This window comes from Pseudomonas sp. GM21, assembly GCF_000282215.1.
Classification (GTDB): domain Bacteria; phylum Pseudomonadota; class Gammaproteobacteria; order Pseudomonadales; family Pseudomonadaceae; genus Aquipseudomonas.
Genome location: NZ_AKJS01000018.1, coordinates 1 through 53,014, shown reverse-complemented (window position 1 = coordinate 53,014; position 53,014 = coordinate 1). Strand labels below are relative to the sequence as shown.

The 53,014-nt window shown below is 58.5% G+C and carries 42 protein-coding genes and 1 pseudogene; 18 read left to right on the top strand and 25 right to left on the bottom strand.

The window, feature by feature from the left end:
* Positions 1-246 precede the first annotated feature (246 nt).
* From PMI22_RS24550 to PMI22_RS24560, 3 genes are all read left to right on the top strand, one after another.
* Positions 247-1,278, top strand: coding sequence for a histone deacetylase family protein (locus tag PMI22_RS24550; RefSeq protein ID WP_007943390.1), 1,032 nt, complete (start codon positions 247-249; stop codon positions 1,276-1,278).
* A 12-nt stretch (positions 1,279-1,290) separates the two neighbouring features.
* Complete coding sequence (locus tag PMI22_RS24555; RefSeq protein WP_007943389.1) at positions 1,291-2,391, top strand: polyamine ABC transporter substrate-binding protein; 1,101 nt, start codon at positions 1,291-1,293, stop codon at positions 2,389-2,391.
* A gap of 152 nt (positions 2,392-2,543) precedes the next feature.
* Entirely contained in the window at positions 2,544-7,091 is a 4,548-nt protein-coding gene (locus tag PMI22_RS24560; RefSeq protein ID WP_007943388.1) for a dermonecrotic toxin domain-containing protein, read from the top strand.
* A 5-nt stretch (positions 7,092-7,096) separates the two neighbouring features.
* On the opposite strand, the gene pdxR is transcribed toward PMI22_RS24560, so the two are convergent.
* Positions 7,097-8,644: a MocR-like pyridoxine biosynthesis transcription factor PdxR gene (gene pdxR, locus PMI22_RS24565; protein WP_007943387.1), complete on the bottom strand. Its 1,548-nt coding sequence runs from the start codon at positions 8,642-8,644 to the stop codon at positions 7,097-7,099.
* Between the two features lie 90 nt (positions 8,645-8,734).
* Here pdxR and PMI22_RS24570 point away from each other — a divergent pair, with 90 nt between their 5' ends.
* From PMI22_RS24570 to PMI22_RS24580, 3 genes are read left to right on the top strand one after another with little or no spacing between them, the layout of a single operon-like run.
* Complete coding sequence (locus PMI22_RS24570) at positions 8,735-9,358, top strand: FMN-binding negative transcriptional regulator (protein ID WP_007943386.1); 624 nt, start codon at positions 8,735-8,737, stop codon at positions 9,356-9,358.
* A 9-nt stretch (positions 9,359-9,367) separates the two neighbouring features.
* A complete protein-coding gene (locus tag PMI22_RS24575; protein WP_007943385.1) occupies positions 9,368-9,814 on the top strand; it encodes a GNAT family N-acetyltransferase in 447 nt (148 codons plus the stop codon).
* A gap of 17 nt (positions 9,815-9,831) precedes the next feature.
* Positions 9,832-10,503 carry a GNAT family N-acetyltransferase gene (locus PMI22_RS24580; protein ID WP_007943384.1) on the top strand — a complete coding sequence of 224 codons (672 nt, stop codon included), beginning with the start codon at positions 9,832-9,834 and terminating at the stop codon, positions 10,501-10,503.
* Positions 10,504-10,561: 58 nt separating this feature from the next.
* Here PMI22_RS24580 and PMI22_RS24585 read toward each other — a convergent pair whose 3' ends face one another.
* Together PMI22_RS24585 and PMI22_RS24590 are read right to left on the bottom strand one after the other, a co-directional pair.
* Entirely contained in the window at positions 10,562-10,840 is a 279-nt protein-coding gene (locus PMI22_RS24585) for a helix-turn-helix domain-containing protein (protein WP_007943383.1), read from the bottom strand.
* A complete protein-coding gene (locus tag PMI22_RS24590; protein WP_033048824.1) occupies positions 10,837-12,189 on the bottom strand; it encodes a HipA domain-containing protein in 1,353 nt (450 codons plus the stop codon). The genes PMI22_RS24585 and PMI22_RS24590 overlap by 4 nt, the downstream gene beginning before the upstream one ends.
* Positions 12,190-12,587: 398 nt before the next feature.
* Here PMI22_RS24590 and PMI22_RS31865 point away from each other — a divergent pair, with 398 nt between their 5' ends.
* Positions 12,588-15,065, top strand: coding sequence for an autotransporter outer membrane beta-barrel domain-containing protein (locus PMI22_RS31865; protein WP_007943379.1), 2,478 nt, complete (start codon positions 12,588-12,590; stop codon positions 15,063-15,065).
* A gap of 76 nt (positions 15,066-15,141) precedes the next feature.
* Here the strand turns inward: PMI22_RS31865 and oadA are convergent, their stop codons facing one another.
* Together oadA and PMI22_RS24605 are read right to left on the bottom strand one after the other, a co-directional pair.
* A complete protein-coding gene (gene oadA, locus PMI22_RS24600; RefSeq protein WP_007943378.1) occupies positions 15,142-16,950 on the bottom strand; it encodes a sodium-extruding oxaloacetate decarboxylase subunit alpha in 1,809 nt (602 codons plus the stop codon).
* 11 nt (positions 16,951-16,961) lie between these two features.
* Complete coding sequence (locus PMI22_RS24605) at positions 16,962-18,377, bottom strand: acetyl-CoA carboxylase biotin carboxylase subunit (RefSeq protein ID WP_007943377.1); 1,416 nt, start codon at positions 18,375-18,377, stop codon at positions 16,962-16,964.
* A 191-nt stretch (positions 18,378-18,568) separates the two neighbouring features.
* Here PMI22_RS24605 and PMI22_RS24610 point away from each other — a divergent pair, with 191 nt between their 5' ends.
* The gene (locus PMI22_RS24610) at positions 18,569-19,531 is read left to right on the top strand and encodes a LysR family transcriptional regulator (protein ID WP_007943376.1); all 963 of its coding nucleotides are present in this window, start codon (positions 18,569-18,571) and stop codon (positions 19,529-19,531) included.
* Here the strand turns inward: PMI22_RS24610 and PMI22_RS30275 are convergent.
* The 3 genes from PMI22_RS30275 to PMI22_RS24620 all read right to left on the bottom strand — a co-directional run bounded on the left by PMI22_RS30275 (position 19,473) and on the right by PMI22_RS24620 (position 23,808).
* Positions 19,473-19,682 (bottom strand): PA3496 family putative envelope integrity protein, encoded by a 210-nt coding sequence (locus PMI22_RS30275; protein ID WP_007943375.1) that lies wholly within the window; start codon positions 19,680-19,682, stop codon positions 19,473-19,475. The two genes, PMI22_RS24610 and PMI22_RS30275, sit on opposite strands and share 59 nt — an antisense overlap.
* Before the next feature lie 253 nt (positions 19,683-19,935).
* On the bottom strand, positions 19,936-20,802 hold the full coding sequence (gene hexR, locus PMI22_RS24615) for a transcriptional regulator HexR (protein WP_007943374.1): 867 nt from the start codon (positions 20,800-20,802) through the stop codon (positions 19,936-19,938).
* Between the two features lie 135 nt (positions 20,803-20,937).
* Positions 20,938-23,808, bottom strand: a complete 2,871-nt coding sequence (locus PMI22_RS24620) for an EAL domain-containing protein (RefSeq protein WP_007943373.1) — start codon at positions 23,806-23,808, stop codon at positions 20,938-20,940.
* A 258-nt stretch (positions 23,809-24,066) separates the two neighbouring features.
* Here PMI22_RS24620 and uvrD point away from each other — a divergent pair, with 258 nt between their 5' ends.
* The 3 genes from uvrD to PMI22_RS24635 all read left to right on the top strand — a co-directional run bounded on the left by uvrD (position 24,067) and on the right by PMI22_RS24635 (position 27,985).
* Positions 24,067-26,250 carry a DNA helicase II gene (uvrD, locus tag PMI22_RS24625; RefSeq protein ID WP_007943371.1) on the top strand — a complete coding sequence of 728 codons (2,184 nt, stop codon included), beginning with the start codon at positions 24,067-24,069 and terminating at the stop codon, positions 26,248-26,250.
* A 312-nt stretch (positions 26,251-26,562) separates the two neighbouring features.
* The gene (locus PMI22_RS24630) at positions 26,563-27,438 is read left to right on the top strand and encodes a Tim44 domain-containing protein (protein WP_007943370.1); all 876 of its coding nucleotides are present in this window, start codon (positions 26,563-26,565) and stop codon (positions 27,436-27,438) included.
* A gap of 139 nt (positions 27,439-27,577) precedes the next feature.
* Entirely contained in the window at positions 27,578-27,985 is a 408-nt protein-coding gene (locus PMI22_RS24635) for an SMI1/KNR4 family protein (protein ID WP_007943369.1), read from the top strand.
* 52 nt (positions 27,986-28,037) lie between these two features.
* On the opposite strand, the gene PMI22_RS24640 is transcribed toward PMI22_RS24635, so the two are convergent.
* Entirely contained in the window at positions 28,038-29,801 is a 1,764-nt protein-coding gene (locus PMI22_RS24640; RefSeq protein ID WP_007943368.1) for a cation:proton antiporter, read from the bottom strand.
* Between the two features lie 201 nt (positions 29,802-30,002).
* Here PMI22_RS24640 and PMI22_RS24645 point away from each other — a divergent pair, with 201 nt between their 5' ends.
* Positions 30,003-30,485: an acyl-CoA thioesterase gene (locus PMI22_RS24645; protein ID WP_007943367.1), complete on the top strand. Its 483-nt coding sequence runs from the start codon at positions 30,003-30,005 to the stop codon at positions 30,483-30,485.
* A gap of 115 nt (positions 30,486-30,600) precedes the next feature.
* On the opposite strand, the gene pdxY is transcribed toward PMI22_RS24645, so the two are convergent.
* The gene (gene pdxY / locus PMI22_RS24650) at positions 30,601-31,473 is read right to left on the bottom strand and encodes a pyridoxal kinase PdxY (RefSeq protein ID WP_007943366.1); all 873 of its coding nucleotides are present in this window, start codon (positions 31,471-31,473) and stop codon (positions 30,601-30,603) included.
* A 120-nt stretch (positions 31,474-31,593) separates the two neighbouring features.
* Here pdxY and PMI22_RS24655 point away from each other — a divergent pair, with 120 nt between their 5' ends.
* Entirely contained in the window at positions 31,594-32,007 is a 414-nt protein-coding gene (locus PMI22_RS24655; protein WP_007943365.1) for a DUF3301 domain-containing protein, read from the top strand.
* Here PMI22_RS24655 and PMI22_RS24660 read toward each other — a convergent pair.
* The gene (locus tag PMI22_RS24660) at positions 32,004-32,969 is read right to left on the bottom strand and encodes a CobW family GTP-binding protein (RefSeq protein ID WP_007943364.1); all 966 of its coding nucleotides are present in this window, start codon (positions 32,967-32,969) and stop codon (positions 32,004-32,006) included. The genes PMI22_RS24655 and PMI22_RS24660 overlap by 4 nt on opposite strands.
* 27 nt (positions 32,970-32,996) lie before the next feature.
* Between PMI22_RS24660 and PMI22_RS24665 the strand changes: the two genes are divergently transcribed.
* A complete protein-coding gene (locus PMI22_RS24665; protein WP_007943363.1) occupies positions 32,997-33,353 on the top strand; it encodes a hypothetical protein in 357 nt (118 codons plus the stop codon).
* Positions 33,354-33,357: 4 nt separating this feature from the next.
* Here PMI22_RS24665 and PMI22_RS24670 read toward each other — a convergent pair whose 3' ends face one another.
* Both PMI22_RS24670 and zigA read right to left on the bottom strand, forming a co-directional pair.
* The gene (locus PMI22_RS24670; RefSeq protein WP_007943362.1) at positions 33,358-34,008 is read right to left on the bottom strand and encodes a DUF1826 domain-containing protein; all 651 of its coding nucleotides are present in this window, start codon (positions 34,006-34,008) and stop codon (positions 33,358-33,360) included.
* Positions 34,008-35,216, bottom strand: a complete 1,209-nt coding sequence (gene zigA, locus PMI22_RS24675) for a zinc metallochaperone GTPase ZigA (RefSeq protein WP_007943361.1) — start codon at positions 35,214-35,216, stop codon at positions 34,008-34,010. The genes PMI22_RS24670 and zigA overlap by 1 nt, the downstream gene beginning before the upstream one ends.
* A gap of 109 nt (positions 35,217-35,325) precedes the next feature.
* Here zigA and folE2 point away from each other — a divergent pair, with 109 nt between their 5' ends.
* Complete coding sequence (gene folE2, locus PMI22_RS24680) at positions 35,326-36,225, top strand: GTP cyclohydrolase FolE2 (RefSeq protein WP_007943360.1); 900 nt, start codon at positions 35,326-35,328, stop codon at positions 36,223-36,225.
* Between the two features lie 57 nt (positions 36,226-36,282).
* Here the strand turns inward: folE2 and PMI22_RS24685 are convergent, their stop codons facing one another.
* Complete coding sequence (locus PMI22_RS24685) at positions 36,283-36,804, bottom strand: DUF3617 domain-containing protein (RefSeq protein WP_007943359.1); 522 nt, start codon at positions 36,802-36,804, stop codon at positions 36,283-36,285.
* 131 nt (positions 36,805-36,935) lie between these two features.
* Between PMI22_RS24685 and cls the strand changes: the two genes are divergently transcribed.
* The gene (cls, locus tag PMI22_RS24690) at positions 36,936-38,375 is read left to right on the top strand and encodes a cardiolipin synthase (RefSeq protein WP_007943358.1); all 1,440 of its coding nucleotides are present in this window, start codon (positions 36,936-36,938) and stop codon (positions 38,373-38,375) included.
* Here the strand turns inward: cls and cfaB are convergent.
* The 8 genes from cfaB to hflK (PMI22_RS24730) form a co-directional block, all read right to left on the bottom strand.
* A complete protein-coding gene (cfaB, locus tag PMI22_RS24695; protein WP_007943357.1) occupies positions 38,372-39,559 on the bottom strand; it encodes a C17 cyclopropane fatty acid synthase CfaB in 1,188 nt (395 codons plus the stop codon). The two genes, cls and cfaB, sit on opposite strands and share 4 nt — an antisense overlap.
* A 90-nt stretch (positions 39,560-39,649) precedes the next feature.
* Entirely contained in the window at positions 39,650-40,432 is a 783-nt protein-coding gene (locus tag PMI22_RS24700) for an HvfC/BufC N-terminal domain-containing protein (RefSeq protein ID WP_007943356.1), read from the bottom strand.
* Entirely contained in the window at positions 40,423-41,268 is an 846-nt protein-coding gene (bufB, locus tag PMI22_RS24705; protein ID WP_007943354.1) for an MNIO family bufferin maturase, read from the bottom strand. The genes PMI22_RS24700 and bufB overlap by 10 nt, the downstream gene beginning before the upstream one ends.
* A 68-nt stretch (positions 41,269-41,336) precedes the next feature.
* Positions 41,337-41,591, bottom strand: a complete 255-nt coding sequence (bufA2, locus tag PMI22_RS24710) for a BufA2 family periplasmic bufferin-type metallophore (RefSeq protein ID WP_007943353.1) — start codon at positions 41,589-41,591, stop codon at positions 41,337-41,339.
* 118 nt (positions 41,592-41,709) lie between these two features.
* Positions 41,710-43,620 (bottom strand): cation-translocating P-type ATPase, encoded by a 1,911-nt coding sequence (locus tag PMI22_RS24715; protein WP_007943352.1) that lies wholly within the window; start codon positions 43,618-43,620, stop codon positions 41,710-41,712.
* Positions 43,617-44,675, bottom strand: a complete 1,059-nt coding sequence (hflK, locus tag PMI22_RS24720; protein WP_007943351.1) for a protease modulator HflK — start codon at positions 44,673-44,675, stop codon at positions 43,617-43,619. The genes PMI22_RS24715 and hflK (PMI22_RS24720) overlap by 4 nt, the downstream gene beginning before the upstream one ends.
* Positions 44,672-45,703, bottom strand: a complete 1,032-nt coding sequence (gene hflC, locus PMI22_RS24725; protein WP_007943349.1) for a protease modulator HflC — start codon at positions 45,701-45,703, stop codon at positions 44,672-44,674. The genes hflK (PMI22_RS24720) and hflC overlap by 4 nt, the downstream gene beginning before the upstream one ends.
* The gene (gene hflK / locus PMI22_RS24730) at positions 45,700-47,658 is read right to left on the bottom strand and encodes a protease modulator HflK (protein WP_007943348.1); all 1,959 of its coding nucleotides are present in this window, start codon (positions 47,656-47,658) and stop codon (positions 45,700-45,702) included. Before hflK (PMI22_RS24730) ends, hflC begins: the two co-directional genes overlap by 4 nt.
* 132 nt (positions 47,659-47,790) lie before the next feature.
* Here hflK (PMI22_RS24730) and lpdA point away from each other — a divergent pair, with 132 nt between their 5' ends.
* Positions 47,791-49,191 (top strand): dihydrolipoyl dehydrogenase, encoded by a 1,401-nt coding sequence (lpdA, locus tag PMI22_RS24735; protein ID WP_007943347.1) that lies wholly within the window; start codon positions 47,791-47,793, stop codon positions 49,189-49,191.
* 112 nt (positions 49,192-49,303) lie between these two features.
* On the opposite strand, the gene PMI22_RS24740 is transcribed toward lpdA, so the two are convergent.
* Entirely contained in the window at positions 49,304-49,774 is a 471-nt protein-coding gene (locus tag PMI22_RS24740; RefSeq protein WP_007943346.1) for an Lrp/AsnC family transcriptional regulator, read from the bottom strand.
* Between the two features lie 145 nt (positions 49,775-49,919).
* Between PMI22_RS24740 and PMI22_RS24745 the strand changes: the two genes are divergently transcribed.
* The gene (locus tag PMI22_RS24745; RefSeq protein ID WP_007943345.1) at positions 49,920-50,549 is read left to right on the top strand and encodes a LysE family translocator; all 630 of its coding nucleotides are present in this window, start codon (positions 49,920-49,922) and stop codon (positions 50,547-50,549) included.
* 3 nt (positions 50,550-50,552) lie between these two features.
* Here PMI22_RS24745 and PMI22_RS24750 read toward each other — a convergent pair whose 3' ends face one another.
* Positions 50,553-52,670 carry a hypothetical protein gene (locus tag PMI22_RS24750; RefSeq protein ID WP_007943344.1) on the bottom strand — a complete coding sequence of 706 codons (2,118 nt, stop codon included), beginning with the start codon at positions 52,668-52,670 and terminating at the stop codon, positions 50,553-50,555.
* Positions 52,657-53,014: pseudogene (locus PMI22_RS24755) on the bottom strand (DUF3142 domain-containing protein); the annotation flags it as partial. The gene PMI22_RS24750 and the pseudogene PMI22_RS24755, both read right to left, overlap by 14 nt.

The following is a 53,014-nucleotide window of genomic DNA, read 5'->3' as shown; positions in this document are numbered from 1 at the left end:
TGCTCGCGAAGACGGCGGCACAGCCAACACTGGAATCGTCTGACACGCCGCTTTCGCGAGCAGGCTCGCTCCCACATTCTTCCGCATTCCAAGCCCTGAGCTGGAGCACACTCGCACCATCAAGGGGCGAATTTCGGTCAAACTTTTTGGCCATATCAATCCCCTTTTGGCCTTTCCTGCCGTTCTCCCAAACGCCGCCTGCCGCAAGACTGTGTTCAACCGAATCAGCCTGCGGAGAACAAGAAAATGCTGACGATCTACTCGGACGATCACCACCTGCACCACGGCCGCTGCGAATTGATAGACGGGCAACTCAAGCCCTGCTTCGAAATGCCGTCGCGTGCCGACCATGTGTTGCAACGCGTGCAGAATCAGAACCTCGGCCCGGTCGAAGCACCGCAAGATTTCGGCCTCGATCCGATCGCACGCATTCACAGTCGCGACTACCTCGACTTCTTCAAGGGCGCCTGGGCACGCTGGAGCGAACTCAACACCGACGGAGACTTGTTGCCCTACACATGGCCAGCCCGGACCCTGCGTTCCATTAAACCCACCAGTCTGCACGGCCAGCTTGGCTATTACAGCTTCGACGCTGGCGCACCGATCACCGCCGGTACCTGGCAAGCGGCGTACAGCGCGGCGCAAGTGGCACTGACCGCTCAAGCGGAAATTCAACGCGGCGCGCGCAGTGCCTTCGCCTTGTGCCGTCCACCGGGACATCACGCTGCCAGCGATTTGATGGGCGGTTATTGCTACCTCAACAACGCCGCCATCGCCGCTCAGGCGTTCCTCGATCAGGGCCACAAAAAGGTCGCGATCCTCGACGTCGACTACCACCACGGCAACGGCACCCAATCGATTTTCTATGAGCGCAGCGACGTGCTGTTCACCTCGATTCACGGCCACCCGGAAGCCGAATTCCCGTTCTTCCTCGGCTATGAAGATGAACTCGGTGAAGGCGCGGGCGAAGGGTTCAACTTCAACTACCCTCTGCCCGCCGGCAGCGGTTGGGACACATGGAGTGCAGCGCTGGATCAGGCCTGCCAGGAAATCGAAAAATACGGCACCGACATTGTCGTCGTCTCCCTGGGCGTCGATACGTTCAAGGACGATCCCATCTCCCAATTCAAGCTCGACAGCCCGGATTATCTGGCGATGGGCGAGCGCATTGCACGCCTCGGCAAGCCGACGCTGTTCGTGATGGAAGGCGGCTACGCGGTGGAAGAAATCGGCATCAATGCCGTGAACGTTCTCGAAGGTTTTGAAAGCGCCCAATGAGGAATTAGAACAATGAACAGACTCAAGCGTTTTATCATCCCCACCCTGTGCGCCACCGTGCTCAGTGGTGCGGTTCATGCTGAAGAGCGAACGTTGCGCGTCTACAACTGGTTCGACTACATCACCCCCAAGGCGCTGGAAGACTTCAAGGCCCAGAACACCCAGACCAAACTGGTCTACGACATTTTCGACACCAACGAAGCGCTGGAGGCCAAGCTTCTGACCGGTAACTCCGGCTACGACGTGGTGGTACCGTCCAATGTGTTCCTCGCCAAGCAGATCGAAGCCGGTGTGTTCCAGCCGCTGGATCGCAGCAAACTGCCGAACTGGAACCACCTCGATCCGAAGTTGATGAAGCTGATCGAGGCCAACGACCCGGGCAACAAATTCGCCGTGCCCTACATGTACGGCACCATCCTGATCGGCTTCAACCCGGACAAGGTCAAAGCCGCGCTGGGTGATAACGCGCCGGTGGACAGCTGGGATCTTATCTTCAAGGAAGAAAACATCAGCAAGCTCAAGCAGTGCGGCGTCGCCTTGCTCGATTCGCCGTCGGAGATCCTGCCGCTGGCCCTGCAACACCTCGGCCTGGACCCCAACAGCAAGAAGCCGGCGGATTACGAAAAGGCCGAAGCCCTGTTGATGAAGATCCGTCCGCACATCACCTACTTCCATTCTTCGAAGTACATGGCCGACATCGCCAACGGTGACATCTGCGTTGCGGTCGGTTATTCCGGCAGTTTTTCCCAGGCTGCCAACCGTGCCAAGGAAGCCAAGAATGGAGTGATCGTCGACATGCGCTTGCCCAAGGAAGGTGCGCCGATCTGGTTCGACATGCTCGCCATTCCCAAAGGCGCGAAGAACCCGGAAGACGCCTACACCTTCATCAACTACTTGCTGCAACCCCAAGTGATCGCGCCGGTCAGCGACTTCGTCGGCTACCCGAACCCGAACAAGGACGCCACGGAAATGGTCGACCCGGCGATCCGCAACAACCCCAACCTGTACCCGACCGAAACGGCGATGAGCACGCTTTACACCCTGCAACCGCTACCGCGCGATGCCGAACGTGCGCGGACGCGGACCTGGACCAAAATCAAATCCGGGACCTGACTGCTTGCTGAAATTCAAGACCCGCCAACGAGCGCGGGTCTTTTTTGCCCGCGATAACTATCTAACACCTTTCGCTTCCCACAGCCCTCTACCTTGCCCCGACACAGCGCGGCCCAACGGCCAGCGTCCTCATCGGTACAAAGGAAATGGCTATGCCCGATACCTCCTCTACCCGCTCCGAAGATGTACTGACCCAACTGGTCACTGGCCCCTCGCTCAGGGAAGTGGCGACGAACGCTCTGCGCACCGCGCTCGAAGCCGCGTACCCGAGCCTTGATATCGACCCGGTCCAGGCCATGATCGGGACGCCAACCTGGATCGTCAGCGTGGAGCAGGTCACGTCCGGTCCACACCGATTCGAATCGCTGACCGACGCGCTGGTGCGGCTCACGCTGTCGGCGCAGACCGCCACATACATCGACGGGGAACACTTCCTGACCCTGCAACCGGGGGAAGCGCCGCCGATCCAGTTACCCGTGAAAATCGACGACATCGGCCGTTTGATTAACCAACTGATCCCGCTGCTGTTCGTGTCCTATCAAGAACAGCAACTGGATTATTGGAACCAGCAGACAAAAGACGAAACACCCCGCTGGCATCAACTCTCGGACTCGCTGCGCAACCTCTGGAACATCGAGCCGGTTTCAGGCTGGGATGAGGATCAAAAGGCCATGGCACTGGCCTTGTTCAACAATCCGGAGAAAGCCACCCGACAGCGCAACGACCCCTACACATCAAGGGCCTGCCTGATCGACATCGATGAGCCGGACAAGCATCTGTGGCTGCTGGACGTGGCCGTGCTGGTGGGTACGCTGGGCAAGCGTACGCTGGTGATCAGCCACTCGATCACAGAGGGCTTCAAGCATTACGACTCGTTGGAATCCTTTGGGAAAACGCTTGCTGCACGCGTGAGGTCCACGTCGAGTTCGGACAATTTGCGATGGCGCCTGCACGAACCCACAGGCAATTTTTTCGATCATCAAGCCTGCGCCCTGATCGCGCTCGAAATTGCCGCGATAGGCCAACTTCATGACACCATCGCGAACGGTGTTCCTGCGCGTCGAATCATTACTGCGGTCAAAAATCGCAAGACCTTTGACGAAGAGCGTTTCAGCCGGATCGAGCACTTACTACCCGATTGGCTGCTCAGTGCCCAACCGGCGGACCTGACCTGCTACAGCCGACACTTGATGGACCTGGCGCTGCTTCGGGAGCAACAGGCAGGTCAATCCTTTCTGGATGACATTCCACCGCTCCCGGCATTTACGTTGCAAGCACTGAAAGACCAGGTGCTGAAAGATCACCTGGAGGTGACGGACGCACGGCTCGAAACGGTTGAACTGAGCATCACCAGCCCGGTGATCCTGGGCGCCATTGCCATACCGGGTAAAACCGAAACCGTCACAATGTCGCTGATCGACCTGGCCCTGCAGAATCTGATTGCCGTGCCATTGGGCAACAAGACCGTTCGCCACACCGACGGCAGCGCCGTTGAATCCTGGATGACACCGGCCTACCTGGAAAAGCTGGTCACTGAGGTCAACATCGGTGAAACCTATCCCAAGCTGATCAAACAAAAACTGCTCGGTGATGCGAAGGAAATACAACGTCGACAAAACCTGTTCGCCAGTCACCTGCGCATCCAGCTGCCACTCCAGACGCTGCAGCACAAAATTCGTGGCGAGGCAGGTATCGATAATCAGGGGTACCGATATGTAGTCGCGGCGATGCAGGAAAAACCCGCCGACCGTTTTGTGGACGCCCAGGAAATCATCATTCGTGCGCTGGCGTTCATTCCCGGGGACCGCACAGACGACAAGGCAGATGAGGTCGCCAACATGTTCGTCATCGGCCCACGCCTCGCCGACAAGGGGCCCTGCCTGCTTTTTCGCCCGCTGCTTGATCCGCCGCTTTTGCAATATCCTCGCGAAACCAACCTGCTGTATGCAATCAAACATCACCAGTCCCTTCGGCAATCGGTGCTGGCCTGGTTGCCGGACGACCTGCGCTTCAACTACTCACAGTACGTGTTTCCCGGCCAGCTACCGTCGGTCTGGACACTGACGCAATGGTTGGTCGATCCAACCTCGGCCCTCGGCATGATGGGTTCCGTCAGGTTAGCGGCCACGCCACTGGCGCAACCTTCACTGTCAGCACTGTTCACCGCCAATGCCAACGCGATGATTACCCTGGCAGACCGGCAGTCAGTCTCCAATGCCCAAAGTCGTTGGCAGACCCTCAAGCATGGGGCATGGGCGCTGTTCAACATTGCACTGCCATTCCTGGGCAGAACGGCTGCCAGCGCGGCCTGGGTCTGGCAAATCATGAGCGACCTGGATGAAGCGAATGAAGCCCGCGAGAAAGGTGACAGTGACGATGCATGGACGGCATTGACCGACCTGTTCCTGTCACTGGGCATGGTCCTGGCCCATTACGCAGCAACGCGCCACACGGCAAACCGCGTGGTTGAAAAGGAGGCTTTGACGCTGGGGCAGCAACCGACGCCAACGCCGATAACCACCGTGACCCGCTTACCCGATATCACCGCTCAACAGCTGCCAGCGAATCACACGAACCACTTGTACACCCATGGCGCCCTCGCTCGAACGAGCCTGGGAACGCTGCTGGAAGGGCTGGCCATCGCAAAACCCGAAGGCCTGGCAAGCCCCTCGGCTGAAGTCGGACCCCATCGTTTTTTGAGCCCGCTCAACAAAAAATGGTATGCCCAGGTTGGCCAACGCTGGTTCGAAGTCATGGTCAACGACAACGAGTTCGTGCAAATCGTCGATAGCCGTCAGTCCCCACCCGGAACTGGCCCCCTGCTGACTCATTCCGCAAACGGACAATGGGTCGTCGACACACGCCTGAGGTTGCGCGGCGGTGGCCGTCGCCGAAAAGAATCGGAGCGGAAAAATGCACAGAGTAAAGAGGCGCTACGCAAGCAACTGGAGACCTTCGATACGAACAAAATGGCGCTGAAGACCGCACTCGAATCCGCCGAGAAAGCAGCTGCCTCGTCCGCATCAGGCGTTGATGATCCCAATGGTCGCAGACTGATCGAAACGCTGGATAAACAGCTGGCCGTTTACGACGTCTACATTGATCAGCTCAAGGCATTCAACGTGCTTGAGTCCATCATCAATTACCGCGCCGTCCTGGTCAGTTGTCTGGATCAACAGCTGTTGCTGACGGAGATGTGGTTCAACCGGCAAAACGCTGTATTTGGCACGAGTATGCGTCGCTCGTTAGCTCTGTTTGACGGAGAGCCGAACGAATCCACCCAGACACGACGCCAGGTTCATCAACAGACCAGCGATATAACCCAGGGCTTTATCGACAAAATCGAGTTTGCCCAGGCCCGGATCGACGAGTTGAAACGCTTGGGCAGAGAAGGGGCCGAAGTCGCCAGGGAGTACACGAAAGGACTGCCTGTCTTTGACCTGCACGACCTGAAGCTGTTTCAGATCAGCCTCGCTCAAGAGCTCTGCCTTAATGACACCGGCACGGTCGCCACCGAGGCTGCCCGTCAGGCGCTGGTAACCCTTGTCGAAGACGCGGGGCTCACCATCCAGTCGACACTGGACCTCGCCAAGGATACTCCCCTGTCGCTACTCGAACGGATTGAAGGATTCAGCGATCTGGTGGAGCAGTTCACAACCATCGACCAACGTATTCTCGACTTGCCCGAGGAGTACCCCGGCCAGTTGCTGCAACCGTCACTGGACCTGATGCGTCAACGTATCGAAGCGTTCAATGAACGCGCCGTGAAACACCTGTCGGGGTTGTTGCATGAGCGCAAGACCCTCGAACCGGTTCCGGGACCATCGCGACCGGCAATGGCCCCGCATCGCCTGATCAAAACGCGGTTCAAAGGCACCGTCGTCGGCAAGCCGCGAGCGCGCGTGCACTCCTCCGATACCGATCTGGTTGATGTGACCTCCCCACTCACCGGGAAGGTGATCGCTACGTACCACGAAAAAACTCCCGGTGTCTGGGTCGAGCATGTGCCGGTCAAAACGGCCGTGCCCGTCGCCATTCCTCCAACGCTGGCAGTCAGCCTGCAAAACGGTGAAGCCTTGCTGGCACAGCTCGAAGCTTTCATCCGACGTACCGAGGCTCATTCAAAAGCCGATCGACGTATTCCGCTGGAAATCGAGGAGATGTTTCATCAACAGGCCCATCGAATGGACGCGACGGCGAATGCTATCGAGAAAGCCCTGACCGATAACAATGTCACCGAAAGCGGTCCGGGATCCGCGGTCACCGTCAGCAAAAAACTGATCGAGGGGGCGGTCGCGCTTTACAAAAAAGGCACCGATATCCGTATCAGCATGACCAAACGACAATTGCCCACCGCAGGGCGTGTTGAATGGCTGCACAGCAAGGGCGAAGTGGCCATCCACAGGGTCGGCAAACCACTGCCGGAGCATCGGCGGTTGAAGGGACCGCGTAAAGACTATCTGGATGAGTATGAGATTCGCGATCACGAAACCGGCGTAGTCCTTTGGTATGCGCACTTTCATTACCCGGCCTCGGACAGCCCAAGAGCAGCATTCACTGCAGCGCACTTGAAGACCGTCGAACAACGCGGGTCAGGCGGGGCCTATGAAAAGCACACCCGCTTGAACGCACTTCAATCCATTGCCATTTATCGTGCTGAAATCAACCATCGCCTGGCCGATGCGCTGTTCTTCTTGTAGGTAGATCAGCGCCAGACTTTTTCCAGACGCCCGAGTGCAGCGCTGATCGCCGCCTCGGGTACCGCCGCAAAACCAAGGACCAGCCCGGCACGCTGGTCCACTGATGTTGGTGAATCCGGCAACCAATAGCTGCTAAGTGCATTGATCTCGACATCGACACTGGCGGCTTTTTCCACCAGCTCGCACTCACGGGCCAGGGAGTCGACGGACACCGTCAGATGCAACCCTGCTGCGACACTCGGCAGACTGCCGATACCGGGAATGTCCTTGGGCCAACCTGCCAGCAACGTATTACGCCGACTCAGGGCGGCACGACGCATGCGGCGGATATGCCTTTGAAAATGCCCGGCGGCCATGAACTCGGCCATCACCGCTTGAGTGCTCACTTCGGAATGCCGCACATCCACCGCTCGCCGTTGAGAGAACGCCTGCACCAGTGTCCCAGGCAACACCAAATACCCCAGGCGCAGCGCTGGGAACGCGACTTTGCCAAAGGTCCCGACATACAAAACCCGTCCCTGCCGATCAAGTGCCGCCAGCGGCGCCAACGGTGCACCGCTGTAACGGTACTCGCCATCGTAATCGTCCTCGACGATCCAGCCTTGGGTGCGTTCAGCCCACGCCAGCAATTCGAGACGACGCGCCAGGCTCATCACCACCCCGGTCGGGTATTGATGCGAGGGCGTGACATACGCCAGCCGACAATCACTCAACCCGCCCAATGCGCTGCAATTAATGCCTTCACTGTCCACGGCCACGCCGTGCAATCGCGCACCGGCCACAGCAAACGCATGCCCTGCCGCCCGATACCCCGGATTTTCAATCGCCACGCCGTCACCGGGCTCCACCAGCAGCTGTGCACAAAGGCTAATTCCCTGCTGCGCACCACTGGTGATCACTATTTGTTCAGCCGTGCATTGCATGCCGCGTGAACTGCGCAAATAAGCGGCAATCAGTCCGCGCAAACGCTCGTCACCCGCCGGATCGCCGTAGCACAGCTGCTGCAAATCCGGTTTACGCCAGAAAGCCGCATTCAGCTTGGCCCAGACCTCGAAAGGAAACAGGTCAAATGCCGGAACGCCGACTCGAAATGCTCGGGGTGGGCCACTCGGCGGCAAGGCCAAATGGTTCTTTTCAACGCGCCCCAATGCGCCGATGTGGATAACTTTACTGGATGAAAACACAGGTAAATCCGCCCAGTTTGTGGATAAGGTTGTGGATAACCCTGTTGAAAACCCTGTGGATACTTTTGTGGATAATTTTTTGGCGGCTATCGCGGTTTTGGGCAATTGAGCAACGTATGTCCCGTCACCCACACGCCCTTCGATAAAGCCTTCGGCATAGAGCTGATCGTAGGCTCGCACCACGCTGTTGCGAGAGATCGCCAGTGCTTCCGCCAGATCCCGGCTGGCCGGTAATCGCATGCCGCTGGCCAGTCGCCCGTCCAGCACTCGCAAGCGCAAGGCTTGATAGAGCTGACGACTCAGGCCCTGACGGCGATCAAGCTCGATACCGGCAGGGTTGAACGACAAGGAAAGCGGCACATCGGTCATGGCAATGGACCTATGAAATTGGTCATTAATGGCTCTTACAACAGACCAATAGCCTGCCTAGGATGGAGGCATTCGCCAAGGGATATTTCCATGTACAACCCCAGCAGCTTTGCCATCAAAGATTTGAATGAACTGCGCCAGCAGATCCTCGGTACCCGCCTTGCCATGGTAGTGACCCACAGCGAGCAAGGCCTGCAAGCCAGTCATCTGCCGCTGTTGTTCAAACCTGACGAAGGTCCCAATGGCACCCTCTACGGCCACTTCGCCCGAGCCAATGCTCAGTGGAAGGAATTGCAGAACGGCGCTGAAGCGCTGGTGATATTTGCGGGTGCCGATGCGTACGTCAGCCCGGGGTTTTATCCGAGCAAAGCCGAGCAGGGCAAAGTCGTGCCGACCTGGAACTACGTCGCGGTACACGCCTATGGCACCGCCGACGTATTCACCGATGCCGAGCGGCTGCTCAACCTGGTCAGCGCGTTGACTGATCGCCACGAAGCCGGCCGCGCCCAGCCGTGGAAGGTTGCCGACGCTCCCGCCGACTACATCGACGGCATGCTCAAGGCCATCGTCGGGTTTGCCTTGCCTATCCAGCGCCTGGAAGGCAAACGCAAGCTCAGTCAGAACCGCAGCGCCGAAGACATCGCCGGTGTGCGTGAAGGTCTCGCCGCCAGCCCCAATGTGCACGATCAGGCACTCGCCCACTTGATGCGTTAAGGAATGAACATGAGTCAGATTGAAATTCGCCAGGTCAGCGCCGATGACCACACCGCCTGGTTGCCGCTGTGGCAAGCGTACCTGCGCTTCTACAACACCGAGTTACCTGACATCGTCACTGACAGCACTTGGCAGCGCATGCTCGATCCAACTGAAACGACGCATTCGGCGTTGGCGTGGATCGATGGCAAAGCGGTCGGCATGGTGAACTTCATCTACCACCGCTCGAACTGGAGCATCGAAAACTCCTGCTATCTTCAAGACCTGCTGGTGACACCAGAAACTCGCGGCACCGGCGTCGGCCGCAAGCTCATCGAATTCGTCTACGCCACCGCCAAAGCGGATGGTTGCGGCAAGGTCCACTGGCTGACCCACGAAACCAATGCCACCGCGATCCAGCTCTACGAGCGCATCGCCGAACGCCCCGGTTTCATTCAGTTTCGCAAAGCCCTTTAAGGTTCAAGGAGAACACCATGTCGACTTCACTCGCGGATTGGAAAGGCGTCCCGGCGCCCACCGTTCAAACAATCGAAGGGCGTTTCATTCGCCTGGAAAAACTCGACCCGGCGCGTCATGCCGAGGGCTTGTTCAAGGCCTTGCAAGGCCCTGGGGCCGATCCGAAGCTCTGGGATTATTTACCTTATGGGCCTTTCCCGGAACGCAGTGCATTCAACGACTGGCTGAACAACCATGCGGCCAACAGCGACCCGTATTTCTTCAGCGTGATCGACCGTGCCAGCGGTGAGGTACAAGGCATTCTCAGCCTGATGTCGATCGTACCGGCGCAAGGTCGCATCGAAATCGGCCATGTCACTTTCGGCGCACCGATGCAGCGTTCACCGAAAAGTACCGAGGCGATTTACCTGCTGGCCAAGGAGTCGTTTGCACTGGGTTATCGCCGCCTGGAGTGGAAGTGCAATAACGGCAACGCCCGCTCCAAATATGCGGCCGAGCGATTGGGCTTCAGTTTTGAAGGGGTTTTCCGCCAGCACATGGTGGTCAAGGGACAAAACCGGGACACCGCGTGGTATTCGATGCTGGACTCGGAATGGCCAGCAATTGGCGCGGGGTTTGATCGGTGGTTGAGCGATGAGAACCAGACGGGATCGGGGCAAGTGAAAACGTTGGTGGAGTGTCGCGGGTAAGTGCCTACGGTTTTTCGTGTGGCGAGGACTCCCTCGCCACAATTTTTTTGCTGTCGGGTCAGTTCAAGTCGCGCCGAATCCGTACTACGCCCATCTCCAGACCAAACGGTCTGAACACTGCATTCAGCGATTTCAGTGTTTGATTCCCTTCTCCATGTTCGATATGCACCAGCGTGCGTACCGAGATTTTGCACATTTTTGCGAATTGGGTCTGGTGCAGACCGGTGACCTCGACTCGTAACCGACGAACTGCGTCACTTATTTCGAGAGTACCTTGAGCCAGCGCTTCCTGGATGCTTTCTATAAGCACAGTGCGTTCAGCAACAGTCATGCTCATTTCAGGCCCCACTCTTTCAAACGCTGCTCCAGATTTTTCAATGCAATTTGCGGGTGATTCATAGTCACCTCTGGCAAGCCGCTAGCAGCGAGAATATCGGGGAGGGCCATGAGACGCTTCGCATCCTCCCGCAGTCGCTCAAAGGAATCCTGCGCTTCACTCAACGCTGCCAGCGGATCGTCCGGATCAGCAATATCGGCCAAGGCACGACACACCCCACGCCAATCAACATCACCCGCTCGTTCCAGGTCTTTTGGCCATTTGGTTGTACGCGTCACACCTTCATCGTCCATCACCATAGGCGCCAAATCATAGATGGGTGCCAGACGAAAAGATGCTGTATCGCGGATGATTGCGGTGTTGCGACCATGGTTATCTGAGTTGCCGAGGATCTTATTGATCAGATCCCGACGCAGATAGTCAGCAACAAGACTCGGGATCTGGTCCGCCTGCCCCGCACCACGCCAGAGTCCTGCTAGCAGCCTGATAACTTCCATGTGATCCATCGAGCTACCTTGCGTGGTTATTCGCGCCAGAGAGTAGATCGACTCCACGGCAAAACGCTCAACACCGCGTGAGGTCACTTGCCGATCAAAACGCTGCATCCACAAGCTGGGTTTGGTCGCCTCTTCCAAGGCCAAGCCCTGTTCTGCGACCGTTTCGATGCCTAGTGCTTGTAGTGCCTTGTAGTAGTGGTATTCGCTTCTGAGTATGTCTTGATCGTTGCGGGTCCCTTTATTGCGAGAAAATTTAACGAACCAGTGCTGAGTAACCTCTGCATCATCGAGTACCGCATCAGGATAAAAATCCCCATCCTTACCCTGAGCCAACAAAAGTTTTGGCGCCTCACCACCTGCTCCCGTTGCCCCACCAATTGCGGCGCCCTGCTCGTAGGCATATTCGAGAAACCGGTTATCACGACTAATCACGTCCTGACGCTTAAACCCTATGGGGTCGCGCTGATCGACTGCCTCGGCGGATTCCTTTATGCGCATATTGCCAATCGGTGCCGGTGTACTTTTGGCCAGTAAATAAAGATCGGTACTGACGTCAGCAGGCCTGTCATGACCTATGCGTGCCAGAAGAAACCTTTTGGCTGCACCGGCAGGCGCTATGTCATACAGAAATGGTGGCGCGTTGGATCGCTTACCCTCCCAGTCCAAAGGAAACCTGGCACTGACTGCCTTGGCAAAGGGCGTTCCGATATTTTCAATATTCTCGACGAGATACGGGGTTTCGTAGCCGAAGTTGCATCGGCTTTCGAAACCTTTTTCGGGGCTGTCGAAGCTGAAGACCATGGCGTCGAGCCATTTTTCTTGGGTGTAGATCTGTAAAGTCAGGTTGTACACACCGTTCCCACCTGCATCTAAATGCATTTATGAAGGTTTTTTAAAGCATTGAATGCAATATAGTGCATTCAGCTTCCCCTAGACACTTTATTAAACGCATTAAAATGCAGATTAACGGTCATTAATGACCGAAAAACGCAAAATAATGCAGATAGCACGCACTAGGCGTTTTGGGCCGGCAGCGGATGAGTTTTTATTGCGCGTCGACTTGCCGCGGCTCGATTTTTTGTAAGAAAAGTTCGTCGCCTCGAAGCGTTAAAAATCACTGCGCCCCAACAGTGGAAGATTTTCTGCATCGAGCAATCCAACACCGCCCGCAAACCCTCCAGAACCGCCTGACATCGGCATCCAGGACAGATATTTAGAGTTTGACCTCCACTCAAATGAGGTCGAACCCGATGTCTATTCAACACACATTTCGCCCACAAAACCTGGCATTGGCCATTGCGCTTGCGCTGGGTTTTATTGAGCTGACAAACGCTCAACAACTGCCAGAACAAGCAGAGCCGACGAGCTTCGTTGAGGTAACCCAGCTTCCAGAGGCTACACCGACGGACCCGCTTACCCGGCTTCAAGCCTTTACCGACGCGGCCAGCACATTCACGTCTGAGATTGATTCGCCTCAACCCGCACTTCGGGGTGTGTCGGTGAAGCCGCAAGACCGGGATGACCTCATCATCGTCAAAAACGGTGGCAGCTTCGAAGGTCGCGTCGACGGCGGTAACGGAAGCAACGTTATCCACCTCATCGGTACCGATGGCGGTCAGTTGGGGAACACCCGTAACGTCGACAGCCTGTACGTTTCGCAAGGAATCTGGACGGCAACCAGTACAGGAGATTTCAAAGACGAAGTTGCGGTGTTCAATGACGGCATTCTGATCAATAACGGAAAAATCAAAGGCAAGGCCAGTGTGGCCGGGCAGCTCTTCAACAATAACGAGATAAAGGGTGTCGTGACGGTTGAGAATGGCGGCCAGTTTGCAGGCAAAGGTACTGTTGGCGGTCTGGAGGTTTTGGGCCAGCTCAACATTGATAGATTGCAAGGCGCCCCAAGGGTCAAAGGCAACTTGAACCTTTCCAGCACTGGTGTGCTGGCCTACGAGGTTTCCCCCGATGGCCATGGAGAGACGATCAAAGTCGACGGCACTGCCAGCCTTGGCGATGCCACACTGAAAATTGTTGCGGTACCGGGTGATCATCCGCAAAACAGTCAATACACGATTATCGAAGCAAAAAAGGTGATGGGTGAGTTTGGCAAAATCGTCAACGAGCTGGCATTCATGACCGCTACGCCCCATTACGGCGCGAAGACTGTGGGCCTTACCTACGCTCGAAACGGTTTGCCGATCGAGAGCGTCGCAGACTCCGATAACGGACGAGAAGTCGCACGGAGCATCCTGGAACAGATGGAAACACCGCCAGTACTGACACCTTCTGACAATGCATCAACCATCTCGGAAGTACTGAATACATCTTTAATCGCCGATACTTCCCTCCCAGCCCCTGCGCGAACAGATACTCCTGAGCTTCCAGCGTCAGCCGTCATCCCATTGACCACCGACCAGCCCGTTACAGCGCAAACTCCACTCGCCGCTACCATCGTGGAGCCGATGGAAATACCGTCAGCGCCGGCGCCATCTGACAATGCAATAACCCTTTCAGATGAACTGAATACACCGGTAAGCGCCGATACGTCCCCCCCCGCCTCTGCGCCAGTGACTACCGCTGAAATACCACCGACAGCCGTAGCTCCACTCACCACCGACAAGCCCGTTACAGCGGCAACTCCACCCGCTGCTACCCAGCCCGTCACCACCGCCCCAAAGCCATCCAGCCCTACCAACACCGCTGTCGCGGTTCTGCTGGGTAGCGACAAAGCTACAGCGGCACATGCACTTGAACAGTTGGCCGCAGGCAACAACGCCAATCTCGCGAAGGCGACGCTGAACAGCGACAGCCCTATTAGCGCCACCATGCTCTCGGCCATGCGCCAACGCGACAGCGCAGCCGTATTTGGCAACCAGAGAAATGCACCGCGTGTAGCCACCGGCAGTGAAGACCACGGCAGGGTCTGGCTCCAGGCGCTAGGCCACGGTGGAACACTGGATCGCGATAACGATGCCCTTAAATTCTCAACACAAGGTCTGGTACTGGGCGCGGATTGGAGCGTCGATGAGCAATGGCGAATCGGTGTGCTGGGTGGCAAATCCGAAACGCGACTGGACAGCCGCGGCCTCGACGGCGATCTCGACAGCTTGCACGTGGGCGCCTATGCCCTGCGCCAAGACGGTCCCTTGTCGCTGCGCCTCGGTGCGACCTACAGCAATCACGACGGGAATACAAAACGCCGGGTTGCCTTCAAAGGTTTCAGTGATCGCCCTGAAGGCCGCTACGACGCCAACACTCAACAGGCCTTCGCGGAGGCCGGCTACAACCTGGGTCGCGCCAATGTCAGCATTGAGCCGTTCGCCGGTCTTGGCTACCAACGCTATCAGCGGGACAGCTATACGGAGAAAGGGGGCGCCGCCGCGCTGAAAGTCCACAGTCAATCCCAGAACAACCTCAACAGCACCATCGGCCTGCGACTGGCGAAGCTCAACACGCTGGATAACGGCATGCAACTCACACCGAGATTCACAGCCGGCTGGAAACACACTTTCGGCGACGTCGAGAGCAATACCCGCCAACGTCTGGTCACCGGCGGGAAAGACTTCACCGTTTCCGGTGCACCACTGGATCGTGACAGCCTGTTGGTCGATGCAGGTCTGGATCTCGGCTTGTCAGCCAACCAGACGTTGGGCGTGAGCCTTAACAGTGAATTCGGCACCGACAGCCGAAACCATGGTGTCACGGGTCAGTGGCGAATGAGCTTCTAACCCTCAAATCCCGGGCGAAAAAAAAGGGGAGCACATGCCCCCCCGAGGTTTAAAGCGTTGTATCGAGGCTGTTAAATCAGCCTTCGATCTCGATCAGGATTTCGCCCGGGTTTACCCGGTCGCCCTTGGCTACGTGGATGGCGGTAACTTTGCCAGCGATGGCCGATTGGACTTCGGTTTCCATCTTCATCGCTTCGGTGATCAGCACGGCTTGCCCTGCTTTCACGGTGTCGCCTTCCTTGACCAGCACATCGACGATGTTGCCCGGCATGGTGGTGCTGACGTGGCCCGGCGCAGTGGCTTGCTTGCGCTTGCTGGTGCCGCCGCTGACGAATTCGTTGAGCGGTTCGAACACCACTTCTTCCGGCATGCCGTCGATGGACAGGTAGAAGTGACGCTTGCCTTCAGCCTTGACGCCGACACCGGTGATGTCGACGCGGTAGGTTTCACCATGGACGTCGATGACGAACTCGGTCGGCACGCCTTCGCCACCGGCCGAGGCCACGCCGCCAGCCTCGGGAATCGGCAGCAGCACTTCAGGAGTCAGGGTGCCGGCAGCGCGTTCTTCGAGGAACTTGCGGCCGATGTCCGGGAACATCGCATAGGTCAGCACGTCTTCTTCGGACTTGGCCACGGCGCCAATTTCAGCACGCAACTTGGTCATTTCCGGCTTGAGCAGATCGGCTGGACGCACGTCGATCACTTCTTCGCTGCCGATGGCTTGGCGACGCAGTTGTTCATTCACAGTGCCCGGCGCCTTGCCGTAGCCGCCTTGCAGATAAAGCTTCACTTCGTTGGTGATGGTCTTGTAACGCTCGCCAGCCAACACGTTGAAGAAGGCCTGGGTGCCGACGATTTGCGAGGTCGGCGTTACCAGCGGAGGGAAGCCGAGGTCTTCGCGAACGCGCGGGATTTCGGCCAGCACTTCGCTCATGCGGTTCAGGGCGCCCTGCTCTTTCAACTGGTTGGCCAGGTTGGAGATCATCCCGCCTGGTACTTGGTTGACTTGAACGCGGGTGTCGACGGCGGTGAACTCGCTTTCGAACTGGTGGTACTTCTTGCGCACGGCGTAGAAGTACAGACCGATCTCTTGCAGCAGCTCCAGGTTCAGGCCGGTGTCGAACTCGCTGCCTTTAAGGGCGGCGACCATCGACTCGGTGCCAGGATGGCTGGTGCCCCAGGCGAAGCTGGAGATCGCGGTATCGATGTGATCGGCACCGTTTTCGATGGCCTTCATTTGGCACATCGCGGCCAGACCAGCGGTGTCGTGCGAGTGGATGAACACGGGCAGCGACTGCTCGGATTTCAATGCCTTGACCAGTTCGCCAGTGGCGTATGGCGTCAGCAGACCGGCCATGTCCTTGATCGCCACCGAGTCGCAACCCATGGCTTCCATTTGCTTGGCCTGGTTCACGAAGGCCTCGATGGTGTGCACCGGGCTGGTGGTGTAAGCGATGGTGCCTTGGGCATGTTTGCCCGCCGCTTTCACAGCTTCGATGGCCACGCGCAGGTTGCGCACGTCGTTCATCGCATCGAAGATACGGAACACGTCGATGCCGTTGACGGCGGCCTTGGCGACGAAGGCCTTGACCACGTCGTCGCTGTAATGGCGGTAGCCCAGCAGGTTCTGTCCACGCAGCAGCATTTGCAGACGCGTGTTAGGCAGTGCCGCACGCAGCTGGCGCAGACGCTCCCACGGGTCTTCTTTCAGGAAGCGTACGCAGGCGTCGAAGGTCGCGCCGCCCCAGCACTCCAGCGACCAGTAGCCGACTTTGTCGAGCTTGTCGCAGATCGGCAGCATGTCTTCGGTGCGCATGCGGGTGGCGAGCAGCGATTGGTGGGCGTCGCGCAGGATTGTGTCGGTAACGTGGATTTGTTTGCTCATTGTTATATTCCTCACAGGCCTGCGTGGGCGGCGATGGCGGCGGCGATGGCCAGGGCCAGCTCTTCGGGTTTGCGCTTGATCGAGTAGTTGGTCAGTTCAGGGTGGCTTTCAACGAAGCTGGTATTGAACTGGCCGCTACGGAATTCCGGGTTACGCAGGATTTCCTGGTAGTACGCGGCAGTGGTCTTGACCCCTTGCAGACGCATGTCGTCGAGGGCACGCAAGCCACGGTCCATCGCTTCTTCCCAGGTCAGCGCCCACACCACCAGTTTAAGGCACATGGAGTCGTAGAACGGTGGAATGGTGTAACCGGTGTAGATCGCCGTGTCCGTCCGCACACCGGGACCGCCGGGCGCGTAGTAACGGGTGATCTTGCCGAAGCTCGGCAGGAAGTTGTTTTTCGGGTCTTCGGCGTTGATCCGGAACTGCAGCGCGAAACCGCGGTGCTGGATGTCTTCCTGTTTCACCGAAAGTGGCAGGCCTGACGCGATGCGGATCTGCTCACGCACGATGTCGATGCCGGTGATTTCTTCGGTGATGGTGTGTTCCACCTGCACCCGGGTGTTCATCTCCATGAAGTACACCTCGCCCTCGGCGAGCAGGAACTCCACGGTACCGGCGTTCTCGTAACCGACGGCCTTGGCTGCACGCACCGACAGGTCGCCGATGTAGGCGCGCTGTTCCGGGGTCAGTTGCGGGCTCGGGGCGATTTCGATCAGTTTCTGGTTGCGACGCTGGATCGAGCAATCACGCTCGAACAGGTGCACCACGTTGCCGAAGCTGTCGCCGAGAATCTGCGCTTCGATGTGCTTTGGATTGACGATGCATTTTTCCAGGAACACTTCCGCCGAACCGAAAGCCTTGGTGGCTTCAGAGATCACGCGTGGGAACGCTTGTTCGAGTTCTTCGCGGCTGTTGCAACGACGGATACCGCGACCGCCACCACCGGAAGTGGCCTTGAGCATGACCGGGTAACCAATGCGGTCGCCTTCGATCAGGGCTTCTTCGATGCCCGCGACGTTGCCTTCAGTACCCGGAGTCACCGGCACGCCGGCCTTGATCATGCTGCGGCGCGCTTCGGTCTTGTCGCCCATGCGGCGAATGACTTCAGCCGATGGACCAATGAATTTGATGCCGCGTTCAGCGCAGATGTCTGCCAGCTCGGCGTTTTCCGAAAGGAAGCCGTACCCCGGGTGCAACGCATCGCAACCGGTTTCCACCGCCAGGTTCACCAGCTTGCGCGGGTTCAGGTAGCCGGCCAGTGGCTCGGCACCAATGCTGTGGGCCTCGTCCGCACGCTTCACATGCAGCGCATGACGGTCAGCGTCGGAATAGATCGCGACCGAGCGAATGCCCATCTCGGCGCAGGCACGTACGATTCGTACGGCAATCTCACCACGGTTGGCGATCAGGATCTTTTTTATCACTTTTGGAGGTTCCCTTGAGCCGGTGGTACCCACGACCTGCTAGACCAGGTCGACGCGTGACCAAATGTTTCAATTCAGTCGCAGTGCCACACTAGCCCCCACAAGGGATTAACAAAAATGAATAATAATTGGGTCAGGCATAAGTAAAGACTTATAGTTGATGAATCAGACAGCGGCGGGAGCGACACAATATGCGTAAGTCATTGATGCGTATGACATTGCGTCAATTGCAGATTTTCAATGAAGTGTGTGATTTAAGATCCTACAGCCGAGCAGCCGACGAAATGTCACTCACACAACCAGCCGTCAGCTTACAGATTCGTCAACTCGAGGAGCTGGTTGGCCAACCCTTGTTCGATTATGTCGGCAAAAAACTCTACATGACAGAAGCTGCCGAAGCACTCCAAAGAGCCAGTCGGGATATTTTCGGCCGCCTGGAAAACCTCGATATGCAGCTTTCGGACATGCAGGGATCGCTGCAAGGACAGCTGAAACTGGCGGTGGAATCCAGCGCCAAGTATTTCGTCCCGCACCTGTTTGCCGCCTTCAAACGCCAGCACCCCGAAGTTAACCTGCAACTGACCGTCGTCAATCGGGGGCAAGTAATTCGACGCCTGTCAGACAACCGCGATGACCTGGTGATCATGTCGATGGTGCCGCAGGACATGGGGCTGGAGTTCCTGCCCTTCCTCAATAACCCGATTGTCGCGGTGGCGCCACCGGATCATCCGTTGTGCCACATGGGACCTCTGCGCTTGCAGGACCTTGAGCCCTACACCCTTCTGCTGCGCGAGCCGGGTTCCGGGACGCGAATGGCGTGCGATGAATATTTCAAGGAAAAGCGTGTGCACTTCAACCAGACCCAGGAGGTCTCGTCAGCCGAAGCTCAACGTGAATGTGTGTTGGCGGGTCTGGGCGTAGCGCTGTTGACGCGCCACGCCCTGAACCTCGAGCTGGCGACCGGCGGTTTGATCGAGTTGCCGGTCGAAGAGCTGCCGCTGTACCGCAGTTGGTGCCTGGTGCAGGCCAAAGCAAAGCGACTGTCACCGGTGGCCCACGCATTCCTTGCGTTTATCCGCAGCGAGCGGGTGCAGATCAGCGCGCTGGTTGAGCGTTTCGACGCGAAGTTACCGGCGCTGCGTGCCAGTAATTGAGCTCCAGATCAGGGAAATCACCGATCTCTGCCAGCAGTTGGCGGCGTTCGCAACGATCTTCGATGGCGCGGCGAAATTCCATGCGGCGCTGATCTTCTTGCTGACGACGGGTTTTGGCGGCGCTGTTGCGTTCTTCGTAGGGCTGGGCCATTTCGAGTCTCCCAATGCGATTACGGGAGTTTCAAGATAGGCGCAAGGGATGACGGTTTGGCGGCGGGTGGGTTACAGAGGTGTGAACACTGGCATAGAAGTGGCGAATGTGAAGACGCCATCGCGAGCAGGCTCGCTCCCACAGGGGTCATTGGTGCACACACTATTTGTGCAACACCGTCGATCAAATGTGGGAGCGAACCTGGTCCGGGCGGCGTTCCGACGATTAAGGTCGGAACGACCTTACGAAGACTTTAGTCGTCCAGCGCTTTCACCGACTTGGGCGACAGTCGCAAGCTGCGAAGGCTGCGTTTGACGCTCTTGAGGTGGTTGACCAGGCTCGGCCCGCGCGCCATGGCCACGCCCATCGCCAGCACGTCGATCACCACCAGGTGCGCGATTCGCGAGGTCAGCGGGGTGTAGATTTCGGTGTCTTCATGCACATCGATTGCCAGGTTGACGGTCGACAGCTCAGCCAGCGGCGTCTGGCTCGGGCACAAGGTGATCAGCGAAGCACCACTTTCACGCACCAGGTTGGCCGTGATCAGCAGATCCTTGGAACGCCCGGACTGGGAAATACAGATTGCCACGTCACTCGGCTTCAACGTCACTGCCGACATCGCCTGCATGTGCGGGTCGGAGTACGCCGCCGCGGTGAGCAGCAAACGAAAGAATTTGTGCTGGGCATCGGCGGCCACGGCGCCCGATGCACCAAAGCCATAGAACTCGACGCGCTGGGCCTGGGACATGAGCGAAACCGCCCGCTGCAACTCAATCGGATCGAGCTTCTCTCGAACTTCCATCAAGGTATGCAGGGTGGTGTCGAAAATTTTCAGGCTGTAATCGGCAACGGAGTCGTCTTCATGGATCGCAAACTGGCCAAAGCTCGCACCAGCCGCCAGGCTCTGCGCCAGCTTGAGTTTCAAATCCTGAAAACCGGAGCAACCAATGGCGCGGCAAAAGCGCACGATGGTCGGCTCGCTGATGCCGACGCTGTGGGCCAGGTCGGCCATGGAGCTGTGCATCACCGCCGCCGGGTCAAGCAGCACGTGGTCGGCGACCTTGAGCTCCGACTTGCGTAAGAGGTGGCGTGACTGGGCGATGTGTTGCAGCAGATTCAAAGGGCTGGACTCTTTGTTATTGGCAGTAGCCGGGGATGTAGCAAGCTTGTAGTTATACTACAAGAATTCGCTTTTTGCCTGCTCAATGCGTAACTCGATGTCCCCATTTCACGCCGCATGCGCTCCATGTAGCACTTATAAGGGGTTTGCGTCCTTACGTAACAGCTCCGCCAGATCGCTGGCTTCGACCGGACGACTGATCAAATAGCCCTGCACTTCATCGCAGCGTTCGACTTTCAAAAACGCCAGCTGCTCCTGCCGCTCCACCCCTTCGGCTACCACCTTCAACGACAAACCATGGGCCATCGCAATAATCGCCCGGGTAATCGCCGCATCCTCGCTGCCCTCCCCCAGACCACGAATAAATGTCTGATCGATCTTCACGTAGTCCACCGGGATACGTTTGAGGTAGCTCAGGGACGAATACCCAGTGCCGAAATCATCGATCGCCAGTTTCACGCCGAGATCTCGCAGCTGCTGGAAGGTCGCGATGATGTGCTCGACACTGTCCAGCAACTGGCTTTCGGTGAGTTCCAGCTCCAGGTAGTGCGGCGCCAGGCCGGTTTCTTCCAGTACCTGGCGCACCAGGCTGACCAGCTTGCCTTGGCGCAATTGATGCACCGACAGGTTGACCGACACCCGAATCGGTTCAAGCCCCTGCCGCTGCCACTCGCAGGCCTGCCAACAGGCCTGACGCAATACAAATTCGCCGATCGGGCCGATCAGGCCGGTTTCCTCGGCCAGACCGATAAAGTCTCCCGGCGGCACCCGGCCCATGGTCGGATGATCCCAGCGCACCAGCGCTTCGGCGGCATTCAACCGGCCTGTGGCGAGACAGAGTTTGGGTTGGTAAAAGACTGTCAGCTGGTGTTCTTCTATGGCTTTACGCAGCTGGTTTTCCAGCTGTAAACGCTCAAGGGTGCTGGCTTGCAGGCTTTCGGTATAAAACTGGAAGTTATCGCCACCCAAGTGTTTGGCGTGTTGCATGGCTATGTTCGACTGGCTGACCAACGCGGTAATTTCCCGCGCGTTGTCCGGCAACATGCTGATGCCCATGGACGCACTGACCACCAGTTCATGTCCATCAACAGTGACCGGCAAACGCAGCTTGCTCGACAACCGCGTCGCCACGCGCGCCAGGCTCGACAGGTTGCCATAGGCATCGAACAGCACCGCAAATTCATCCCCGGACAGCCTTGCGATCGTATCGGCCTCTGGCAGCGCGTTGACCAGGCGCCGGGACATTTTCTGCAACAGTTGGTCGGCCACGTCATGACCCAGGCTGTCATTGAGTAATTTGAAGCGGTCCAGATTGATGTGCAGCAATGCCAGGCTACGCCCGCCCTGACGCACCCGCTGATGGGCTTCGCGTAGCCGTTCACGGAACAAGGAGCGGTTCGCCAGGCCTGTCAGTTCGTCGTAGTGGGTCAGATAACGCATGCGCTCTTCGGATTCGCGACGGGCCGACAAATCCGCGAAGAAGCCGACAATATGACTGACGTTCCCCCTCGTATCGCGCACTGCATTCAACTGCAGCCATTGTGGATAGAGCTCACCGTTTTTACGGGTTTCCACCAACTCGCCCTGCCAGGTCCCGTGCTGCTCCAGCGCCTGATGGATTGCACCGTAGTGTCGACGCGCATCGCGACTGCACGGTAACTCGACGACATTACGGCCAAGCATGTCGTCGATGTCATAGCCGGTGACTCGGCTGAAGGCCTGATTGACCGCCATCAAGGCGTAATCGGGGTCGAAAATTACGATGCCTTCGCTGGCGGCTTCAAAGACGGTCGCCGCCAGTTGGCGTTGTTCTTCCTGTCGCTTGGTTGCGCTGATGTCACGACGGGTGCCGACCATGCGGATCACCCGACCATTTTTGCTGTGCTCAACGGCCCGACCACGATCCTCGATCCAGACCCAGTGGCCGTCGCCATGCCGCACGCGGTACTCGACCTGGTAGTCCTCGCTGCGGCCTTTCAAATGCTCGACCAGTGCTATCTTCAGCACCGGCACGTCTTCCGGGTGCAGACGCGGCTTGAGGTGACGAAGCATGGCCGTCACGTACTCCGGCGCCAGGCCGAACAATTCCTGGATCTGCGTGTGATGGACTTCATCGGTTTGCAGATTCCAGTCCCAAAGCCCGAGTTCGCTGGCATTCAACGCCAACGCCAGCCGCGCTTCACTTTTGCTCAGGGCCTGGTTCGCGGCGTCCAGCTCCAGGCTGCGTTGCGCAACACGGTTTTCCAGTTCGACCTGGGCTTCACGCAGTAGGTCTTCGGCGCAGCGACGCTGGTCGATTTCCTGGGCCAGTTCGTGGTTGAGTTGATCGCTACGGTTTTGCGATTGCTGCAAGTGCTCGATCAATGCCTGATTCTGGAAGCGGCGCAACAAACCGCGGTCGATCAGGCGGTTGATCTGCCAGGCAATCACACTCAGTGCGCCCAACAAAATCAATCCGAACCAACCCCAGCCTTGACCCTGTGCGTCGCCGCCCCAGAATAAATAGAGGATGGCCGGCAACAGGCAGGGCAAGGTAAAGGACAGAAACGCTGGCAGGCTGACCGCATACGCAACGCTGGCGGAAAGAGCGGCGGCGCCAATCAGGCCGAACACCCACGCTTGCTGAATGAAATTGTCGGCGGGCACCAACGCAATACCGGCGCCGGCCAGCGTCAGGCCGGTGAGGCCGGAGCCCAGCAAAAACATACGGCGCCAGATTGGATGCGCCTGTCGGTCAGGAATCGCCGAATCAAAGGCCGCGACTTGAATAACCCGTAACGCCACCAGCGACAACAGCCACACCAGCCAGACGCTGACCAGGAAATGGCGCTGCGGATTCCAGAGCAAACGGGCGCAGACCAGGCCATTGATCAACATGAATAACGTGGGCAGCAGCGAGCCCTGATAAAGCAGGCGCGTGCGTTCTACCGCCATTTCCATGGCGTACTGTTTGCGGATAACCCGAGGCTCCACAGTGGGGCCCGACAGGTCGGTGCTGAGGGTCATAGGCAATGTTCTTGTTCTTATAATGATGAGCATGAGCCCGAAACGTCGACGGAGCATACACAAGCCAATGCCCTTACCAAACTGCCCCGGATCATAAATTCGACAATATTTCAGGCCGCTCCCGCCCCTCCAAAACCGTGGGAGCGCGGCCCGCCAACGCCTGCGGCCAGTGACTGACCGGTCGTCCTTCGTGGATCTTTCATCGGCTAATGCAAAGCTCGGTTTGCCCGGTGTGTCGGCGCACCCTAGAATGCCCCGATGCGCGATGATCTCTCCCTTCTGCTGAACTCACTCAACGATGCCCAACGCCAGGCCGTAGCCGCCCGCGTGGGTCGTCAGTTGGTCCTGGCCGGTGCTGGTTCCGGTAAAACCCGAGTGCTGGTGCACCGTATCGCCTGGTTGATCCAGGTCGAAAACGCCTCGCCCCACTCCATCCTGTCGGTGACCTTCACCAACAAGGCTGCGGCCGAGATGCGTCAGCGCATCGAGCAGCTGATGGGTCTCAACCCGGCCGGCATGTGGGTCGGCACCTTCCACGGCCTGGCGCACCGCTTGCTGCGGGCGCACTGGCAGGAAGCGGGGCTGAGCCAGACTTTTCAGATTCTCGACAGCGATGATCAGCAACGGCTGGTCAAGCGGGTGATCCGCGAGCTGGGACTGGACGAGCAGCGCTGGCCGGCACGGCAGGCCCAGTGGTTCATCAACGGGCAAAAAGACGAAGGTCTGCGCCCGCAACATATTCAAGCCAGTGGCGACCTGTTCCTGGCGACCATGCGCAGCATTTATGAGGCCTACGAGGCCGCATGCCTGCGCGCTGGCGTGATCGACTTCTCCGAATTGCTGCTGCGTGCCCTCGATTTGTGGCGCGATCATCCGGGCTTGCTGGCCCATTACCAAAAACGCTTCCGCCACATTCTGGTCGACGAGTTCCAGGACACCAACGCCGTGCAGTACGCCTGGTTGCGTCTGCTGGCCAAGGGCGGAGACAGCCTGATGGTGGTGGGCGACGATGATCAGTCGATCTACGGCTGGCGTGGCGCGAAAATCGAGAACATCTATCAGTACTCCGACGACTTCCCGGATGCCGAGACTATTCGTCTGGAGCAGAACTACCGCTCCACGGCCGGGATTCTCAAGGCCGCCAACGCCCTGATCGCCAACAATACCGGACGCATGGGCAAAGAACTGTGGACCGATGGCGGCGAAGGCGAAGCGATCAACCTGTACGCCGCATTCAACGAACACGATGAAGCACGCTACGTGGTGGAAACCATCGAAAGCGCGCTGAAAACCGGCTTGGCCCGCAGCGATATCGCGATTTTGTACCGATCCAACGCCCAATCGCGCGTTTTGGAAGAAGCTTTGCTACGCGAGCGTATTCCGTACCGCATCTATGGCGGCCAGCGCTTCTTCGAGCGTGCAGAAATCAAGAACGCCATGGCTTATCTGCGTCTGCTGGAGGGCCGTGGCAACGATGCGGCGCTGGAGCGGGTGATCAACGTCCCAGCCCGTGGCATTGGTGAGAAAACCGTCGAAGCCATTCGCGACCACGCGCGTCACAGCGATGTGTCGATGTGGGAAGCCATGCGTCTGCTGGTGGCTAATAAAGGCCTGACCGGTCGCGCTGCTGGCGCGCTCGGCGCCTTTATCGAGCTGATCGAGAATCTTGCCGCCAAGTGCATGGAAATGCCCCTGCACCTGATGACCCAGACGGTCATCGAGCAATCAGGGCTGATTGCCTATCACCAGGCGGAAAAAGGCGAAAAAGGCCAGGCTCGGGTAGAAAACCTTGAGGAACTGGTCAGCGCCGCGCGCAACTTCGAAAACGCTGAAGAAGATGAAGACCTGACGCCGCTGGCGGCGTTCCTTGGCCATGCATCGCTGGAAGCCGGCGATACTCAGGCCGAGGAGCACGAAGACAGCATTCAGCTGATGACCTTGCACAGCGCCAAGGGCCTGGAATTCCCTTACGTGTTCCTGGTGGGCATGGAAGAAGGTCTGTTCCCGCACAAGATGAGCCTGGAAGAGCCTGGCCGTCTTGAGGAAGAACGCCGCCTGGCCTACGTCGGCATTACCCGTGCCATGCACAATCTGGTGATGACCTACGCTGAGACACGACGCCTGTACGGCAGCGAAACCTACAACAAAGTGTCGCGTTTCGTACGGGAAGTGCCGAAAGGCCTGATTCAGGAAGTGCGACTGTCCAACAGCGTCAGCCGTCCATTCGGTGGCGGTCAGCAACAGAGCTCCAGTAGCCTGTTCGGCGGCAGCGAGATCCCGGACACCGGGTTCAGCCTCGGCCAGACCGTGCGGCATTCAGTGTTCGGCGACGGCGTGATCCTGAATTTCGAAGGCGCGGGTGCTCAGGCGCGAGTGCAGGTGAACTTCAGCGAAGGCAGCAAGTGGCTGATGCTCGGTTACGCGAAGCTCGAAGCGATCTAAAGGCGACCTTCAGGGAGCATTTCTGTGGGAGCGAGCCTGCTCGCGATGAACGATGACGCGGTGTTTCTGTTACTCCGCGTTGCGTCTATCGCGAGCAGGCTCGCTCCCACAGTTTGATCGCGAAGTTCCCCTGGGCGCCCTTCCTACAGAACTTATCCACTCGTCCTACAGACCAAAGTTAACAGGCCTTATTGCGCTGACTGAAGCTGAACGCAACCTGTCAGGCAAAAGCCCGAAACACTCTGCCGCTAGCCAGTAACACTTCAGCTGTGCAACATGGCGCGCGTGCATCCACAAAATGGGATTACCCTTATGAAACGTTTTCTTAGCATCGCCATGGCGTTGTGCATTGGCCTGACGATGAGTCTCGACGCCAATGCCGCCAAGCGCTTTGGTGGCGGCAAGAGCTCCGGCGCTGCGCCGACTCACCAGACCAGCCAAATGGCTCCTTCTTCTGCTGCCGGTGGCGCTGCTGCCACTGCAGGCGCGGCCGGTGCTGCTGGCGCCGCAGCCAAGGCTGGCGGTGCTTCGCGCTGGCTCGGCCCTCTGGCCGGTATCGCTGCCGGTGGCCTGCTGGCCTCCATGTTCATGGGCGATGGTTTCCAGGGTATGCAGATCTTCGACATCCTGATCATGGCGGTCATTGCTTTCCTGGTCTTCCGCTTCATCGCCGCCCGTCGTCGCAAGCAGCAGGAGCATTTGGCTCCGGCTGGCCACGCGCCGATGCAGCGTGAAGTGTTCCAGAACCAGCCTGCGGGCGGTTCGATCTTCGGCGGTTCGGCTGCGCCGGTTGCCGCTCGTCCGGTAATCAATGCCCCGGCCTGGTTCAATGAAAAGAACTTCATTGAAGCGGCCCGCAACCACTTCCAGTCTCTGCAGCAACACTGGGACGCTAACGAAATGGACAAGATCGCGGAGTTCGTGACCCCGCAGCTTCTCGAGTTCCTCAAGCGCGAACGCGCTGACCTGGGCGACGGCTTCCAGTCCACCTACATTGATAACCTCAATGTCCAACTGGACGGCGTAGATGATCGTGCCGACAAGACCATCGCCACCCTGACCTTCAGCGGTGTGTCGAAGTCCTCCCGTTTCGACCAGGGCGAAGTGTTCAGCGAAAGCTGGAACATGGAACGTCCACAGGGCGAAAACCAGCCTTGGCTGGTGGCCGGTATCCGCCAGAACGGCTGATCCCTCTTGCGTTAAGCATGCTGTAGTAAAAAAAACCCCAGCCTCGGCTGGGGTTTTCTATTTCGCGGTTGCATCTATAGCGAGCTACTGTATAAACCGCCCCAACTAAACCGCGCCATCAAGCAAGAGGATCCCGGACGTGGAAGAAATCATTGAACAACTGCGTGAAGCCAACGAACCGGTACCGGTCCCCTTGGAACTGCCTGATGAAGATCAGATCGTGGAAATCGAAGAGCAACTGTTCATCGACATTCCGTTCGTCTTCAGAGAATTTTTGCTGACCGTCAGCGACGTGGTCTACGGCAGCCTGGAGCCGGTGACCGTCACCGACCCGCAATCCCACACCTACTTGCCTGACGTTGCCGCCAACGCCTGGGACGCCGGCGTCGATCGCAGCATGATCCCGATTTGCCAGGACGGTGATGACTACTACCTCGTCGAAGAAGACGGCACCGTGGTGCTGTGGCAAGCCGAAGAAGAACTGATCGCCGAAGAAACCTGGGAATCGGTGTGGCACTGGGCGCGGGACGTTTGGCTGGAAAGCTGAGACGCCTGGACGGTTGTAGCAGCAGGCTGTGCCAGCTGCTACAAGCGCAATGTCAGTGACCAGATGCATCGTTGTGGTTATCCAGGGTTTCGAGCAAGGCCACCTGCATCCGCGTATGCACGCGGATGAACCAGCGCCAGAGCAAGGCCGCGACAGCGGCAGCGACCACGATGATCAATACCAGCAGCTTGCTGGTGGGCAGAATACTGGCCGACAGGGCTGCCAGTAGCAGGAAAATCACCAGCAGCGAGAGGATCGGAATCACTTCGGCGATCACCCGACGTACTCGCTGCGTGTGACGGCCAGCCATCTCCGGCTTCACGCCCATCTCTGCCAATAGCAACGACAGCGCCTTGAGCTTGCGGTAGGCGGCGATCAGGAACGGCAGTGACACCAGCAGCGCCCCACCCCAAATCAATGCTTTCTGCCAACTCGGATCGATGATCCAGCCTTGCAGCCAGGCGGACATACGCCCGGCGAAATACGCGCCCGAGAAAAAAATCGCAATGACCAACGCCAGATTGACCCCCACCTGCAACAAAATCCGCCGAATCATCGACGCCAGCAGCGCCCCCTCGCCTTGCGGTTGAATACTGCGTAACCATTCGCCGTACATTCCCAAAACCCTGCCCAGTCGTTGCGGCATCACGCCGGCAAGCTTGATCGACAGCGGATCGGCCGCACGGATCAAGTACGGCGTCAGCAGCGTGGTAATCACCGAAACAGCCACGGCGACCGGATAAAGGAAGTTGCTGGTAACCTGCAGCGTCATGCCCAACGCAGCGATGATGAAAGAAAACTCGCCGATCTGCGAAAGGCCCATCCCCACACGCAATGAGGTCCGTCCATCATTGCCGGCGATAAAGGCGCCAAGACCGCATGACAGCATCTTGCCGAGCACCACCGCCACCGTGATCACGGCAATCGGCCAGGCATATTGCAGCAGGATCATCGGATCCAGCATCAGGCCGATGGCAACGAAAAAGATTGCGCTGAAAAGATCTCGAACCGGTTCAATCAAACGCTCTATTTTCAACAGTTGCCGAGACTCAGCCATGATCGCGCCAATCAGGAACGCGCCGAGTACCATGCTGTATTCCAGCCTCACCACCAGCAGACAGAAACCGAAACACAGCCCCAGCACGGTGATCAGCAGCATCTCGTTGCTTTCAAACCTGGCCACGTAAGCCAGCAGCCGTGGCACCAGCAAAATCCCGATGACCAGCGCGACAATCATGAACAGCGAAAGCTTGCCGACCGTGGAAAACACTTCGCCGGAGCTGACCGTGCCGCTGACCGCGATGCTCGACAGCAACGCGATGATGCCGATACCAAGGATGTCCTCGACGATCAGCACACCAAAGATCAGTTGCGCGAAGCGCTCGTTTTTCATTTTCAGATCATTGAGCGCCTTGACGATGATGGTGGTCGAGGAAATTGCCAGGATCGCACCGAGGAACAGCGAGTCCATGGTGTTCCAATCAAACCAGCGACCGATCTCGTAGCCGATCCAGATCATCAGCACGATTTCCAGGAACGCCGCGATAAACGCCGTGGCGCCGACCTTGAACAACTTGCGCAGACTGAACTCCAGACCAAGGCAGAACATCAGGAAGATCACCCCGAGTTCCGCGAGGGTCTTGATGGTTTCTTCATCGTGAATCAGTGCGAACGGCGGTGTGTGAGGGCCGATGATGAAACCGGCGACGATGTAGCCCAGCACCACCGGCTGTTTGAAGCGATGGAACAGCACCGTCACCACGCCCGCGATCAACATGATCACTGCCAAATCCTGAATGAAACTGATGGCATGCATGGCGTGGGCTCCTCAAGAGGGACGTTGGGAGGTTAACACCACGACTTGCGCTGCAAAGGCGGTGCAATATATGGAAACAGATCGATCCGGGCGTGACGGCAACCCACTGCCCGGCGTCCCGATAACTGTTGGTTTGAAAAAGCCGACAAGGCACCCGCAGAGGTGCGCCCCTGAAATTGCGCCTTGAACCGTGAGAACGCTATGGAACCCGGAAACGCACAACTGTCGATGACAGTATTGATGACCCCCGACATGGCCAACTTCTCTGGCAATGTCCACGGCGGCACCTTGCTTAAATACCTCGACGAAGTCGCATATGCATGCGCCAGCCGTTATGCCGGTCGCTACGTGGTGACCCTGTCGGTAGACCAGGTGATTTTCCGCGAGCCGATTCATGTCGGCGAACTGGTGACCTTTCTGGCTTCGGTCAATTACACCGGCAACACCTCCATGGAGGTGGGCATCAAGGTCGTGACCGAGAACATCCGCGAGCGCTCGGTGCGCCACACCAATAGCTGCTTTTTCACCATGGTCGCGGTGGATGACAACCGCAAGCCCGCTGCCGTCCCGCCGCTGCAACCGCATAACAGCGAAGAAAAACGCCGCTTCATTCAGGCACAGCAACGTCGGCAGATTCGTCAGGAACTGGAAAAGCGCTATCAGGAAATCAAGGGTGATGCCTGAGATCTGTAACCGGCGTTAGATAGCCGTCGCGAGCAGGCTCACTCCTACACTTGATCTGTGTTGTTCACACATTCAGTGTGGGAGCGAGCCTGTTCGCGATTGGGGCCCCGCAAGATTAAAGGCTGATCGAAGTCGCTTCGAATCGCACCCGCGGATGCGCAATCCGGTCCTGCGCCCGCACCAGTTCCAGCTCATAGCTGGCACAGGCCTGAGTCTCCAGCAGCACTTCATGCACCGCCGACGCCGCAAACTCGAAGGCGGCGACCAGGCTGTCGCCCAACAACACACGCGCCAGAAACAACCCGGACGTCAGGTCGCCCACGCCCACCGGCTGACGCGGAAACGCCAATAGCGGCCGACGCAGATGCCAGTTGCCTTCAGCGGTCACCAGTAACATCTCGAAGCCATCCGCCGGTTTGCCCGGATAGTCCAAATGCTTGACCAATACCGCCTTCGGCCCACGTGCCAACAGCGCCCGCGCCATGGCCAGGCAATCGAACAACGACCGAGGTTTACGCCCCGAGAAGCTGTCCAGTTCCAACTGGTTCGGACACATGAAGTCAGCCACCGATGCCGCCTCTTCCAGCAGGAAATCGCTGACTTCGGCCGGCACGCTACAGCCTTTCTCGGGATGGCCCATCACCGGGTCGCACAAATACAGCGCCTTGGGGTTCACCGACTTGATCCGCGCCACACCCGTCAGGATCGCTCGGCCCTGAGCCGCACTGCCGAGATAACCGGACAGCACCGCATCGCAGTTGCCCAACTCGCCAATCGCCGCAATTCCTTCGACCAAATCAGGGATTTGATGCGGTGACAGCACTTCACCCGTCCACTGGCCGTACTGCGTGTGGTTGGAGAACTGCACGGTATTGAGCGGCCAGACATTCACCCCGACCCGCTGCATCGGGAAAACCGCGGCGCTGTTGCCAGCGTGGCCGAACACCACGTGGGACTGAATGGCGAGCAGATGGGGCGTACGTTTCATGCGGTGAGTTTTCCGTCAAACGATTGAAATTCGAGCCGCGCAGTATGCGACGAAACGCAGCCTGTACGACAGACCGGCGACGCAGTTAAGCTGACACCATCTAGTTGGAGCAACCTGTTAATGCTGACTCTCGGAAATATCTTCGTGCTGATGCTGCTCGCCACCGGTGGTGCGTGGTTGTGGCACAACCACGGCTTGCGCGAGCGTGCGCTGGAGCGGGTCAAGCAGCATTGTGCCAAGCTCGGCATCGAGTTGCTGGACGGCAACGTGGCGCTCAAAAAAATTGCGGTCATCAAAGACGCCAACGGCCGGCGGCGCCTGGCCCGCGTGTACAACTTTGAATTCACTGTGACCGGCGAAACCCGCCACAACGGCACCATCACCCAATTCGGCGCCCACAGTGCACAGATCGAACTGGCGCCCTACCCGATGCCGTTCGACGACACGCCCGCGGTCGGCGATGTCATGAAGCCCCGCGCCGAGGTGATCGAGTTGAGCCAGTGGCGACAAGAACACACCAAGTGGCGCCCTTAACTTGATCGGCAGTCGGCCAGAACTCTTTGCAATGAATCAACCTCCTGCGGCTGGCTGAAAATCAGCTCTATCCGTGAATCCTGACGCCATTCGCTGGGCTTCCATTCCAGTTCCGAATTATCCAGCGCATTGGCCGAAACCCAACCGTCAGCACTGTGGATAACCAGCTTGGCCCGCCGCCAGCAAAGGCTTTCAAGCCATTGGACGATGAGCGCCACATCGAACGTCTGGCTCGGATGCCAACGCCAACCGATACTCCACCCCCCTTCCTGTTCCTGGCTCAAGCAAATCGGCAGTGAGGGATTGGTCCAGATGGCCGGCATCTGGGCCAGGCCCTTGGGCACGATGAAGTTATCCATACCCGCTACGGCCCGAGCCTGGACTCCTGGCAATTCGTTCAATGGCAATAAAGCTTGCTGCGTCCAATACAACGGACGAGGAGGTAACTGCGCGGCAATTCGCTGGCGATCGTCCATGTCGAGACCTTCCGCCTTGTTCAACACCAACAAACCGGCACTGTTCAACGTCTCCTGTTGTGCCGCAGGAAGCGGTTTGCCGGCAGCGAGCGATTGGGCATCCAGGACCAGTACACAGGGTTGTACCGACAGTACACCGACCCAGGGTGCCTCATTCAACTGTTCAAGCAATCGGGCCGGATGCCCCAGACCTGACGGTTCGATGAACAGTCGGTCCGGCTTTGCCTTGCGCAATAACCGCCCGAGCCCGATCTGAAACGGTGCGCCATTGACGCAACACAAACAGCCGCCGGCCACTTCACCCAGTGCGATACCATCGGCATCCTGCGTCAGCAACGCAGCATCCAAGCCGATCTGGCCGAATTCGTTGATCAGCACCGCCCAGCGTTCGCCGACCGGCCGCTGCGTCAACAGGTGCTTGATCAGACTGGTTTTGCCAGCGCCCAGTGGGCCCGCAATGACGTGCGTGGGAATGTTCTGCAACATGGTCGGCGTTTTCTGAGGAGGTAAAAAATGCGGTTGATGGGATTTTCGTTACTGCTGGCCACGTGTTCCGGCGAGGTGCTTGCCCAGGCTTGCGTGGTACATACCACAGCCGCAAGATTGGACGTGAAAGTATGCCAGCAAAACCGCAACATCCCGGAAAAGCTCTTCGCCGACGGCTTCTGCCAGCCCAATCTGACTGGGCAGACCGTCGACGTGCAGTACGTTGACGATTGCCCAACCGGTGCGTTCGGGGTGTGCAGCAACGCTCAAGTCGCCAATATGCCTTACCGGCAGGACATTCACTATTACGGCGTGGCCACCGACGCGGCGTATTTGAAGCCGTTTTGCGAAACGCAGAGTCAAGGCAACTGGCTCAAACCTTGAGCTGTTATGCGAGCCAATCGAGTGTCAGGATCAAGCGACGCTCACCCGCTGCAGGTTGGGGCGAGCGGTGGATCAGGCCAAAACCTTCGTTGCCATGCCATCTCTCGCCTTTGAACAGAGCCACGTCCCCACTGTCGATTTGCTCGATCATCGAATCCTGTAGAGGCTCGGCCTCAGGCTTGCCCAATTGGCGACGATCCATAACGCCCTCTCGCAGCCACTGACTGCCGATACCAGAATACGTAGTGATCAACCGCACCGGCACATGATCGACGTGGAAACGCGGGCACATGGCCCTGTCCAGCGCCCGCAAACGCAGGCCGACGCGTTTGGCGCCCAGAAGGCAGGCGAATGCGCTGACCAGCCAGGACACGTCGGCAATGAAGCCCTCATAGCCTTCCAGATCACTGAAACCTGAGGCCAACCCCTGAAGATCGGGTTCGGTGACATCGCTGGGCAGTTCCAGGACCAGCGACTCGGCCAACGGCTTGTTCAGGGACAGTAGCAACCGGCCGAAATCGACGATCTGTACCGGAAGTTGGCGCTGCCAAATGGCGAGGTTTACATCGTCATCGAGGATACGGGTTAACGTTTGCAGCGTCTCTCCCTGAACGGGATGAACGACAGAGCGCTGTTTCAGATTCGGCACCCGCATCAGGCCACTTCCCCTTCATGCCAGGGCCCAAACGGATCTGGCAGCAATCGCCAGCCCTCGGCCCCCAATGCCATTTCCGCATCCGTCAGCAGGCAATCGTCGAGTTCGGCGGTGAGCTGGGCGAAGTCTATGTTCTGGCCGATGAACACCAATTCCTGGCGGCAATCGCCGGTGGCGGCAGTCCAGTTCTGCATGATCCCGGCCGTGCTTTCTTCATCCTGCGGCCATTGGCTTTTCGGCACAAAACGCCACCAACGCCCGGCGAAGCCATGGCGCATCAAGCCACCCGCCTGGGACCAGCTGCCAGCGTCCATGCGCTTGTTGGCCAGCCAGAAAAAACCTTTGGAACGCAGCAGCTTTCCATTCACCCAGGGGCGGTCGATGAAGCTGAAAAAGCGCTGCGGATGAAACGGACGACGGGCTCGGTAAACGGTCGAGGCGATGCCGTATTCATCGGTTTCCGGTATGTGCTCGCCACGCATTTCCTGTAACCAGCCAGGGGCCTGAGCAGCCTTATCAAAGTCAAAGCGCCCGGTATTCAGGATTTTTTCCAGGGGCACGACGCCCATGACCATCGGAATAATGTCTGCTTGTGCGTTGAGGCGTTGAAGAATCGCGATCAACTCCTGGCGCTCGCAGCTGCTGATCAAATCGATCTTGCTGATCAAGATGACGTCGGCGAACTCGACCTGTTCGATCAATAGATCAGTGATCGAACGGTCGTCCTCCTCGTCCAGCGTTTCACCACGTGTGCTGAGGCTTTCGGCGGCCTGATAATCGAGCAGAAAGTTCACGCCATCCACCACGGTGACCAGGGTATCGAGGCGTGCGAGGTCAGCCAGGCTTTGCCCTTCTTCATCACGAAAGGTGAAGGTTTCCGCCACGGGCAGCGGCTCGGAGATGCCCGTGGATTCGATCAACAGGTAGTCAAAACGTCCGTCCCTGGCGAGCTTGCTGACTTCTTCGAGCAAGTCTTCGCGCAAAGTGCAGCAAATGCAGCCGTTGCTCATTTCGATGAGCTTTTCTTCTGCTCGATTCAGGCTGACATCCCGCTGGACTTCACTGCCATCGATGTTGATTTCACTCATATCGTTGACGATCACGGCGACCCGCAGGTTGTCGCGATTACGCAGGACGTAGTTGAGCAACGTACTTTTTCCGGCGCCGAGAAAGCCCGACAGGACGGTCACGGGGAGACGATTGGGCATCAGCAATTCCTCAATGGGGCGCCCGATTGCAGAGGCGGGCTTGATTGATGTTATAGTATAACAACACATTCAAGCCACTTTTCTCCAGACTCTCACGATGGACCTGCCGATGAACGCGCTCACTTTGCCGGATATCGCCGTGCAAGCCTCTCGCCAAGCCTTGCCACTCGACTGGGTGGGTATGTGCGGCATTGCCCTCCCTGTTCTGCTTGAAGGCCAACGGCTCAGTGCAACAGCAGACGCGGGTGTGAGCCTCGACGATGAAGAGGCTCGCGGGATCCATATGTCACGTTTGTATCTGGCGCTGGAAATGCTTGAGCAGGAAAACCTGACGCCGACGCTGCTACGACGAGTCCTGCAAAGTTTTCTCGACAGTCATGAAGGACTGTCCCACAGCGCTTATTTAAAAATTCACGCCGATTTACTGCTCAAAAGGCCGGCGCTAATAAGCCCGCTGGCAGGATGGAAAACTTATCCAGTGAGCATTGAAGTGAGTTTGAAAAATGCGATGTTCCACGTGGAACTAAAAATAGAGGTTGCTTATTCCTCGACTTGTCCCTGCTCAGCGGCATTGTCCCGACAGTTGATTCAGCAGCAATTCGTCGATGACTTTGCCAACAAGTCACTGCACCACGCAGAAGTCTTAGCCTGGCTTGGTTCGCCAAAAGGCATCATTGCGACGCCCCATAGTCAACGCAGCACCGCACATTTGTGCTTGCGTCTGGACAATCAGGTGGATGACCTGCCGCTGATTGCACTCATCAACGAGGCTGAAGCGGCACTCGGCACCGCTGTACAAACCGCAGTAAAGCGCGCCGATGAACAGGCTTTTGCTTTGGCCAATGGTCAGAATCTGATGTTTTGCGAAGACGCCGCGCGACGTCTGAACGTCGCCCTGAAACGCAGCGCCGATATCGCCGCCTTCCACATTCGCGTGGTCCACGCCGAAAGCCTTCACGCCCACGATGGGGTCGCCGAAAGCCGGTGGAACCGGGAGGCGTTTCAGTAGATCAATCAGTCCCGCTCCCACATGATCATGCTGGAAGCGGGTGCCACGGCGAAGAGCTTAGGCTCTCGGCTTGACCGTTCCGCAATCCTGCCCCAGCCACACGGCGCGGCTTTCCAGACTACCCTTTTGCTGGATGCCCGTGGCATTGAAGGTGCCGTTGACCTTGGTCGTGAACTCGCGGTCACTGAGGAACGTGGCAACTCCGGTCCCCTGCGCTTTCGGACAGCTGAAACGGAACTTCCACTGGTTGCCGGTGCGGTCAGTGACTTCCTGTTTGCAGCCCGACTGCGGGTCCGTCAGTGGAATGTCGTCGGTCTGCACTTGTTGCGGCGTCAGGCAAGCCCGAATCCCTTTGCCGCCCATGGTGATGCCCTGCTTCTCCAGTTGCGCGCGCTGTTCCGGGGTCATCTGGCTCTGCAGCTGACCGAGGATCAGTTGCAAGTCCGGTAGATTCTGGTCATCGACCTTCATGTTGCTTGTGGTCAACTCCCACAACCCGGGTTGCAACATCTGTGCGTGAGCCGCCACAGGAAGTGACAAGCCAATAGCCATGGCCAAACCCAGCAGACGAACGTTCATCGAGTAACTCCTGATCAGTAGTGGCCGTTAGACGCTAACCTTAGGTTTCGGTTCATGGGCCAATTAAATAGCGACATTTTGCACGGAACATGGTCTGTTAAGCACTGAATCTTCAGGAGCAGGGTTGCCCCATGGATTACTTCGGACCACACATTTTCGGCTACACCATTGCACTGCTTCACTCGCTGGGCACGATCGCGGCCATCCACGCCGTGCTCAACGTACGCACCGCTCAGGGATCGATCGCCTGGGCGCTTTCATTGGTGTTTATGCCGTACCTCACTCTCATTCCATACCTGATCTTCGGTAGCAGTACCTTCGATGGTTACATCAAGGCCCGGCGTCAGGCCAACGAAGAAATGCGCAAAGCCGTCTCCGAACTCAACTGGCGTCCTTGGGTCGAGGAGGCACTGACCGCTCGTGCTTCCAATGCTTACTCGTCGTTGCGGGCTATGCCCAAGTTGGGTCGCATGCCGTGTCTGGCGAACAACGAAGTGCACTTGTTGATCGATGGCCAAGCCACATTTGATTCGATTTTCGAAGCCATCAGCCATGCAAAAGTAGCCGTGCTGGTTCAGTTTTTTATCATCCACGATGACCGGCTCGGCCAGCGCCTGCACAATCTGTTGCTGAAAAAAGCCGCCGAAGGCGTCGCTGTGTACCTGCTTTATGACCGCATTGGCAGCCACGCCCTGCCCAGGAGTTACGTACAACCGTTGCGCGATGCCGGTGTTGAAGTCAAAGCGTTCGCCACCCGAAGTGGCTGGCTCAACCGCTTCCAGGTCAACTTCCGCAACCATCGCAAGATCGTGGTAGTCGATGGGGTGCTGGGCTTCGTGGGCGGGCATAACGTCGGCGACGAATACATGGGTGAGAAACCACCCCTGGCGCCGTGGCGAGATACTCATGTTCGCGTACGCGGACCGGTGGTGGCCTGTATGCAGGAGTCGTTTGCCGAAGACTGGTTCTGGGCTGCACGATCATTGCCGCCATTGATCCTGCCGGATGAGTATCCCGACGACGGTGTGCTGTGCCAATTTTTGGCGAGCGGTCCGGCGGACTCCTTCGAAACCTGTGCGTTGTTCTTCGTTGAAGCCATCCATGCCGCGACTGAGCGCGTGTGGATCACCACTCCCTATTTCATCCCCGACGAAGCGGTATTTGCGGCACTCAGGCTCGCGGTAATGCGAGGTGTTGATGTGCGATTGTTACTGCCGTCACGTCCGGATCACCGGATCGTCTACGCCGCCTCCAGTCTGTACGCCTTCGAGGCTGTCCGCGCCGGTGTCCGGGTTTTTCGCTATGAACCCGGTTTCGTGCATCAGAAAGTGGTGTTGATCGACAGCGAAATCAGCGCCATCGGCAGTGCCAACATGGACAACCGCTCGTTCCGGCTCAACTTCGAAGTGATGTTGCTGACGGTCGACAGCGTATTCGCTGCCGAGGTGGAACAGATGCTCAACGATGACTTCGCTCAGTCGCATGAAATCGCCAAAGACGAAGGCCGAGAGACCCGCCGCGTGCAGCAATTCGGCATGCGGGTCGCCCGGCTTATTTCACCGATTCTTTAAGGGTTATAGATGTCGTCGCGTGTCCATGGCAGCTCATGGCTGCCATCGGGATGGGCTTTGACTGCCAGGATCTGGTGCAGGTTGATCCAGCCCCTGGCAAACGCATAGGCGCATCCCGCCAGGTACAGCCGCCAGATCCTCAGGGTTTGCGCTGGAACTTGCCTGGACGCCGCTTCCAGATTGTCTTCGAGGCGTTCGCTCCAGTGGTCCAGCGTACGCGCGTAATGCAGGCGCAGGCTCTCGACGTCGACGATCTCCAGCCCCACGTCACTGATTTCGGCAGCGATCATCGACAGGTGCGGCAGTTCGCCGTTGGGGAATACATAGTGCCCAATGAACTCGCCAGCACCGCGTCCAACAGGACGACCATCGATGTGTTTGGCGGTAATCCCGTGGTTCATCACCAGGCCACCCTCTTTCACTGCGCCAAACAAGGTTTTGCAGTACTCGGCCAGGTTGGCGTGGCCCACATGTTCGAACATGCCCACACTGACGACTTTGTCGAAGCGCCCGTCTTGAGGCAGATCGCGGTAGTCGAGTAATTGCAATTCGACCAGATCTTCCAGACCTTCCTCTTTCACCCGTTCACGGGCCAGGGCGAGTTGCTCTTTGCTCAGCGTAATGCCAAACACCTTCGCGCCAAACTCCCGCGCCGCATACCGCGCCAGCCCACCCCAACCGCAACCGACGTCCAGCAAATATTCACCGGGCTGCAAGCGCAACTTGCGACACAAGTGGCGGAATTTGGCCTGCTGAGCCTGTTCCAGGGTTTCACTGCCGGTCTCGAAATACGCGCAGGAATAAGCCATGTCGCTGTCGAGCCACAGCTGATAGAACGCGTTGGAAAGGTCGTAATGGTAGGAGATGGCCTTGGCGTCGGTTTCTTTGTCGTGGGCGGTACGAACGGGTTGATCGTCGTCGTTCTCGTCCAGCATCGCCTGGCTCCATTCATCGCAGACGCGGATGACGTCGCTGATGGAACCTTCCAGCTCAAGTTTGCCTTCGACAAAAGCTGCTCCGAGCGCGACCAGGCTTGGATGGGTGAACTGGGAAACCATTTGTGGATCCTTGACCACAATCGTGACGCTGGGCGTCGGTCCCAGATCGAGTTCATGGCCGTCCCAGAGTCGCAGGCGTAGCGGTAACTGCAGATTCTGTAAGGCCGGTGGAAGGTGCGCGAGCATAGACTATCCCCTTGTTTCAGACGTCTGATGTGAGGGTAGACCATCCCGAAAAATAAGCTGGCTAGCGAATTAATAGCCGCTTTCTGTAATTCAGCGACGCTGTAACCAGCCATCGTGAATCCACTGCTTAAGCCAGGTCACAGCTTGAAGTGGTGCGCCCTCTCCATAGAAGACTGTCAATTCAGAGCACAGTTCAGCGAAGTTCCAGTCCCACTCAAACATGCCTTTTAGAGCTTTGGCCTCTATAGGCTCCAGGCTTCGATACTGGCAAACGAGCTCATTTCGACTAATCACCACAACGTGGGAACCGTCGAGTGCCGTACTGCCGGGAAACTGCGTTTCATCCTTTACCGATCGCCAAAGCGCCACACTGTTAAAGCAACACTCCAGCCATTGCAGCGAAGGACTGGGGCTGACTTGCAGCGTCGGCCAGTCTTCTGGTGCCAGAGTCGCCATGTCCTGCATCGTCAGCAGCGTTCCTGTTGGTGCATCGAATGCCAGCGTGAAAGCCCACTCCAGTGCCGCCAATTCGGCCAATGGCGCACTTTGTTCCGGCACCAAATGTTGACGAATGAAAGCCTCCAAGCCTTTGCCAAGCCAACGAAGACTGTAATGAGCTGAGGGGTTCTGACGCAAGTAAGCCGCGGCGAGTTCTTCAAACTCGTCGTCACCCAGCCAGTTCAAGATCGCCGGATAGTCGCCACGTAGAACTTCCTGTAGCCGCGCTTGATAGGCATTGTGATAAATCGCCAGCCCGGTACTGATATCCAGCGTCGGGCCGCCGATTAGGTTTGATGAGAGCTCGACATCAGCCGTCGACGGCTCTCCCAACAGGTAGCGTTCAAAAGCCAGTTGCCAGTCGTTCAGGCGCATTTCTGTCTCCGGGACAGCACGCCCTCACCCAACTCCCGGGCTTTTTTAAGTTCAGTGAGCAGTTCTTCAAACGGCGGTAAATGGTCATCGCGCTCCAGCAGCGTAGCGACCGGGCCGAGGTAATCGAGGGTCCGTTCATAGAGCGCCCAGACCGGATCGCTGACTGGATGGTCATGGGTGTCGATGACGTAATCCCCGTAATCGCTGTGGCCCGCCAAGTGAAGTTGGCGGATCTTGTTCGCTGGCAATCCTTGAATGAATGTCCAGGGATCGAACCCATGATTACGTGAGCTGACATAGACATTATTGACGTCCAACAGCAACTCGCAATCGCTCAGCCGACTCAGGGCGTCAAGAAACCCCCACTCGCTGAAATCATCGCCAGCGCTGCGCACATAACTGGAGACATTCTCCAACACCAGTGGACGCTGCAAAACGTCTTGCACCTGACGCACTCGGTCCGCGACGTAATGAAGGCTTTCTTCGGTGTACGGTAATGGCAGCAGATCATGGAGCTGATGGGCGTTGCCGCGGCTCCAGCACAAGTGATCGGAAATCCACGCCGGTTTTACTCGATCAGCCAACAGTCTGAGTTGTTGCAAATAGCCCGGATCCAATGCATGAGGCCCGCCGATGGACAACGACACACCATGCATCACCAGCGGATAACGCTCGGCGATGGCGTCAAGGTAGTAGAGGGCTTTGCCGCCCTGCACCATGAAATTTTCGGAGACGACTTCGAACCAGTCCACGGCCGGCGACTGATCAAGAATTTGTTGGTAATAAGCACTGCGCAGACCCAGGCCATAGCCCAGATAAGGAAGGGATGCAGACATTTGCGGACTCCTCGCAAAATGGCCGCAGTGGCGAGGGGGAAACCACTGCGGCGCCAAGCGGTGGTCGGTTATTCGCCGACCTTGCCACCGGCTTTCACACATTCAGCCTGAGTCATCGCCTTGAATCCGTGACCTTTGCAAACTGCCTGTCCCTTACAGGCGTTTTCTGCGGTTTTGCAATCGTTCATACCTTTGCACGAAGTCACGCCGTAGCAGTGAACCTGAGCAGCGTCGGCCGCCTGAGCTTGAGTCGCAACACCGGCAAACAGGGTGGCAGCGGCGATAGCGAGAGCGGCACCAGCGGTAGCGGATTTGAAATTCATTTGTGTTTCCTCTGTAATCTTCAGGTTTGTCGGCTGGAACGTTGTTCAGTCCCGACACAGCACTAGAGCGTGCTGCCCCAACGGCGTTACAGAGGCAGGCAAAAAATTTTCGACTCGCTCAACTGTCTTCCTTGAGCTTGAGCAAAGGCTCCTGAAACCGCAACAAACGCCCGGCGTTGCCCAGCACCAGCAACGTGCTGAAGTTATGCAGCAACGCGGCGATCATCGCCCCTGCCGCGCCGAGCCAGCCAAAAGCGGCGAAGGCAACAATTGCCAATGTCCAGCCCAATCCAATGATCACATTGACCTGCAAGGTCTGACGACATTGACGACTCAGACGCACACAGGTGCCGAGCCGGCGCAGGTCACTGCCGATCAACACGATGTCGGCCGAGGCCAATGCGATGTCTGCCCCACCCGCGCCCATTGCGACACCCACGACACCGGCCTTGAGCGCCAGTGAGTCGTTGATCCCGTCCCCGACCACCATGGGCCGGAAGCCGCTGCCGATTTCCTTGAGCACTCGATTGAGCTTGTCCTCAGGCAACGCCTGCGCTTCGACATCGCTGATCCCGACATCGCGTGCCAGCGTGTGCGCGACGCTCTGCCGATCACCGGTCAGCAGCAATTGCCGACCCAGACCGAGCTCCCGCAGCTCACTCAGGGCAAATCGCGCCTCGGGTTTGACACTGTCAGCCAGCAATAACCAAGCGAGAAATTCACCATCCAGCGCCAGCCCGGCAATCGGACCGTCGTGTTCAGGAACTGTCGACGTCGCAATGCCCAATTGTGCGAACAACTCCGGGCGACCCAGTGCGGCCTCGCCCTGCTCCGTCATGGCCACTACGCCCAAGCCTTGACGTTCGTGGATGTCTGACAGCAGCAAAAAATGCTCCTGTGTGACCAATCCCGCCAGCGCACGACTGACTGGATGACTGCTGGCCGAACCGAGGCTGGCGGCCAGTTTCAGGACGTGACTGCGGTCTTCCAGCGGACTGTCGATGGACTGCAAGCGCAAGGTGCCAAACGTCAGCGTGCCGGTTTTATCCACCACTAATGACGTCAGGTCTGCCAGTTCTTCAAGAAACGCCGAACTGCGGATCAGAATGCCGTGTCGCGCAGCCACCGCCACCCCGGCAATGGCCGTCGCCGGCGCCGACAGCACCAGCGCACAAGGACACGCCGCGACCAGCACCGCGAGCATCGCCTGGGCATCATTGGTGACGAACCACGTCACCGCGGCCAGCAACAACACCAACACCATGTAGCTGCCGGCGTAACGTTCCAGCAAACGAGTGATCGGCGGCTTTGAGCGCTCGGCACTTTGCATCAGAGCAATGACTTTGCCCAGGGTCGATTCGTTGCCGGTGCGGGTTACTTCAATGCGAAGACGCCCATCGAGGTTGATCGCCCCTCCGAATACCGACATGCCAACACCGGCTTCCATCGGCACCGACTCACCGGTAATGGAAGCGGTATCGAGGCTCGCTTGACCGGACATCACCCGGCCGTCCGCCGGCACGCGATCACCGGCACGGACCTCGACCAAGTCACCGGCCTTGAGGGTGCTGTTGTCGACTTCGAGGATCGAGCCATCCGCCTGAACCTTGCGCGCATGACTGCGGGTGAGTTTGCCGAGTGCGGAAATCGCTTCCTGAGAACCGATCACGCTGCGCTCTTCCAGCACGTGGCCGAAGATCATGATGATCGGCAGCAACGCAGCCGTCAGCAAATCACCCGTGGCCCAGGCACCGAGCATGGCGAGCGCGATCAACTGGTCTGTGATCCCGTGCAAGCTCGGATAGCGCAGGCTGTACCACGCGGAACGCATTACCGGCACGGCCACCAGCAGCGACGCAAACCCGAGCAGTAATTGACTGACACCGGCCTGCTCCGGCGACAGCCAGCGCCAGACCAGTCCAAGTCCGAGGAGGCCCAGGGCGAGCATGGCCAGCGTTAATTGCCGAGCGGCGCTGCGTTGCTCGGCCGAGGACAACAGGCTTGATGTGGCGGCGGTGTGCGCGGTCATTGGGCTGCTCCCTGAATGATCAGGCGGGAATCGTCTTTCGGATTGACGGTGGTCACGGAACCGGCTTGGCGGAGAATCTTCGGCATCCGCTCACGGTAAATACGCAGCAGCATTTGCGGGTCGGTGCCCTGCTGTTGCGCCTTGGCCAGGCTCAGTACGGTAGCGGTGTCGGCAGACGCTTTCGCCAGGCGTTCGCTGGCTTGGGCATGGGCCACTTGCAGTGTTCGATCTGCTTGTTCGTTGGCGGCCTGGGTCGCCTTCTCGGCTTCGGTACGCGCGTTGGCCACGGCTTTGTCGGCCTGCTGACTCGCGGTCAATACCGCGTTGAAAGCGTTCACCGCGGGACCGGGCAGGCTCGATTGCACATCGACTCGGGCGACTTCGATACCCAGCCCCTGCCCTGTTGCTGTCAGCTCGGCCAAACGTTGATTGATGCTTTGCACCAAATCACCTCGCAGACGTTCACGGCGCTCGGCAGCCTGATTGTCAGCACCGATCAGTTCCGGACGCGCCACTAGAATAGTGTCCAGATCCCGCGCTGCGGTCAGGGCCACAGCGCTGCGGGTGACCAGCCGATCCAGCGCCGGCAGCACATGTTCACCTTGCAGCACGAAGGCATACGGCTCGGTGACTTTGTAGAACACCCGCACATCAAGTTGCACCACACCGGCGTCACCCGTCAGCAGATAACCTGAACCGGCGAGTGCATCACTGAGCGGTGTGGCAAACGTGGCAACGCGATCAGCCTGCAAGGCAACATCACTGCGCAGGAGACTTTCCACTCGACGCTCGATAACCCGATCTGCCGCCGGCAGTAGCACCACCTGCTCAAAAGGTCGCGGCCATGCCAACAACAATCCGGCATTCTGGATGCGGTTCAGCGCACCAAAATGTAAAACCACCGCGCGATTCTGTGGATCAATCTGCCGCACATTAGAGAATGCCCAAGCTAACGCCGCCAGAATGGTCACGGCGTAAAGCGCGAGAAATGCCAGGCGCCCGGCCTGAATCCAAGGGCTACTTAACTCGTGTGTTCCACGTGGAACTAAACTCATGGCTGCGACCCGAGCTTGATTTCGAGGGCCGGCGGTCCGTCAACCAATACCCGAAATGGCGCGGCATCGGTGCGCAAAATCAGTTTGGTGCCCGGCGAAACAATGGTGCCCAAGGTGTCGAGTGAGCGCAGCAGGTTGTACAGCTGCGGCGAACCGGCATACGCACGGCCGTAAATTTGCGCCGCTTCAACTCGCGATTGAGCTTCAATGTCTGCGGCTTTGACCGTTGCATCGGCCTGCACGATTCGCGCATCCCGCTCGGCGGCGGAACGGATTTGTGCAGCTTCACGCTTGCCGATTGCGGTGCGTTCGGTGGCGATTGTTTCACGCTCGGCGCGCATGCGATCGACGGTGGCGGTCAGCGTAACCGACGGTAAGGTCAGACGCTCGATGCCAACTTGCAGCACGCGAACGCCATAAGTCGTGAGCAACTGCTGATCAATCTGATGACGAAGTTGCGCCTCAAAGTCGGCAATGTGAACCTGATTAGCGTCGGTGTTGACCAGGTTCGCCAAGTCAAAACTGGCGGCCGTGGTTTCCAGCGCAGAGCCGACAAAGGTGCGGATCTGCCGCGCCGCTTCATCCGGCTGATTCTGCACCGCGCGCATGAAGCGTTGCACGTTGTCCGGATCGCCCTGCACCTGCCACGCCACGTAAGCCTGAACGATGATGCGCAAACCGTCGCGGGTGCCGACATCCTGCAAACCACTGGAGGTGGTGCGCAGGCGCAAGTCGACAGGAATGGCCGCTTCAAACGGTGCCGGCCAGCGCCAGCCCAGACCCGGCTCCAGCAAAACCCGCGATGGATTGCCGAAACGTGTGATGACCGTGGCCTCCCCCGAGCGCACTTGAACAAGGCTCGCGGCAGCGATGGCAAACGCCACGAGCAATGCTGCCCAGCCCATGCGCCGCCAGGGAAACGGGCCGGCTTCTTGTGGGTCGCCGTGGTGATGATGGTGGTGACCGTGGCGATGCCCGTGATCGTGGCCAGCGTGGTCATCGTGATCGTGTGAGTGCGACTGGCTCAATGGGTAGCTCCTGGCTGGGTGCTCGTACGCGGCGACGCAGGATCAGCCGGCAGCGTGAAAGTACGGAGGTCGATGGTCGGCGCATTGCTGCTGCCACCCAGACGATGATCAAGAATCAGCAGCTTGGCGTTCGCCAGGCCCTGGCTCAGTTGACTGAGGTATTGCTCCAGCACAAAAGCCTGGCCGGCGCTGGCGTAGGCTTTCTGCTCCGCGCTGAATTTCAGGTCCGCCACCTGGGCCGTGGCGTTGATTTCATGAGCGCTAGCGGTCGCTTGATCACGGGTGATGCTCGCTTGCAGTTGTGCCAAATGGGTCGCCTCGGCGGCAGCACCGCGTTCCCGCGAGATCAATGCTTGAGCGCCGATCTGTGCCGCTTGCACACCGTGGTAAGCATTGGCAGCGCCGGCCGGTGGATGAATCGCTTCCACCACAGTGGCGAGAATTTCCACGCCACTGTCGAGTTTCTGCAGGTCAGCCTGCACCGCCCGGCCGATCTCATCAGCGAGCCCTACCCGGTCTTCGCCGAGCAACCCATCAAGGGTTCGCGAGGCGAAGTCATGCACCAGAATCCGGCTGGCGGTGCTGCGAATCAGTGTCGGTACATCGGCACTGTTATAGGTGGCCGCCAATGCCGCTTGATCGGTCAGGCCGATTCGATAAACGAAACGCACGTCCATGTTGACGATCTGGAAGCTTTGCTTGTCGGCGCGGCTGCTGGCGATGACCTGGGATTTGTCGTTCACATGACTGGCGTCCCATAACCGATTGGCAATCGCCGGTGCCGGGCCTTCGGCGGGCTCGGGCACAACCGGTGCCGAGGCTTCGCCAACGCTGGTGGCCAACTCGTGAACCACGCCGTTTTCGACCTTCAACACGCGGCCCAACGGCCACGGCAAACCGGCGTGCAAACCAGGACCAAACACCTCCACCGGTTTGCCAAAACGCTCGTAGATACCCCGCCCCTGCAACGGTATTTCGTGGATCCCGGTGAGTGACCAGCCGACGAAAATAATCACCGCCAGCACCGGCAAAAATGCGCGACGCATGTAAGTGAAGGCCCAGATCTGGCGCAAGTCGATACCGAACCGATTGTGCAATTCGTGCTGCAAGGCGAGCAGCGGTTGCGGCGGCCAGCGCAGCATGTCGGCGATAAAACTGCGTGCCAGCAACGCAGGTTCGAGTTGTTGGCGCTGCGGACTGAACAGCGACAACACCGCACGCAACAGCAACTCGGCTGCGACCAACCCCGGCAGTAAACCGATCAGCACCGCCAATCGCACTGGCCACACCGAGGTTTCGCTGGCGAACAACAGACACAACGCGCCGAGCACCAGGCAAATGATTGTTACCCGAGTCAGTTGCGCCAGTGCTCCGGCTTCCGGCCATTGGGCGACGTTTTCCTGAGCCAGTTGCCGCTCGACGACCAGCAGACCAAACGCCAACAGCAATGCCAGCACTGCGCCGACACTGGCCGATAACCCCAGCGCTGCGGGTGGTAGCGCGAGGTTCCAGAACTGACTGATGCTGAACAAGGTCAACAGCGCCCAACCGCCGAGCCAGAGTGTCGGCGCGCCGATCTGGCCCAGCATGCGTACCGAGCCCTGACTGAGCCGATCCAGCAATCGCTCATACCAACCGTCAGGCGCAACAATTTCGTCAACGACCACCACGGGTGGCATCGGGTTCATTGTCTGTGCACGCCACCGCGTGGCCCACCAGGCTGATTGCAGACCGGCAACCAGCACCAGAAAAGCGGCGCTCTGATTTACCAGCAATGCGCCCCACAGCGACTGTGGCGCAAACAATCCGACAAATAACGCCAACACCAGCCCGACCGCTGCCAATGTACTCAGGCCAATGGCGAACTGACGCAATCGCCGCCCCTGAAACACCGCCTGCTGAAAGCGCGGCAACCCTGCTACCTGCGCGCCATCGACTTCGAGATCGACTTGCATACCACCCCAATGTTTATTCAACGCGGACACCGCATTTCGTTACGGTATAACAATATTGGTGAAATTATTGTTCTAAATCCTTTCAGCTACTACTTTTAACCAGCCCGATCCCTTCAATTCAGGAGTCCATCCATGAGCAGCTACGACGTCGTGATTCTGGGCGGTGGCCCCGGCGGTTATAACGCAGCGATCCGCGCAGGCCAGCTGGGTTTGAAAGCGGCATGCGTCGAAGGTCGCGCGACCCTCGGTGGTACGTGCCTGAACGTCGGCTGCATGCCGTCCAAGGCGCTGTTGCACGCCTCCGAACTCTACGACGCGGCCATGGGCGCGGAATTCGCCAACCTGGGCATCGAGGTCAAACCCACCCTCAACCTCGCTCAGATGATGAAGCAAAAGGATGAAAGCGTTACCGGGCTGACCAAGGGCATCGAATTTCTGTTTCGCAAAAACAAAGTCGACTGGATCAAGGGCTGGGGCCACATCGACGGACCTGGCAAAGTCACGGTCACCGACAGTGCTGGGGGCAAAACCGGGCTGAGCGCCAAGGACATCATCATCGCCACCGGCTCCGAGCCCACTCCCCTTCCGGGCGTCGACATCGATAACCACCGAATCCTCGACTCCACCGGCGCGCTGTCGCTCAGCGAAGTACCAAAACATCTGGTGGTGATCGGCGCCGGCGTCATCGGCCTCGAGCTGGGCTCTGTGTGGCGGCGCCTGGGAGCTCAAGTCACGGTCGTCGAGTTTCTCGATCGCATCTGTCCGGGTGTGGATGTTGAGGCCGGCAAAACACTTCAGCGCTCGTTAAGTAAACAGGGCATCACCTTCAAGTTGAGTTCGAAAGTCACCCACGCCACGTCATCGGCGAGCGGTGTTCAGCTCAGCATTGAACCGGCGGCAGGCGGTACCGCTGAGTTGCTGGAGGCCGATTACGTGTTGGTGTCCATCGGGCGCCGGCCTTATACGAAAGGTCTTGGCCTGGAAAACGTCGGCCTCGCCACAGACAAGCGCGGCATGCTCGCCAACAAAGGGCACCGCACCGAAGCGGCGGGCGTGTGGGTGATCGGCGATGTCACGTCCGGGCCGATGCTCGCCCACAAGGCGGAAGACGAAGCCATGGCCTGCGTTGAACAGATCGTCGGCAAGGCGGGTGAAGTGAATTACAACCTTATACCTAGCGTGGTCTACACCAAACCGGAACTGGCCAGCGTCGGCAAGACAGAAGAGCAGCTCAAGGCCGAAGGTCGCGCGTACAAGGTCGGTAAATTTCCATTCACCGCCAACAGTCGGGCCAAGATCAACCACGAAACCGAAGGCTTCGCCAAAGTGCTGGCCGATGAACGCACCGATGAAATTCTCGGCGTCCACCTGGTGGGCCCGAGCGTCAGTGAAATGATTGGCGAGTATTGCGTGGCAATGGAGTTCAGCGCCTCGGCCGAGGACATTGCGCTGACTTGCCATCCACACCCCACACGGTCCGAGGCGTTGCGCCAGGCGGCGATGAATGTGGAGGGGATGGCGACGCAGATGTAAGGCTTTAAGTTTTTCGTTATCCGGTCTACCGCCTTCGCGAGCAGGCTCGCTCCCACATTTAATTTGTGTCGTTCTGTGGGAGCGGGCTTGCTCGCGAAGGGGCCTACTCGGTTTAAGGCAAGTGCCCCAACGGCAACGCCCCCGGTGCCTTCACCGTATGAATCGCAAAGTTACTGCGAATGTCGCTCACACCCGGCAGTTTCAGCAGCCGCTCCGTGAGAAAACGGTCGTACCCGCGTAAATCCGGCACCACGACTTGCAGTAGAAAATCCGATTCCCCGGACACCAGAAATGCCGAAATCACTTCTGGCAGCGCCGTCACGGCCACACGAAAGGCTTCGGCTTGCTCGTCGTTATGACGTTCAACTTTGACCCCGACAAACACCGTCAGCCCGAGCCCTACCTCGTCACGATCCAGATTGGCCTGATAGCCGCGAATCACCCCGGCCTCTTCCAGCATCCGCACCCGCCGCAAACAGGGTGAGGCGGACAAGCCGATTTCTTCCGCCAGTTGCACATTGCTCAATCGACCGTCCCGTTGCAGGGCAGCGAGGATTTTACGGTCGTAGGCGTCCAGTTTCATGATTTGGCAGATCCTGATGGTTCAATCGTCTTGAAGTGGCAGATTATGCCAATCCTCATCGCTTTAGAAGCTGACTACGCAACCACCTGCCCTGCCCTTGCGCCCTAGACTGGCCTTACCGAATCGACAACGAAAGGGGCGCAACATGGCAGGACTCTGGGTGTTTTTCATGGCGTTGGCGGTGGTGTATTTGTTACCAGGGCCCGACATGATCCTGTTGCTGCAAACTGGCGTCCGCCAGGGAAAAGGGGCTGCATTGGCAACGGCAATCGGCCTGGGCATTGCCCGGGGTTGTCATGTGGCGTTGGCCGCGTTGGGGTTGGCGGCGTTGTTCAAAGCCGCGCCGTGGACCTTCGATGTGGTACGTCTGACCGGTGCCGCGTACCTGCTGTGGATCGGTATTCAATGCCTGCGCACCACGATGCTGCCGAACCTGAACGGCACTGACACAACGGCAGCGAAATCGCGATGGCCGGCGGCAATCCAGCGCGGCCTGCTCACCAATTTGCTCAATCCCAAAGCGTTGTTGTTCTGTTCGGTGCTGCTGCCACAATTCATCGATCCACACGCAGGATCAGTCCTCAGGCAATTCGCGATCCTGGGCGTGGTGCTGGTCGGTGTCGGCTTCATCTTCGACAGCGCCTATGCACTGGTCGGTGCGGCGCTGGGCCGTTGGCTGCAACGCAGTCCTTCGGCCCAGCGACTTCAGCAGTGGCTGTTTGGCAGCCTGTTGATCGGCTTCGCGGTGCGGCTGACCTTTGTGCAACAGGCGTAAGCCTTATGGCGCCCGACGGCGACGACGGTTGATCAACAGCAACGCCACGGCTGTCACGCCGATGACACCGCCAATCTGCAGCGGCCACTTGTAGGGTCGCAGAACCGCACGCGTCGCATCAGTCGCCTGGGTCACATAACGTTTGCTGGCATTCTCAAAGTCGGGATAAGGGCACTGGTGACCAAAATCCACGGCCCACGCCACATAAGGCCCTTCTTTCACATAGCGCTGGTACAACGCACTTTGCTCTTCAAGGCTGCTGTTCCAGCCCGCTGCCGCACACAGTACCGCCGCAAAGGCCTGGCTGGTGTGAGGCAAATTATCGGCGGCGCGACTGGCCAATGCCGTGGCCACAAATCGATAGTGATAGCGCACATCGGGTTTGGCGGCACTGGCTTGCTGGCGCTGGACTTCACCTTCAGCGACTAATGGCCCGACCTTCAGCTCAGTGTTTTCGAGGCTGTAGTTGCCGCCAAACGTGGCATAGTCCGGGGTCATTTCGTAACCGAGAATGTCCATTCCCCACTCGCGCGCCGTCCAGGCAGCATTGAACAGAGCGCTAGCGCGTTTGGTCGGCCACCACGCGGCGTCGGCCAGCTGACGTTGCTGCGCATACAACCGCGCTTTTTTCTGTAGATCAGCATTGTCGAAGTAGGTCAGCGCTTCGTCGTAGCGCTCTTCGCGCAGCAATCGGCGCCCGAGCAGATTGCGCAATTTGGCGGCCACCGGAAGCGGCACGTAGTTGTCGCGATCCTGCTGGCTCAACGGCGGTGGTGCGGGCACCTGCGTGTCGACGTAATGCTTGAGTTCATCGACGGTCAGCACCCGCTCGGCCACCGTCGCGGCATCGAGCCAGTAGATACTCTGGCTGCGATACAGCTGATCGAATGCTTGCAGGTAATCCCCGCGTTGCAGCGCCAGAATCGCACTTTCACCCTCGACCCGGCACTTGGGCTGAAGCGTTTCATAGTCGTAGTCCGGTGTCCGGCGATCACCCCATGATTCATCCTGCGGGAACGCCTGAGCCGCCTTGGCATACGCCGCAGCCGCTGCGTTTTTATCGCCATCGCGCAACGCCAGTTTCGCCCGCAACCACCACGCCAGGCCGCCGTCGCCGGCGTGTTCGAGGAAGGCCTTGGCGCTGGCGTAATCGCCTTGTTGATAGTTCATCGCGGCCAGTCGATCCGCGTTATCCAGGCTACCGCGCGTGCTGCTTTGCAGCAGCTTGATCAGTTTCAACTCGTTCGCCGGTTGCTCACCGAATGACCAGCCCAGGCGGCTGATCAAGGACGCGGTCGCCAGTTGTTGCACCGGTTTATCCTTGAGCAGCGCGCTCAATTGATCGTCCGGCATCGCCAACAGATCCGCCATCAACAGCTTCAACGAGGTGTATCCCACCGCCGAGCCGTGGAGATTTTGTGCGGCGTAGAGTTCGATGGCGCTGTCCCAGTCGCCGGCGGTCCGGGCCACACGAGCTTCTTCACCGAGGCTGGCGACACCCAGTTCCAGTGGGTCGCTGAAGTCGTCGATGCTCAGCTGACGGGTCTGCTCGAACGCCTTGCGCGCCTGCGCCAGCAGATCGGGCGACGCGCCCGCCTCGGCACTCATGGCAAATAACGCCCGGCCCAGCGAATACGCGGCCCAGGTGCTGCGCAAGGCACGTTGATCGGCCGGCAGCGCCAGCACTTTTTCAAAGTATTCGGCGGCCAATCCATAATCACCCGCACTGAACGCCGCAGCGCCCGCCAGATACAGCGTGAGCTCAGCCGGCAGGCTCGCGCCCTGCGCTTCGACCTGATGGGCATCCGTCAGGCTGCGTAGTTGTTTCACCAGTGCTTGCTGTTCCGCTGTCAGTCCGGCCTGCTCGGCGGTGTTTCGCTGTTCCAGGTACTCAGCCGCCTCCATGCCGTTGGGGGACTGCGCAATATGCTTGAGCCCCTTGATCGCATGCCCGAGACGATTGACCTCGAACTGAAAGTTGCCTTCCGGCAGCTCCGCAAGCGACTGTCCACGGTTGTCCAGCAAGCGCATCGGGAAGTCCGGGCCGCAAGCCAGCGCCGCACCCAGCGGCCAGCTGAGGCTCAAACAGAGCAGATGACGGGGCCAGTTACGGGTGAACATTCGAACCTCCTTGATCAATTTTTGTGCAGCGCGCCCAACCGACCGCTCGCTGTCCACCGGCGGCTATTCGGCCGTCGCCAAGGCGGGTGAAGGTAAGCAGATCCGGGCTTTGTTGCAATGCATAACCGGCCAACGCATCAACCCCCTCACAGCCCTGTACGGCCAGGGTCACGCGTTCGGGCCAAGCAGTGTCGAGGTTGCCCTGGTTTCTGAGGCTGATGTCATAGAGACCGTCTTGCGCACTCAGTTCCACACTCAAGCGACTATCGAGCGCGTCACCGCGAGCCACCGCGCCCAGCGTTGTCAGGCTCCAGGCTCGACGGTCGCCCGCCAGCGGCAGGGGG

Excerpts from the sequence above, each read along its gene's own strand:
- PMI22_RS24550 (WP_007943390.1), top strand. The coding sequence starts at position 247 with ATGCTGACGATCTACTCGGACGATCACCACCTGCACCACGGCCGCTGC.
- PMI22_RS24555 (WP_007943389.1), top strand. The coding sequence starts at position 1,291 with ATGAACAGACTCAAGCGTTTTATCATCCCCACCCTGTGCGCCACCGTG.
- PMI22_RS24560 (WP_007943388.1), top strand. The coding sequence starts at position 2,544 with ATGCCCGATACCTCCTCTACCCGCTCCGAAGATGTACTGACCCAACTG.
- pdxR (WP_007943387.1), bottom strand. The coding sequence starts at position 8,644 with ATGACCGATGTGCCGCTTTCCTTGTCGTTCAACCCTGCCGGTATCGAG.
- PMI22_RS24570 (WP_007943386.1), top strand. The coding sequence starts at position 8,735 with ATGTACAACCCCAGCAGCTTTGCCATCAAAGATTTGAATGAACTGCGC.
- PMI22_RS24575 (WP_007943385.1), top strand. The coding sequence starts at position 9,368 with ATGAGTCAGATTGAAATTCGCCAGGTCAGCGCCGATGACCACACCGCC.
- PMI22_RS24580 (WP_007943384.1), top strand. The coding sequence starts at position 9,832 with ATGTCGACTTCACTCGCGGATTGGAAAGGCGTCCCGGCGCCCACCGTT.
- PMI22_RS24585 (WP_007943383.1), bottom strand. The coding sequence starts at position 10,840 with ATGAGCATGACTGTTGCTGAACGCACTGTGCTTATAGAAAGCATCCAG.
- PMI22_RS31865 (WP_007943379.1), top strand. The coding sequence starts at position 12,588 with ATGTCTATTCAACACACATTTCGCCCACAAAACCTGGCATTGGCCATT.
- oadA (WP_007943378.1), bottom strand. The coding sequence starts at position 16,950 with ATGAGCAAACAAATCCACGTTACCGACACAATCCTGCGCGACGCCCAC.
- PMI22_RS24610 (WP_007943376.1), top strand. The coding sequence starts at position 18,569 with ATGCGTAAGTCATTGATGCGTATGACATTGCGTCAATTGCAGATTTTC.
- PMI22_RS30275 (WP_007943375.1), bottom strand. The coding sequence starts at position 19,682 with ATGGCCCAGCCCTACGAAGAACGCAACAGCGCCGCCAAAACCCGTCGT.
- PMI22_RS24620 (WP_007943373.1), bottom strand. The coding sequence starts at position 23,808 with ATGACCCTCAGCACCGACCTGTCGGGCCCCACTGTGGAGCCTCGGGTT.
- uvrD (WP_007943371.1), top strand. The coding sequence starts at position 24,067 with ATGCGCGATGATCTCTCCCTTCTGCTGAACTCACTCAACGATGCCCAA.
- PMI22_RS24630 (WP_007943370.1), top strand. The coding sequence starts at position 26,563 with ATGAAACGTTTTCTTAGCATCGCCATGGCGTTGTGCATTGGCCTGACG.
- PMI22_RS24640 (WP_007943368.1), bottom strand. The coding sequence starts at position 29,801 with ATGCATGCCATCAGTTTCATTCAGGATTTGGCAGTGATCATGTTGATC.
- PMI22_RS24645 (WP_007943367.1), top strand. The coding sequence starts at position 30,003 with ATGGAACCCGGAAACGCACAACTGTCGATGACAGTATTGATGACCCCC.
- pdxY (WP_007943366.1), bottom strand. The coding sequence starts at position 31,473 with ATGAAACGTACGCCCCATCTGCTCGCCATTCAGTCCCACGTGGTGTTC.
- PMI22_RS24655 (WP_007943365.1), top strand. The coding sequence starts at position 31,594 with ATGCTGACTCTCGGAAATATCTTCGTGCTGATGCTGCTCGCCACCGGT.
- PMI22_RS24660 (WP_007943364.1), bottom strand. The coding sequence starts at position 32,969 with ATGTTGCAGAACATTCCCACGCACGTCATTGCGGGCCCACTGGGCGCT.
- PMI22_RS24665 (WP_007943363.1), top strand. The coding sequence starts at position 32,997 with ATGCGGTTGATGGGATTTTCGTTACTGCTGGCCACGTGTTCCGGCGAG.
- PMI22_RS24670 (WP_007943362.1), bottom strand. The coding sequence starts at position 34,008 with ATGCGGGTGCCGAATCTGAAACAGCGCTCTGTCGTTCATCCCGTTCAG.
- zigA (WP_007943361.1), bottom strand. The coding sequence starts at position 35,216 with ATGCCCAATCGTCTCCCCGTGACCGTCCTGTCGGGCTTTCTCGGCGCC.
- folE2 (WP_007943360.1), top strand. The coding sequence starts at position 35,326 with ATGAACGCGCTCACTTTGCCGGATATCGCCGTGCAAGCCTCTCGCCAA.
- PMI22_RS24685 (WP_007943359.1), bottom strand. The coding sequence starts at position 36,804 with ATGAACGTTCGTCTGCTGGGTTTGGCCATGGCTATTGGCTTGTCACTT.
- cls (WP_007943358.1), top strand. The coding sequence starts at position 36,936 with ATGGATTACTTCGGACCACACATTTTCGGCTACACCATTGCACTGCTT.
- cfaB (WP_007943357.1), bottom strand. The coding sequence starts at position 39,559 with ATGCTCGCGCACCTTCCACCGGCCTTACAGAATCTGCAGTTACCGCTA.
- PMI22_RS24700 (WP_007943356.1), bottom strand. The coding sequence starts at position 40,432 with ATGCGCCTGAACGACTGGCAACTGGCTTTTGAACGCTACCTGTTGGGA.
- bufB (WP_007943354.1), bottom strand. The coding sequence starts at position 41,268 with ATGTCTGCATCCCTTCCTTATCTGGGCTATGGCCTGGGTCTGCGCAGT.
- bufA2 (WP_007943353.1), bottom strand. The coding sequence starts at position 41,591 with ATGAATTTCAAATCCGCTACCGCTGGTGCCGCTCTCGCTATCGCCGCT.
- PMI22_RS24715 (WP_007943352.1), bottom strand. The coding sequence starts at position 43,620 with ATGACCGCGCACACCGCCGCCACATCAAGCCTGTTGTCCTCGGCCGAG.
- hflK (WP_007943351.1), bottom strand. The coding sequence starts at position 44,675 with ATGAGTTTAGTTCCACGTGGAACACACGAGTTAAGTAGCCCTTGGATT.
- hflK (WP_007943348.1), bottom strand. The coding sequence starts at position 47,658 with ATGCAAGTCGATCTCGAAGTCGATGGCGCGCAGGTAGCAGGGTTGCCG.
- lpdA (WP_007943347.1), top strand. The coding sequence starts at position 47,791 with ATGAGCAGCTACGACGTCGTGATTCTGGGCGGTGGCCCCGGCGGTTAT.
- PMI22_RS24740 (WP_007943346.1), bottom strand. The coding sequence starts at position 49,774 with ATGAAACTGGACGCCTACGACCGTAAAATCCTCGCTGCCCTGCAACGG.
- PMI22_RS24745 (WP_007943345.1), top strand. The coding sequence starts at position 49,920 with ATGGCAGGACTCTGGGTGTTTTTCATGGCGTTGGCGGTGGTGTATTTG.
- PMI22_RS24750 (WP_007943344.1), bottom strand. The coding sequence starts at position 52,670 with ATGTTCACCCGTAACTGGCCCCGTCATCTGCTCTGTTTGAGCCTCAGC.